Raw genomic sequence first — 44,790 nt, forward strand, 5'->3', positions numbered from 1 at the left:
ATTTAAACATGTTGCCGAATTGCACTCTATATCTAGAGCTGCCGAAAAACTCGGATATGTGCAGCCAAATATAAGCCAGCGCATAAAAAATTTAGAAGAGGAACTAGGCGTTCAATTATTTATACGTAATAACAGAGGAGTAACGTTAACTGATCAAGGACAAATTTTGTTAGATTATACAAACCAAATTATGATGTTAATGAATGAAGCAAAAACAAAAATAAACCCGAAAAAGTGGAGGGAATCTTTAATTATCGGGGCACCACAAACCATTTCCGCCGTGAAAGTTCCCTACTTGTTTTCTTCCTTTTTACAGTCTAATAACAACATTGATGTAAAAATAAAAACGACTAATAAACTAAAATTACAAGAAATGCTTGCTTACGGAGAGGTTGATGGAATTTTCATAAGCGGTTCATATAACGATTCGCAGTTCGAAAGTGTTTACAGTTATTTTGAAGACATCATACTCATTTCTCCAATCGAACAGTACCCTCATCCAACACTACTTATAAATAGCGATCCAAGTTGTATATACAGAAAGAAACTATTAGAGGTCGCAGAGAAACAGAATTGGAATCAACCAGCCATGATGGAATTTGATTCACTTGAATCCATTCTTCAAGCCGCTCATGCAGGACTTGGGATAAGCATTCTACCAGCAGATGTTGCACATGGCCGAAAAGAAATGAAGACTATTCATCACGAGAAACTATTAGACAAAATTAAGATCGATTTTATTATTAAACGAGGAAAACAAGGGTCACAAAGTTTGGAGAAGTTTATTGGATTTTTGAAGGAATTATAATTCTTACAATAATGTAAGATTTTTGTTAGACAATTCGATGTTTCCGCTTCTTAACTTAATGTAAGCTAACAATAAACCTAGAAGATATGATAAAGGAGCGGATTTTTATGAACGAAAATAAAGATTTATTATTCACCCAACTTGTTACTGGTTCTTGCTTAGGCGGCTTTGTATTATTATCTGGTGTTGCTGCTTTTATAAAAGTGGTTCATCAAGTTTTCATGTAATGGCACTTATTTATAACAACCGCTTAAAGGAGTTAGACGCTGCGATGTTTACAAACTTTTATTCTTCGATAGTCAGTCATTTTAACAACATAATAAAAAAGAAAACATCCTAAAAAGGATTACCTCTTATAAACATACAAGGTAATCCTTTTTAGTTTCTATAAATACTGTGCTTTATGCCTTTTTAACAAATTCAGATTTTAATTTCATAGGTCCGAAACCATCAATTTTGCAATCAATGTCATGATCGCCATCAACTAAACGAATATTTTTTACTTTTGTACCGATCTTTACGACTAGTGAAGTTCCTTTTACTTTAAGATCTTTGATTACTGTTACAGAATCACCATCGTTTAACACATTTCCGTTTGCATCTTTAATAACTTTTTCATCTTCATTACTTTCCGTTTCTGCACTCCACTCATGCGCACATTCTGGACAAACAAAAAGGACTCCATCTTCATAAGTATATTCTGAATTACATTTTGGGCAATTTGGTAAATTCGCCATAATTCCATTTCCTCCACTCACTATTGTTTATTCTAATATATAAGAATTGGTTTTAATTTCCTTTTTATAAAAAATATAGGTCGTCCTTATATACTTTTATATACTGCCATAGTCTTGTTATATTGACAACCCTTCTCCTATTTACATAAATGTGTATATTTCTAGTCTTTACACGAAGGTTTATTTTTATAAAATTACTCTGTTCGTCAACAAACAGATGCTTTGATTGAATAAAGTGAAACTTCTATAGCTTAATGTTTAAAATAGCGGGATAAAAACGTTTAAATGCATATGCAAACAAATTCATTGTATCTTATATATATTATGTATACAGACATTATAAGACGTTTCATTTAGAGGTGAAAAAATGACTTCTAATAAAAAAAAGCTATACACTGCTAACAAATATGGCTATACGTATCAGAGTGATGATATTCATTATAATAGTCAATACTTTAGGGCAAACTTTCCGAAATTATGTAATAATCAAAACGATAATACAAGATTACAAAATGCAGTAGTGGTGTCAAAGTCGATCGCAAACGAAAATAATAAAACACTTAACCGTGTATGGGTTGCCCATCCGATTAGAACAATTGAAATCAGTGGCGGTGCACTTCTTATTCATGCAAATGTCGCTGGACCTTCTTCAAGTGCGCACTTGATAGTTTCATTTAAAATAGCAGGTCTTGGCAATAATATGAAGACAACAGCTACTGCAAGTGCTGATGTAACTGCAGTATACGCTTGCATAAACAGGAGCGGAAACTTCCCTAATGATCTGAGGAAAACTGTAGTTAGCGGGCCCGTTGAAACATCTGTGAGATTTACCATAGGAAAAAATGAGCAAGTTACTCGAACCCTTACAATATATTTACCTGCAATCACATTAGAATGCCCTCTAGGACAAGAAATGGTTCTTGTATCGGTTTCCTATACGAATGTTCAAGTCTCAGAACCCCATGCAGGAACAGTATGTATTGAGGGAATATTCGAAAGAACAAATTTCGAGATATAATGGAAATAAAGAAAGATAATCCAATTTTAAAAAAAAACGCTGCATGTACAGCGTTTTTTTAATTGTGAACATACATCATCCATCTCTGTTTCACTCATTATCTTTTTCTCATGTACTTAAAATTTTCCACTCTTATCTCTTTCGTTCTTCCCCGTACAGGCATATATTGAATTACCATGAATAAGGGGATGAGATTTCATGACGAATCAACACTTTGAAACGAATGTACAATTTATTAATACCAGTGCCGCTGGACCTTCTTCAAGCGGGAACTTGTTAGCGTCATTTAACATAGTAGGTCTTGGCGATAATGTAACGACAACGGTTATTGCAGCGGCGGATGCAACTGCAGTATACGCTTGCATGAACAGAGATGGAAGCTTTCCTCTTAATCCAAAGACAGCTGAAGTTAGTGGAACCATTGAAACATCAGGAGAATTTACCTCAGGAGGAAATGGACAAATTACTAGAATGCTTACGCTAAGTCCACCTGCAGCAACATTAGAATGCCCTGGAGGACAGATTATGGTTCTTGTATCAGTTTTCTACACAAATATTGAGATCTTCGAACCTGATGCAGGGCAGCAATCTATCCTGGGAACATTCGAAAGAACATTCTTCGAGATATAATGGAAGCGAAAAAAATATTCATTCGCCTACCGATATCACTGATTATATAGGTAAAAGAGACTCATTTTAGCTGATAAACAATAAAGTGAAACTTCCATCGATGGAGTTTTTTCATCCTTGACGTGGGGGGCTTACTGCCCGCGAATAGCGAGATAAACGTGTACATTTCCAGCCTTTATACGAAATTTCATTTTTAAAGAATTTTATGATGCATGCAAAAAAAGAAGCATAAACCTGCTTTTATACAGAATTATGCTTCTTGGCATATTAACTTAAAAATAATTGAACTAACTTCATCCCGCCCCATACACCAATGATTCCCATGATTGCTGAGAACACTGGAGGTGCAGGAATCGGGAGTTTTAATAGAGTAAATATTACTCCTACGATTAATCCTGCTAAAGTTGACATAAAGATTTCATGCATGTTACCTTCCTCCTGTTTGTTTCATTTGCTGTTTTTCTCTAATTTACGAATCATATATTGAATCAAGATAAGTGCTAACACTCCTTGTATTACTATTCCCCAAAGATTAAATACAAAGTCAATTTCTATTCTCCTCTTAACTATTAACACAAATATAAGCGCTTACATAATTGCTCATATAAAGTATTGCATATAGTACTAAGAACGATTATAAAAACCTTGTAAATATCCTGTTCTTCTTTATTTCCTCCTACTTCCTCACAATACATCCTACTATTTTATAATACAATGAACGATCTGTGAATAATCTCACATGTAAATTTCCCCTCCCGAAACATACGTCACGCCAAATCAAGTACATGCGAACAGTAAGATGCCTACCTCAATTTTCTCTAAATCTCAAGGTGGGCGTCTTACTGCCAGCGAATAGCGGGATAAATTAATCTTTCTTCAAATCCCTTATATTAGAGAGATATAAAGCAACAACTAAAATGAGAATAGAACCTGCATATAATAATGTTTCAAATGGTTCTTCATGAGAAACAATAATCAATCGAATTAGGGCTGTAATTCCTATGTAAATAAAATAACGCAATGGAAAGTGATAATTCGATTTGAAATATTTAATAATTAATGCAATAAACTCAAAATATAAAAAGTAAACAATAATGCTTTCAACTAGTTTATACGGTGTGTATTTTTTTGATGAAAATACGTATTGTATAAATGTGAATGTTTCATTGATTAAAAAGATAGATAGAACAAGGGATAAGATAATAAGAGCTATATTTAATATCCACTGTAAAATATTGGCGATATGATAATCAATTTTAGATCCTTGCATTTCATCCAGCACTCCTCTCTATGTATAAATTACGCTAATACATTATAGCAAAACCGCCTCACTATACAAAAGGTGACAATTTCATAATCACTATACACAATTAACAAAATATAAATTGTACAATTGTTTTTTAGCGGTGCAATTTTAAAAAGCATAAGTTTTACATAAACAAAAACCTATAATTTCCACCATTACATTATAGTGGACAAATTAACAGCTAAACATATAGTACCACGCTTTTTGGAGCGTATATTGATGTACTGACATAGCTAAAATATATATCAAATTCAAAAGGAGTTAATTATTAATAAGCCAGGAAAAAATAACAAAAAAAATAAACCCTCATATCAGAGAGTTTTCCATCGCGTACTTGGTTATTGAAAAAACAGCTTAAGGGGAACTGCTTAATCTATTTTATCATACAGGTAACAGAAGTTATGTTGAGAAAATCTAATTCTAGTTAAGATAACATCGAAATGTTGGCGGGACCCCATATAGTAATCATTCTATATCACTGAACGAGAGGCTGTTCTATTCAAGAATCTTTAACAAATTTTATTAACATGGTTTTAGTTCTTTGGCTAAGTTTTTTTTGTATTTGACGGTTCATATAAGATATCAACTTGCCAATCGGTTTTCTATCCATATTCATGGTTCCTTTTTAGCAGTCCATAAAAAATTTTAACCAGTAATAGTTGCGCAACTATTATTATTAATGAGGTGTTACCCTTGAACTCTCAAACAAAAACTTTCCAAGAAGATCCCTATGTTCAGCAAAAACGCTGGACTATTTTAGTCATTCTCAATTTGTTTGTTTTTATGGCCACGCTTGATTCAAGTATTGTGAATATTGCTCTTCCGGATATTTCTAAATACTTTCAATTGTCGATTGCCAAAACGGAATGGGTGGTTAGCAGCTATTTAATTGCTATTTGTACGCTTATTTTGTTCTTTGGCAAATTAGGAGATATGTTTGGTAAAATTAAAATATTTAAAATTGGAACAGTCATTTTTGTAATCGGTTCTCTTTTATGTGGATTTAGCATTTCCTTGTCATGGCTTGTTCTTTTTCGAATTGTTCAGGCCCTTGGTGCTTCCATGACCATGGCCAACAGCCAAGGAATTGTTACTGATATTTTCCCTGCTAATGAGCGCGGAAAAGCTCTTGGTCTTGTCGGGACATTTGTTTCTCTCGGAGCTATTGCAGGGCCGAGTCTTGGAGGACTACTGGTTTCTACTTTTGGTTGGAACTATATTTTCTGGGTTAATGTTCCCATTGGGCTAATTGCTATTATTTTTGGATGGGTAATTTTTCCTGATGATCTTAACTTTTCACATGTAAAACTCGACATTGCAGGAAGTTTATTGTTCTCAATTTTTATTGTTTCATTTTTTTCAGGACTTTTGTTAGGACAACAAATTGGCTACACTGATATCCGGATTATTGCCACTTTTGCCGTAGGACTCATCAGTTTTATCATATTTTTGCGGGTCGAGTCACAAATATCAGAACCTATGCTACATCTGTCATTATTTAAAAACTCTTTGTTTTCGTTAAGTATCTTGGTTGGTTTTCTCGTGTTCGTAGCAAATTTTTGTTTTAATATTATCGCTCCATTTTATACGCAAAATATTTTAGGTCTATCGCCGCTAAGTGCAGGATTTTTACTCATGCTGTTCCCGATTACCATGTCAGTCGTTGCACCAATAAGCGGAGCATTATCAGATAGAATCGGGCAGGAATTATTAACATTTATTGGTTTATTCGTGATGGTCCTGGCACAATTTGGACTAGCTACGCTTCATGACGGAAGTTCGATTACCCTTGTAGGGGTTCTTGTCGCCATGCTTGGACTTGGAAGCGGGCTTTTCCAATCACCTAATAATTCATTGGTCATGTCAACCGCACCAAGATCTATGCTCGGTGTAGTAGGAAGTGTCAACTCACTTGTTCGAAATATCGGAATGGTAGTGGGGATTTCCGTTGCCACTACCACCTTGTTCAGCGTCATGAGCGCAAAAGCTGGATACCGAGTTACAGGGCTCATCCCTAATCGTCCAGATATTTTTCTTGCAGGGATGCATATTGTTTTTATCGGGTCAGCTTCCATCTGTTTAGTTTGTGCCTTTTTAACAGGATGGAGGTTACTACAATCACGCGCCGCTCGTAATCGCGATATCACAAGACAATAAGAAGTTTTTTCGTCAATGGCACCTCTTTTTTTGAGGTGCTTTTTAAGCTGGATTAAATGTAACAGCGCCATTTCATTTTGTTGGCGCTCCCTACAGCGAAGAATCGTTCGAAATCATTCTACCAATATTACTGCCCGCAAATGCGGGATAAATCGTATTCTGTTCCTCACGTTCCATGAAGAAGGAGAATAGGGGCATTAAAATTTTGCCCCTTTTGTTAATCTAGAACAGGAGTGTGATCGATCCAATGAATAAATTGTTGTAAATAACGCTGAAGATATCGTTTTGTTTTTTCGTCAGTAAGCACTTTTTGATCGGAATCGATTTTTTCATGTACTTGCGAAATCAGCATTTTTTGAAATGGAAGAACATGAACTTGCATGGCTTCTAGTATTTGTCTGATTTGCATTTGAGCAAAGGCGGTACCTAATCCGCCAGGAGTTGCTCCGATTAAGCCAACTGGTTTTCTACTAAGAACAGAGGATTTCGAAGGTCTTGACGCCCAGTCCAATGCATTTTTTAACGCACCCGGAATGCCAGAATTGTATTCTGGACTAACGATAATAATACCGTCAACTTCTTGAATAGATGACTTAAATGATGTTACTACTTCTGGATCTCCTCCTACTTCTAAATCTTCGTTAAATAGAGGAAGCTCTTTTATCTCGATCCAACGAAATTGAACAGAATCACTCATATCTGTCAATGATTGAGCTATAATTCGATTATAAGAATTTTTTCTTAAACTGCCGCACATAAGGCCAATCGTTTTAGTCATTTCAATTACCCTCCTTGTTCAAAGTTACCTATCATGATACTATACTCTATCAAACATGGAAAGGAGTTCTAAAAATGGAAGAAAAAAAGGTTACATGGTTAGAACTTTTTTATGACCTGCTATTTGTAGCAGCGGTTGCAACTACTACCCAAGTTCTAATTCATGTTGAAAAGGGGTATATTCACCCAGAATATTTATTAAAATTTGCTCTCATGTTTATTCCGATATGGTGGTCTTGGACTGGACAAACAATGTTTACGAATCGGTATGGCCAAGATTTTTTACATCAACGTATATTTATGATTCTTCAAATGTTGTTTGTTCTTATTATGACATCCAGCTTATCGGTAGATTTTGATCAATACTACCTCTCCTTTCTTATTGGTTATATTGGATTAAGAGCACTAACAGCTATCCAATATCTTGTTGTTCAAAAGATAGAAGAAGGTAATCGAAAAAAGGTGGCTCGCTTTTTAGGAAGAGGGTTTTGGCTTGGAATCATAATCTCATTTTTTTCTCTCTTTTTTGATTCATGGATTCGATACGCCTTGTTATATGCAGGAATTATTGTGGATATTATTGTACCTATTTTCGGACGCAAGTATTTGGTGAAAGCACCACCCAATACAGCTCATTTATTAGAACGATTTGCTTTATTAACATTAATCCTTTTTGGAGAATCGGTCGTCAGCACCATTTCTGTGCTGCAGCCGCAAAAAGGGGATTGGCATTCAATCTCATTTTCGTTTATTTCATTTATTCTTATTATTTCTATGTGGTGGCAGTATTTTGATAATGTAGAGAAGAAAGTAGATAAATCAATCCAAACAGCCGGCCAAATCATTATTTACGGTCATTTGTTTATTCTAATGTCTTTAAGCATGATTGCTGCATCTATTAAGCTGCTGTTTTTACAAGAGGTTCGTTATTTGTTTATCTTGTATTTTGTATTCGGTTCTGTATTACTCTATTTCATTGCAACTTCTATTGTTTTTCATCAATACAGATATGAAAAACATCGTTTGAAATATTATCATTTAGGGCTATTTTTAGCAATTTTATCCATCTTTTTTATTATTAATTTAATAGTAGTAGTTCCGAACATTGTCATAATGGGAGAATTAACCCTATTTTTTATCATCTACGCTAAGTTAACAACTACTTAATTGAACTACCCACACCTATCTGCTTCGCGCTTAAGGTGGGGGTCTTCTCGCCAGATATGATAAAGACCAAATTCCAATAAAGAACTTAGAGTTTAGCCGAGATACGTGTAAAAGCGGGCCATAGACTGTAATTTATTCCTAATGTATTACCTTTAATTTTCATGAGATATTTATCATTGCGTTATGATAAACGCAAAGCACAGATTGAAGCCATGACAGATAATCCAAGCAGTGATTTCTATGCAGCTATGGATGAAATCATACGTGAAACCTTTCTTGTTGGATTGGAATAAAGCTTGATCAAAGACATGCTACAAAAATTGATTTTTCAACAAAAGAAACCCAAACATTTTAAAAAAAAGTTTGGTCAAAATGCTTAGGTTGTTTGTTGCTAGTGCATAATTTTTTATAAAAAAGTTTGATCATTTTCTACCTGTGTTGTTCAACAAGCGCGCCCGATTGTTGAATAACATGAAGGTGTTATATCGACAATCGTTACCCTGAGAACATGACAAATAATTAAAGCACGGAAAATTTTCCCATGCTTTTCCAAACATATATTTTATTTCAGAAGATTTAGTTGCCACGAGACACCGAACCGATGGTGTACTTATCCTAACTGGCGTTTAAATGCTTTACTGGCGAAGAAGTAAGCGATGACCATGATGCCGACGCACCAAGCAAGCGCGATCCAGATATCGTTGCCAACAGACCCTTTATACAAGAGGGCACGAATCGCATTCACGATTGAAGTCACGGGCTGGTTCTCAGCGAACGCACGGACAATTTTAGGCATAGTTTCGGTGGGGACAAAGGCCGAACTGATAAACGGCAGGAAAATCAGCGGGTACGAGTAGGCTGTCGCCCCTTCCATAGATCTCGCTGTCAATCCCGGAATGACAGCCAGCCATGTCAGCGCCAACGTAAACAGCCCGAGTATCCCAGCTACCGCGAGCCAATCCAGGATATCAGCGCTGGAACGGAAGCCCATCAAGAGCGCGACGAGGATAACCACCACGATTGTAAGCGCATTGGAAACAAGCGAGGTCAATACGTGAGCCCATAATACCGACGAGCGCTTGATGGGCATGGTAATGAACCGTGCCATCAGCCCGCTCTTTACATCCGTAAACAGCCGCACGGAAGTGTAAGCGACGCCGGATGCGATAGCCATCAGCAAGATTCCCGGCAATAAATAATTGACGTAGTTGTCCGTTCCGGCCTTTATGGCGCCGCCAAATACGTAGACAAACAGCAACATCATCAAAATCGGTGTAATCGCCACCGTAATAATCGTATCCGGGCTGCGCATGATGTTGCGCATTAAACGTCCTAGTAATACCCCTGTTTTGCTTTTCATTTACATCTCCTCCTTTTTGCCGATGATCGCGAGGAAAATTTCCTCTAATGTCGGTTGCTTCTCGATGTACTCCACTTTCGCTGGCGGGAACATCTCTTTGAGTTCGGTAAGGGTACCGGTCGTGATGATTTTTCCGTCATGCAGGATGGCGATACGGTCTGCCAGTTGTTCGGCTTCCTCCAGGTACTGGGTTGTCAGCAAGATGGTTGTGCCGCCGCCGGCAAGCTCCTTGACGGTATCCCAGACTTCAATTCGCGCTTCGGGGTCAAGTCCTGTCGTCGGTTCGTCGAGAAAAATGACTGCTGGCGTCCCGATTAAGCTCATGGCGATGTCAAGCCGGCGCTTCATCCCGCCGGAATACTGGTCTGCCCGGCGGTTGGCCGCATCGGTCAGGCTGAATCTTGCAAGCAGATTGTCGGCGACTTGAGCGGAATCGGAAACTCCACGCAACTTGGCGATCATCATCAGGTTTTCCCGCCCGGTCAGCATGCCGTCTAAAGCTGCGAACTGCCCTGTCAGGCTGATGCTCTGGCGAACATGATCCGGTTGCCGCTGGACGTCAAAACCGCAAATACCTACTTCGCCGCCATCGGGCTTCATCAGCGTCGAGAGGATGTTGACCGTCGTCGTCTTGCCCGCTCCATTTGAGCCCAGCAATGCGAAAATTTCGCCACGCCGCACCTCAAAATCCACCCCCTTTAAGACTTCCTTGTCTTTAAAGGATTTTTTTAACCCTTTTACAGAAATCGCTGCATTGCTCATACTTTTTTCCTCCTTATAAAAAATGTTTTGCAAAGCTAGACTGCCTACACCCCTCTATTTAGTCTGACTGATAATCTGTACTACTTAGTACTGGGTTAAAAATATAACTGAATAGCGATGGCAGCAATTAACATTTGTAACCAGCTAATCAGTCGGTACTATTTATTACATTTATTCTTTTCTCAATCGCTTCATGATACTCTCATTCAAATCTTCACGATACTTGGCGACATAGGTTTTAGCGTTTGCCACTAGTTCGTCAGCAAAGGATGCCACGTCCTCCCCAGTGATTTCCAGCACTTGTCTCCCTTCCGCCGCACCGGCTTCGAACAAATCGATTAATTCATACTGTATGTGTAGCATATCCATCCCGTTACCCGCTGAAAAATTCCACATGTAGTTTTGAATTTTCTTAAATACAAACTGGTAGTCCTCTGGAAGGGCTCCAACTCGTGCCATCATCATTTTGTACTCTTTTTTATCACCAATTAATTTTTTGAACATTTCCATCATATTATTTTTCCTCCTTTTTTTATAAAGCAGAACAAAAAACTCCCAAAATATCAGCCGGAATATTTTATCTTATGAGGCTAGTTTGACTTCAAGACGTTAATTTTTGATGATACAAAATCCCATTTTTTCCAAAACAATTCAAGCTCCTGACGGCCAGCTTCATTAAGTGAATAAAACTTGCGGGGCGGCCCCATATCCGATGGTTTCTTTTCAATATTCACAAGTTTTTTCTTCTCTAATCGAACGAGGATGGTATAGACCGTCCCTTCCACGACTTCGGTAAACCCAAGCTCGTTCAGGTGGCGGGTAATCTCGTAGCCATAGGTTTCATGACGGCTGATGATTTCCAGCACACAACCTTCCAGCGAACCCTTCAGCATTTCAGTTAAATTTTCCATGTTTAGATCCTCCTTTACCTCCTCTATTCTGTCTGACTTATATTCAGTATTACAGAGTACTAAGGCAAATTTTTTACTTAATAGCTTTTAGGAAATCAAACTATTAAGTATTACTTATTACATGTATATTGTATCACTGAGTAGAAGGTGTCAACTATTTTTATAATTTTTTTGCAACCTCACTATTCAGTGTGACATATTACAGGTATATCGTATCACGCAGTAGATGAACTGTCAACTGGATTTTCTAACTATTTTTAAAACCAGCTACCCCCATTGGATACAGCCTATTTTCTTTATGGAGCTTTTACTTCCTCCTATGCTTCTTTCACAATGATTACACCCTTATCATTCCCATCCAGCAGCTGTACATGTATATATGACAATTCTATTCCTCCATTATTTTTCGATTATCTTATTATTCACTACTTGCTCATTAACTTTTCAAGTAAAAAGCCGTCTTCTGTTTCAATGAACTCACCGAATGGATCTAGAAATTTGTTGTTCATTAGTATATACCTCTTATGTCTTTACCGGATTTATTATAAATTAAAAGCTTATCTCCGCAATTATTATTCCATTAAAACGCTCATTTGCGGAAGAACGGTATACAAGTAAAGTCCCCTACAATTCAATTACTGCACCTTAAAAATTTATGATACTATCCTGATCATGTCTTTTATATTTAATGTTTTAAGGAAAAAAGCTATACTATAAGCAAAACTAAAAATTGGAAAGGAAATACTAAAACATGGAAAATTATTTATTATTTATCCTTACAGCACTCCTAATCATAATAATGCCTGGTCCCGGTTTTGCTTTAGTTACAAAAAACACTATCTCTCATGGTAGAAATGGTGGGATAAAGACCGTCTTAGGAACGGTATCTGGAATGATGATTCATACAATAATGGCTACACTAGGACTCTCTGCTATCCTAATGAAATTTGCTATGCTATTTACATTAATAAAATATGCTGGGGCTTTTTATTTAATTTATTTAGCTGTAAAGTCACTTAAAAGTTCTTTTTCCAAAAAAGAAGATATGTCAGGTTCAGTGGAAATGAACCCTAAGGATATTGGAACGGTTAAAAGTTTTAGACAAGGATTTACCACAGCAATCTTAAACCCAAAAACTGCTGTATTTTTCCTTAGTTTTCTACCTCAATTTATTGTGAGCAATCAAAGTCATCTCTTCCAATTTCTTTTGCTAGGACTCACATTTACGACTTTGACAGCAATATGGTATTTACTTTATATTTCACTAATACGTCAATTAGGAACTTTTTTAAGAAAAGAAAAAGTGAACCGTACAATAGAGGGTATTACTGGCACAATATTATTAGTATTTGGAGTTAGGTTATTTTTCCAAAAATAAATATGTATATGAAAAGAGAAATAATCAATGGTGGTTATTTCTCTTATTCACTTATTCTAAAATTTTTGGTACTAACGTTGAACAAATCCTTCTTAGATTTAATTCAGAAACATCAAAATTACCAGAAGCATAAGCTTGCCGCAAACAAAAAGAACCATAACCTTACCGAAACGGCAAAGTTATGGTTCATATCATACACAAAATAAAAAAACCACCAAATATGTATTGGTGGAGACGGTGGGAGTCGAACCCACGTCCAAAAGTATCGGCACTTAAGCTTCTACGAGTGTAGTCGATATATTAGCATTTCGCAAATTCTTCGGCCTATCGACGGGCTTCCGAATTGCTAGTCTGGTTGTTCTCTTCCTTTGTCCTCAGACGGTGAACTCCGGCGTAGCCCACTTAGAGTGAGTCCGCTACCCTACCACATGGGCAATGGAGGGGCGAACCGCTAAAAGCTGTTATTAAGCAGCTAAAGCGAAGTTGTTTTGTTGTTTGCCAGTTATAGGCTTTGACGTTTTAACGAGGCCGATCCCCTCGACTCGCAACCTAAGCTCGAACTACCCCTGTCGAATCCGTAACGTCCCCATATAAAAAATGGAGCATACGAAGTATATTCGTGATAGCTGCTATTGAGCTGTTTTTCAATGTTCAACTGGCCTTACATTTGTTATTATAGCATACGTTCGACATTTTGCAATTGTAAATTTCTGTATTACGCTTTTTGACGATCACGGAATGCACGTGCAATTTCGCGCTTTGCTTCTTTCTCTTTTAAATCGTGACGCTTATCATATTGCTTTTTACCTTTACCTAAACCAAGTTCCATTTTCGCAAATCCATTTTTCAAATAAATTTTAAGCGGCACAAGCGTATACCCTGTTTCTTTCGTATACCCAATAAGCTTTAAAATTTCTCTTCTATGAAGAAGTAACTTTCTTGTACGAAGCGGATCATGGTTAAAACGATTTCCTTGTTCATATGGACTAATATGCATATTATGTACCCATACTTCACCATTTTGCACACGTGCAAAGGCATCTTTTAAGTTTACACGGCCTGCACGAATCGCCTTAATTTCCGTTCCTTGAAGGACAAGACCTGCTTCATATGTTTCTTCAATAAAATAATCATGATATGCTTTTTTATTTTGTGCGATGACTTTCCCTTGACCTTTTGGCATCTCGATTGACGCCTCCCTTCATTTTTATCATTGTAGCAAAATATGAAGAAAGAAGCCATATATGGCTTCTTTCTTACTTACGTTTTTTCTTTTTCTTCTTAAAGTTCGGTGCATTTTCAAAGAATGGCTTTTTCTTTTTGGCACCATTTCGTTTTCCATTTGTATTTCGGTTTGACTCGTTGTCTTGTCCACCGCGATTATTTCCACGGTCGCCACGTTTTCTTCTATTTCCTTTTGGCTGCTCAATGACAACAGGACGATCTTTTCGTTGTCGCTTCACATTGCCTTTCATGCCGACAATTTCAAAGTCAATCGCACGCTCATCTTTGTTTACATTCACAACGCGAATCGTAATTTCATCGCCAATACGGAAGACGTTTCCTGTACGTTCGCCAATCATCGCAAAATGATGTTCGTCATAACGATAATAATCATCCGTTAAATAGCTGACATGAACAAGACCTTCAATTGTATTTGGAAGCTCTACGAACAAACCGAAGTTTGTTACAGAACTAATAATTCCATCGTATTCTTCACCAATTTTATCAAGCATGTATTCTGCCTTTTTCAGCTCATCCGTTTCACGCTCTGCCTCAACTGCACGACGCTCCATGTTTGAAGAATGTTCGGCAATATCCGGTAAGTTTTCACGCCACTTCGCTTGTGTTTCACTATCGACTTTTCCGTTAATGAGATACGTGCGAATCAATCTGTGCACAATTAAATCTGGATAACGGCGAATTGGTGATGTGAAATGTGTATAAAACTCTGTGGATAAACCAAAATGTCCGATACTCTCTGCATCATAACGAGCTTGCTTCATGGAACGAAGCATAACTGTCGAAATGACAACCTCTTCCGGCTGACCTTGTACCATTTCAAGAATTTGTTGAAGTGCACGCGGATGTACTTCATTCCCGCGACCTTTTACTGCATAACCAAAGTTTGTAATAAACTCAAAGAAACGCTCTAGTTTATCTTCTTTAGGGTCTTCGTGAACGCGGTACATAAACGGTACGTTCATCCAGTGGAAATGCTCAGCGACTGTTTCGTTTGCTACAAGCATAAATTCCTCGATTAACTTCTCAGCTACAGAACGATCACGTAAAATAACATCAGTCGGTTTTCCTTCTTCATCCACTAGCACTTTTGCTTCTTTGAAGTCAAAATCAATTGCCCCGCGGCGCATACGCTTTTCACGTAAAATAGCAGCCAATTTCCCCATCTCTTGGAACATTGGTACTAACGGTTCATAACGAGCCATTAATTCTTCATCTTCATCGTCTAGAATCTGCTTCACATCTGAGTATGTCATGCGCTCCGTCGTTTTAATAACGCTTTGGAAAATTTCATGACTTACTACTTCTCCTTGATCATTAATTTCCATTTCACAAGATAATGTTAAACGATCTACCTTTGGATTTAATGAACAAATTCCGTTAGACAAACGATGCGGAATCATTGGAATAACACGGTCTACAAGATAAATACTTGTTCCTCGTTCAGTTGCTTCGCGGTCAATTGCAGATCCTTCCGTAACATAATGGCTTACATCCGCAATATGTACACCAAGCTTGTAATTACCATTTTCAAGCTTCGTTACTGTAACCGCATCATCTAAGTCTTTCGCATCCGCACCATCAATTGTAACAATTGTTTGATCTCGCAAATCACGGCGCCCTTGTAAATCGTTCTCATCAATTGTTTCTGGTACACTGTTCGCATGCTCCATTGCATCTGCCGGAAATGCAAGCGGTAAGTTATGCTTATGAATCACTGATAAAATATCAACACCTGGATCATTTTTATGACCAAGAATTTGAATAACTTCTCCTTCTGCACTTAAACGATCTTGTGGGTAGCTTGTAATTTTAACAACGACTTTATGTCCTTCTACTGCACCCATAGAAGCACTTTTTGGAACGAAAATATCGCTCGCCCATCGTTTGTTGTCAGGGAGAACAAATCCAAAATTTTTCGATTCTGTATATGTACCAACTAATTCTTTTGTTCCTCGTTCTATAATCCGGACAATTGTCCCTTCCTTGCGTGAACCGCTTGATTCCGAACTAATACGTGCTAATACTGTATCACCGTGCAGTGCACCCTTTAATTCTGTTGGCGGAATAAAAATATCGTCTAACCCTTTTTCCTCAGGTACGACAAACGCAAATCCGCGGGCATGTCCAATTAATTTACCGCGCACTAAGTTCATCTTTTCTGGAAGACCGTAGCGGTTGCTTCTTGTACGAACAACAAGCCCTTTTTCCTCCATAATAACAAGTGCTTTCACAAACTCTTTAAAGTCAGCCGCATCTTCAATGCCAAACGCTTCTTCTAACTCTTGTACAGTAAGCGGTTTATATGCTTCTTCCTTCATAAACGATAACAATTTATCGATGTTTTCTTGCATGATTTCTTCCAAGTACAAAAACCTCCTTAATAAATCCTCGTATTGTATAGTCTATCCGAAAATATAACCATGTATAAATGATGTTTTTTTATGTAAAAAAGAGGCAACTAGATCTTACCAATCTAGTTGCTCCAAGAAGTTATATACATCTTCGTGCAGCTCATCACGCTGTTTATCCAGCGTAATTACATGCGTGGAATCCTCGTACCATTTCATTTCTTTTAAGTTTGACTCTACACCGTTATAAATAATGTTTGCGCTATCTGTATTAATCATTTCATCATGACGCGCTTGAACAACAAACGTTGGTGCATAAATCATATCAATATTATTGCGTACATCACGAATTAAATCTTGCAGTGCTTTTAATGTATTCATCGGTGTTTGCTTAAACTCAAACATCTCCGCTTCAATTTGCTCTGGAGATTTGCGCTCACGTTTTTTATATTCGCGTGCGTATGCCAGTATACCTTGATACATGATTTCTTCACTCTTAATGTACATCGGTGCACACATTGGTACAACCCCGATAATCGGCATTGTATAAGCAAGTTTTAAAGAAAAAACACCGCCAAGCGATAAACCAACAGCTGCAATCTTTTCATACCCTTTATCTTTTAAATGTTGATACGCCGCCATAACATCTTTCCACCAGTCTTCCGGGCCTGTGTGCACAAGCTGCTCTGGTGGTACACCATGACCTTTATAAATCGGTGCATGACACGTATAACCTTTTGTCTCTAAATAACGTCCGAGCATACGAACGTCTGCAGAGTTCCCTGTAAATCCATGTAATAGTAAAACTGCACGTTCTCCCGCCTCAAATGTAAACGGTTTTGGGGATGCTAGCTTCATTTCACGTTCTCCTTCTCTTCCTATAGTGTACTCTTCTTGTATGATCTATTTATAGTGTAACATAGTTTCTTTTCCATAATCTAATTAGAAACTTCTTCGGTAAAAAATAAAAAAGATTCAACCCAAAAAGGTGAATCTTTTTCATTTATGCTTGTAAATACGTAACAGTAAATGTTAACACGAAGAATAATACAGCAAGAACAACTGTAATACGGTTTAATACAGCTTCAATTCCGCGCGCTTTTTGCTTACCAAATAATTGTTCCGCTCCGCCGGAAATTGCACCGGATAAACCAGCACTCTTACTAGATTGCATTAATACAAGTACAATCAATAACAGTGATACAATAATAAGTAAAACTGATAAAAACGTATGCACTTTACATGCCTCCTAAAGTTTCAATTACCTTAAATGTATCATAAAATAATTGGAAAAGCGAGAGCGTCTCATGGGCTCTCACTCACCGGATACTTCACCAGATTAAATAAAAAAAGCCGCAAATAATGGACCAAGCAAACATGTTAAGATTGCTGTTAATGTCATTGTTACCGATCCAATTACACCTTCATGTTCATTATTTTTCATCGCACGCATGACGCCCATAATATGAGATGCACAACCAAATCCAATTCCTTTTCCAACAGAATTCGTTACCCTGCTCCATTTTAATAAAATAGGACCAGAAATGGTTCCGGATATCCCCGCAACAACTACGAAAGCTGCTGTTAAAGATGGGACACCGCCTACTTGTTCAGATACACTCATGGCTACTGGCATTGTTACTGACTTCGGTAAGGAAGATAAAATCAAGCTTTTATCCGTTCCCATAACTGTTGCAATTACCATATCACTTGCAATTGCAACTATTGTTCCCACCAATACACCGCCAGCAATTGGTACAACATACTTCTTCAAAACGCTGCGTTGTTGATATAAAGGGATTGCAAATGCTACTACACCAGGACCAAGCAATTTCGAAATCCAGCCCCCGCCGCTCTGCATGTATTGTTGATAGGGTATATGGAATACAACTAACAATAAGATCATTAAAGCAGTTGCAACAAGCATTGGAACTGTAAACGGTGTTGGAAGCCATTGATAAATCTTCTTTGACAGTTGATACATGAAAGCTGTTACAATAATCCAACCAATTCCGACTACTATACTCATTGTGTCTCTTTTTCCTTTCTATTCGCAAGATATTGTCCTGTATGTCCTGCTACAACAATTATTAAAAAAGTACTCGCGACAACAGTAATACATAGCGAAATACCTTTATTCATCAAAAAAGAACCATAATTCATTAAACCAATGGTCGGAGGTATTAATAAAAATGGCATAAGAGCCATCAATGTTTCTGCTCCTAATTCAAACCATTTTACTGGAAGGACTTTTAACCCGAGCAATAGGAGCAACAAGAACATCCCTATTAAACTTCCTGGAATCGGGATATGCAACGCTCCTTGCATCCACGTGCCAATCATATTAAACACGTAAAGTGCTGCTATTTGGACAATAATTTTTGTAAATTTCATCTGTCTATCATCCTTCATTATACGATTCTTTATCCCGCTATTCGCGAGCAGTAGTCCCCTCACCTCAACATTCAGAGAAAAACAAAGAAGATAGGTAAGGGATAACTGCCCGTAAAAGCCCGATTGGTGAGAGCTTTCCATCAGTGGGAACAAAGGAACCCTCACTGATGGAAGTTTCACTTTATCCGCTACTTTTCAGCAGTAAGACCCCCACCTCAACATTCAGAGAAAGCGAAGAAGATAGGTGGGGGATGAAAAAAACTCCCACTGATGGAAGTTGCACTTTATATTTTCTATATTTATCATAGTATAAATTATAAAAACCCGCAATTTCCCGAATTGACAAGCAAAAGCGGCTATAGTATGCGCTTACATTGGCATTTTTACTGTATTTGTAAACGGAATTAGGAAGTGAATTAACTTATCGCTGCATAAAGTTTATATTTTCAGACTTTTCGAGTGGATAGTAGAGGTGAAAAAGCAGGAGAAAAATAAAACCGGCCGTGATTTCTCACGGCCGGTCTTTTATATTCTACAATTATTTTTTAAGGTTGTAGAAAGATTTTAAACCATCGTAAACAGCGATTTCGCCTAGTTCGTCTTCGATGCGTAATAATTGGTTGTATTTCGCAATACGGTCAGTACGGCTCATAGAACCAGTTTTGATTTGGCCAGCGTTAGTTGCAACTGCGATGTCAGCGATTGTAGCATCTTCAGTTTCACCAGAACGGTGAGATACAACTGCTGTGTAACCAGCACGTTTAGCCATTTCGATTGCTTCGAAAGTTTCAGTTAAAGTACCGATTTGGTTAACTTTAATTAAGATAGAGTTAGCGATACCTTTTTCGATACCTTCAGCAAGTTTTTGCGTGTTAGTTACGAATAAGTCGTCACCAACTAATTGAACTTTTTTACCAAGACGGTCAGTTAATAACTTGTGGCCATCCCAGTCGTTTTCGTCTAAACCATCTTCAATAGAGATGATTGGGAAGTTGTTGCAAAGATCTTCGTAGAAATCAACCATTTCTGCAGAAGTCATGCTGCGGCCTTCACCTGTAAGATCATATTTACCAGTTTCTTTGTTGTAGAACTCAGAAGAAGCAACGTCCATTCCTAAGAATACGTTTTCGCCAGCTTTGTAACCAGCTTTTTCGATTGCTTCGATGATTACTTCTAATGCTTCACGGTTAGAACCAAGGTTTGGAGCGAATCCACCTTCGTCACCTACTGCTGTGTTAAGACCTTTGTCATGTAATACAGCTTTTAATGCATGGAATACTTCAGCACCCATACGGATTGCTTCTTTGAATGTTGGAGCACCAACTGGTAAGATCATGAACTCTTGGAAGTCTACGTTGTTGTCAGCGTGAGAACCACCGTTGATGATGTTCATCATTGGAGTTGGTAATTGTTTTGCATTGAATCCGCCAAGGTAACGGTATAATGGAAGACCTACATAGTCAGCTGCTGCGTGAGCTACTGCCATAGATACACCAAGGATAGCGTTAGCGCCTAATTTACCTTTGTTTGGAGTGCCGTCTAATTCGATCATAGCACGGTCGATTCCAGCTTGGTCAGTTACGTCGAAACCAACGATTTCTGGAGCGATAACTTCGTTTACATTATTTACTGCGTTAAGAACACCTTTACCAAGGTAACGAGATTTGTCACCGTCACGTAATTCTACTGCTTCGTATTCACCAGTAGATGCACCACTTGGTACTAATGCGCGTCCGAATGCGCCGCTTTCTGTGTATACTTCTACTTCTACAGTTGGGTTACCACGAGAGTCTAAAACTTCACGAGCATAAATATCTAAAATTGCTGGCATATTATTTCTCTCCTTTTATATAAGTAATTATTTAATAATTGTTTTACCTGTCATTTCTTTTGGCTGTTCAACACCAAGAAGTGTAAGCATTGTTGGAGCGATATCTCCCAAAATACCGCCTTCACGAAGCTCAATACCTTCTTTTGTAACGATGAAAGGAACCGGGTTTGTTGTATGAGCTGTCATCGGTGTGCCTTCTGGAGTTAACTCCTCATCAGCATTACCATGGTCAGCAGTAATAAGTGCTACACCATCTTTTGCAAGAATTGCTTCTACAACTTTTCCTAAACATTCGTCAGTTGCTTCTACTGCTTTAATTGTTGGTTCCATCATCCCAGAATGGCCAACCATATCACAGTTTGCAAAGTTTAGAATGATAACGTCATGTTTGTCATTCTCAATTTCATTTACAAGAGCATCTGTTACTTCATAAATGCTCATTTCTGGTTTCAAGTCGTATGTTGCGACTTTTGGTGAGTTAATTAAGATACGCTCTTCTCCTGGGAATTCAGCCTCACGACCACCGCTAAAGAAGAATGTAACGTGCGGATACTTTTCAGTTTCCGCAATGCGAAGTTGTTTTAATCCCGCTTGTGAAACAACTTCACCTAACGTATTATCCAAGTTCATTGGCTTGAATGCTACATAACCTTTTACCGTTTCACTAAAGTGTGTCATACAAACGAATTCTGGAATGTGAGGTACTTTTTCACCACGATCGAACTCACGGAAGTCTTCGTTTGTAAATACACGAGCAATTTGAATTGCACGGTCTGGACGGAAGTTATAGAAGATGATTGCATCATCATCATTGATTGTTGCAATTGGCGTTTCATCTTCATTTACCATTACAGACGGCAATACGAATTCATCGTAGATACCATTTGCGTATGAGTCATCCACACACTCATATGCTGTTTTGTAAGTAGGGCCTTCGCCGTTCACCATGGCACGGTAACATTTTTCAACGCGATCCCAACGCTTGTCACGGTCCATGGAGTAGTAACGACCGGAGATTGTCGCGAACTGTCCTACTCCTGTTTCTTTCATCACTTCATTTGTTGCATCGATATAACCTTTTGCTGTTTGCGGACCAACATCACGGCCATCTAAGAACGCATGGATATATACTTTCTCCACGCCTTCTTTTGCAGCTAAGCGAAGAAGAGCAAACATATGGTCAATGTGACTATGCACACCGCCATCAGAAAGTAAACCGAATAAATGAAGGGCTGTACCCTTTTCTTTTACGTGTTTCATTGCACTTTGGAATGTTTCATTCTGATTGAATTCACCTTCACGAATTGCAACGTTAACACGCGTTAAGCTTTGGTATACAACGCGGCCGGCACCAATATTTAAGTGACCTACCTCAGAGTTACCCATTTGACCTTCTGGAAGACCTACCGCCTCACCGCACGCTGTTAGTGTAGTGTGAGGGAACTTGTTCCAGTAGCCGTCGAAATTAGGTTTCTTAGCTTGTGCTACAGCATTCCCGTAAGTTTCTTCACGTAGTCCAAAACCATCAAGAATGATTAAAGCTGTTGGCTTTCTCATTTTACCGCCTCCAAAAGACCTAAGAAGGACGCAGGCTCTAAGCTTGCACCGCCAACTAAAGCACCATCGATATCAGATTGTGCCATATATTCTTTAATGTTTTCAGGTTTTACGCTGCCGCCGTATTGAATACGAACTGCTTCTGCAGCTGCCGGAGAAACAGCTTCAGCAACAACTTTACGGATGTGCGCACATACTTCGTTTGCATCTTGTGCAGAAGAAGATTTCCCTGTACCGATTGCCCAAATTGGCTCATATGCGATAACAGTTACTTTTACTTGCTCTTCTGTTAAGCCTGTAAGTGCTTTAGTCACTTGACCTGCTACAAGATCAAATGTTTTTCCGCTTTCGCGCTCTTCTAACGTTTCACCACAGCAAACGATTGGTGTTAAACCATGTTCAAATGCTGCAAGAGTCTTTTTGTTTACTGTTTCGTCTGTTTCAGCAAACATTTCACGACGCTCAGAGTGGCCAAGTACTACGTAGCTCACTTTTAAGTCGCTAAGTGCCACTGGGCTAATTTCGCCAGTGAATGCACCATTTTTTTCGAAGTGCATGTTTTGTGCACCTACTTGTAAGTCAGTTCCCTCAGTTGCTGCTACAAGACGCTCTAGGAAAAGAGCTGGCGAGCAAACCACTGCATCAACAGCTGCTCTAGCTGGGATTTGACCTTTTACTTCCTCTACGAAGCTAACTGCTTCAGATAGAGTTTTATTCATTTTCCAGTTACCTGCGATAATTGGTTTACGCATGCTTTGCACCGTCCTTTTTCTTGGCTGCTAATTATTTGTCGTTAAGACAAACTACACCAGGAAGTTCTTTACCTTCCATAAATTCTAATGACGCACCGCCGCCAGTAGAAATGTGGCTCATTTTATCAGCCATACCGAATTTTTCAACAGCTGCTGCAGAGTCACCACCGCCGATAACAGAGTATGTACCTTCTGCATCTGCTAATGCTTGTCCTACTGCTTTTGTACCTTCTGCAAATGGAGCCATTTCGAATACGCCCATTGGTCCGTTCCATACAACAAGCTTAGAGTTTTTAATTACATCTGCATAAATTGCACTTGTTTTTGGTCCAATATCCAAGCCTTCCCAATCAGCAGGAATAGAATCGATATCTACAACTTGTCGGTTTGCAGTTTCAGAGAAGTCATCTGCAATGACGCAATCAACTGGCATGTAGAAGTTTACACCTTTTTCTTTTGCAAGTTGCATAAACTCTTTTGCTAGTTCAATTTTGTCGTCTTCACATAGAGACTTTCCGATTTCATGACCTGCTGCTTTTACAAATGTATAAGCAAGTCCACCGCCAATGATTAAGTTATCAACTTTATCAAGTAGATGACGTATTACACCGATTTTATCTTTTACTTTCGCACCACCGATGATTGCTGTAAATGGACGATCTGGATTAGAAAGTGCTTTACCTAGTACTTCTAATTCTTTTTCCATTAAGAAACCTGATACTGCTGGTAAGTAATCTGCAATACCTGCAGTAGAAGCGTGAGCACGGTGAGCTGCACCGAATGCATCATTTACGAAAATATCAGCAAGAGCTGCAAATTCTTTCGCAAGTTCTGCATCGTTCTTTTCTTCGCCCGCATAGAAACGTACGTTTTCAAGAACTAATACGTCGCCTTCGTTCATTGCTGCAACCATTTCTTGTACAGCAGGTCCGAATGCTTCGTCTGCTTTTTTCACATCTTTACCAAGAAGCTCACCTAAACGTGCTGCTACTGGAGTTAGACGCATTTCTTCTACCACTTGTCCTTTTGGACGACCTAAATGGCTTGCTAAAATCACTTTCGCACCTTGCTCTACTAAATATTGAATTGTAGGAAGAGCTGCACGAATACGAGTCTCGTCTGTAATTTTGCCTTCTTTCATAGGTACGTTGAAGTCAACACGGCAAAATACTCGTTTACCCTTTAAATCTACGTCACGAATTGATTTTTTGTTCATTGGATTTCCCTCCGACTAGTTAGGATTGACAAAACCCATTCAAAAGCTTATCACATTTGCTTATAAAACGAAAGAAGAGAGAGGGAACAAACCCTCTCCCTCGTTTTGTCATTTGTAGATTTATAAGCTTTATGAATTAAAGACCTTTAGCAGCCATATAAGCAGCTAAGTCTACTACGCGGTTAGAGTAACCAGTTTCGTTATCGTACCAAGAAAGTACTTTAACCATGTTACCTTCCATAGTCATTGTAGATAATGCATCGATTGTAGAAGAGTTTGTGCATCCGTTATAGTCGATAGATACTAATGGCTCTTCGCTGTATCCAAGGATATCTTTTAATTCGCCTTCAGCAGCTGCTTTGAATGCTGCGTTTACTTCTTCAACTGTTACTTCTTTCTCAAGTTCAACAACTAAGTCAACAAGAGATACGTTAGCAGTTGGAACGCGAACTGCACCACCGTTTAATTTACCTTTAAGTTCTGGTAATACTAATGCTACTGCTTTAGCTGCACCAGTTGTAGTTGGGATCATGCTCATTGCTGCTGCACGTGCACGACGTAAATCTTTATGTGGTAAATCTAAGATTTGTTGGTCGTTAGTGTAAGAGTGAATTGTTGTCATCATACCGCGTTTTACGCCGAATTTTTCGTTTAATACTTTAGCAAATGGAGCTAAGCAGTTTGTAGTACAAGAAGCGTTAGATACTACGTTGTGGTTAGCTGCATCATAAGCTTCTTCGTTAACACCCATAACGATTGTGATATCTTCGTCAGAAGCTGGAGCAGAGATGATAACTTTTTTAACAGATCCGCCTAAGTGTTTCTCAGCGTCTGCTTTTTTAGTGAAACGGCCAGTAGATTCTACTACGATTTCTACACCGTAGTCGCTCCATGGTAATTGAGCTGGGTCACGCTCAGCGATAACTTTAATTTCTTTACCGTTAACAACGATGCTGTCGCCGTTAGTAGATACTTCTGCATTTACTGCTCCGTGAACAGAATCATATTTTAAAAGATGTGCTAATGTTTGAGCATCTGTTAAGTCGTTGATTGCTACTACTTCTACCTCAGAGTTGTTAAGAGCTGCGCGGAATACCATACGTCCGATACGGCCAAATCCATTAATACCAATTTTAACTGTCATTTGAATTTCCTCCTTGGGGGATGTATATTAAGGGTTATTTACCCTCTACTAACACTTTTGCTGCACCTTCATCTGTGATGAGTAATGAAGTGTGTCCTTGTTTAATTACTGCTTGAATTGCTTTTGCTTTTGATGAACCTCCAGCAACTGCAACGACATGAGATACATGTTGTAAATCTTCGAGTTGCATGCCGACCGTTTGTACTTTATGAACAACTTCACCTTGTTCGTTAAAGTAATACCCAAACGCTTCACCGACTGCCTGCATTTCTTTAATTTTCATCCAATCTGCTTCTAAAGTACTTCGTCTACGCGCCATCGTTAAGGCATCACCAATTCCGTGAATAACAATATTGGAAGATCGAATCAATTCAAGAATTTCTTTCACAGAAGGTTCCGTCACAATGGACGCATATGCTTCGCTGCTTACATGATCGGGAACGTACAATAAGCGATAGTTGCTCATCGTATTTTGTGCCATTTTCGCACAGATTGTGTTTGCTTCTAGCTCAACACTCTCTCCTATTCCACCGCGTGCTGGGACAAATAATGTATGTAGATCCCTGCAATCCAATTGCATCATATCAGCTACGGCAGCTATTGTTGTTCCTCCAGTCACAGCAACGATATTATTCGCTGTCAGACGATCTTTTATACAAGCAACACAAGCGCGGCCCATCTCGAGCTTAACCCAAGGTGATTCATCACTATCACCAGGGACAACGAAAACTTCATCCAAGCCTAATGTTTCCTTAAGCTGTTTTTCCAAAACCTTCAAACCGGAAATTTCTTTCATAAAGTCTTCCAAAGCAAGAACAACAGCTGTTCCTTCTTCTGTTAATGTCATTCCAGAAGAGGCGACGTGAACCAAGTTTTCTTCTTTCAAAACCTGTACTTCACTTCGTAATACTCGTTCTGTCATACCAAGACTTGCAGATAAATTCCTTCTGCCAATAGGTTGTGTTAACCGAATGTACTGAAGAATTTGCATTCTTGTTTGCATAACAGGTAGCAGATCAGGTAATAATTTTTTCGTATACTGAATCCATGAGCGCATCATATTTTATCTCCTCACCACACTGGTTCATTCCCTATATGGTCATTATATGTCCCGTAGTGACAATTTGTGTCCCACATAGAGTAAAAAAATAATCCCTGCTACGGTTATTATTGTAACAGGAGATCCAAAGTTATTCAACTCTTATTGCACGAATTATGCTGTTTATTATGACATCTTTGTGAATGATTCCATATTCTACCTCTTCACCTTCGATTTCAACAACAGGAATCATAAGATGATATTTCTCTAACAGCTGCTCATCCTCATAAATATTTATTTCCTTTAGATCAAATACATATTCAGTTTTCAGCTCTTGCAAAAGTTTTTTCGCCTTCTTGCAAAGACCGCATTCTTCTTTTGTATATAGAATAACCTCCATCTCCATCACCTATACAATCGTTTTTCGGAGCGAAGATGCCGGAATGTTTAACTGCTCTCGATATTTCGCTACCGTTCTGCGCGAAACAACAATTTCATGTTCTTCCTCTAACATTTTTGAAATCTTTTGATCTGAAAGTGGTTTTTTCTTATCTTCTTTTCCTACAAACTCTTGAATAAGTTGCTTCACTCTCTTTGTTGAAATTGCTTCATCTTCCGTTGTTGCTACCGCATTGCTAAAGAATGACTTCATTTCAAACAAGCCATATGGCGTTTGCACATATTTATTGCGCGTTGCACGACTAATTGTTGATTCATGAACACCTAATATCTCAGCTACCTCTTTTAATGCAAGTGGCTTTAAATATTGAGGGCCATTCATAAAAAAGTCACGCTGTTTTTCAATAATCACTTCCATTACTTTCAGAAGCGTTTGTTTTCTTTGTTTTAAACTGCGCATAATCCATTGTACATGTTGATATTTTTCAGAAACATAAGAAGCAACATCTCTTTCGCTATTATGAAGAAGCTCACTATATTCTGAATGAATTTCAATCCTCGGCATATTACGTTCATTCATTTGGATTACCAAACGATTATCTTCTTTTTTTACCGCCATATCAGGAACGATGTACATCGGTTTTTCCGAAGAAAAAGCTAAACCTGGTTTTGGCTGCAGTGATGTAATAACATGAACAGCTTCTTGCAATTCTTCTGTACTACACTTCAACACATTTACTAATTTGCGCCAATCCTTCTTTACAAAATATGCAAAATGTTCATCCACAATCATTTCTGCTAATGCGTCCTTCTTTTGTAAGCGCTTTAATTGAATTGATAAACACTCTTGAATATTTCTTGCCGCTACCCCTGCTGGCTCTAACGATTGAACGAGCTCCATACATCTATTAACTTCTTCTACACATACCGATAATAACGCTGCTAATTCCTCATTTGTTTCTTGTAAATATCCGTTCTCATCCACATTTAAAATAATGAATGAGGCAATTTTTCTTTGTTCTTCATCTATTTTATAATACTGCAATTGATCAACTAAATGCTGTTGAATCGTTGTTGAATCTACACTATAAATTTCCATTTGATTCTCTGTTTGTTTACTTGTTGTTTTACTCTTTTTCTTCTCCCTGTCAAATCCACCTAACTCGATAAGGGGATTCTCCAGCGATTGCTCATACAAAAACTCCGTTAATTCCTGTACATTGTACTGGAGCATTGTAATCGCTTGTCTTAACTCTTGCGTCATTGCTAAACGTAAACTTTGTTCTTGTAAAAGACTTGCTTTCACCCTAATCTCCCCCTCACTTCTATTGTACAATAAGTTTCTCAAAAGGAGAATCCTTACAAAATACCAACATCCATATATTATTACTTCATATGTATTAATTAAGTTTATATATTACAACCAAAAAATAGGTGATACCGAAATAAAATGACGAAATTTTTACAATACTCATAAACTTTATACCACATACTAATAGTAACTCCTATTTCAAGAAATAACAATTAAAAAGAGTAATTTAAGTATAATGAAGTTTCGTTATACTTAAATTACTCTTTTTCTCCTGTATATTCTAAGAACTTTATAAACAAACTAATAGAAAAACCTAACTTCAAAATTGAAGTTAGGTTTTTTTTACGCGCCCAGAGAGATTCGAATCCCTTTTGGGAAAAATTTATCCCGCATTAACAGGCAATAATACTCCCACCTCAAAATTCGGTGAAAGCAAAGAAGTTAGGTGGGAGATAAACTGCCTGTAAAAGCCCGATTGGTTCAACTAATAATCAGTGGGGGATGAAGCCCCCCACTGATTAAAGTTTCACTTTATTTTGTAAGCTTGATGGCACTAGATAGCGCACATGCTTTAACAGTTTAAATTGTTGTTCTTATTATTCTATTCCTCGTGAAGCAGGTTGAGGTTCAGTGGGTATTTCCTGCTGTTGTTTAGCAAACAGATTTGCTAATCCTGCTATTTCATATGGAAACAAGATGGTACTATTTTTTTCCGCTGCAATCTCTGTCATAGTTTGCAGCGTACGTAATTGTAGTGCTGCTGGCTGTTTACTAATTAATTCGGCAGCTTGAGAAAGCTTTTCAGCCGCTTCATACTCTCCTTTTGCAGCAATTACCTTTGCAACCCGCTCACGTTCCGCTTCTGCTTCCTTAGCCATTGCACGACGTAACCCTTCTGGAAGGTCCATTGAGCGTATTTCTACCCCTGTTACCTTTATTCCCCATGGTTCTGTAGCCTTATCTAACTCTTTTCGCAACAGATCATCCAATTTTTTTTGCTCAGTGAGCATTTCCTGCATCGTGTGAGCACCGAGGTTCGAACGAAGAATCGTTTGAGCTACCGTCGAAGTTGCCTTACGGTAATTTTCAACATCAAGAAGTGCCTTTTGAGCATTGACCACTTGATAGTACACAACAGCATTTATGGTAACCGGAACACTGTCTTTCGTAATTATATCTTGATTCTCAACATTTTCGACTCGAATACGCATATCCACTTTTTGTACTGTTTCGATTAATGGTACAACAAACTGAACGCCAGGTTCAATCGAACGAGTGTAACGCCCCAATCGAAGTACAACACCTTGTTCATACTGTTGCACGATTCGAATCGAACTGAAAGTAACAATGGCTAAAAGAACAATTAAAAAAATGAGAGGCACTATCATACGAAGTCAACTCCTTAAATAGGCAACAATTGCCTAAATTTATAAACTATATCCATTTTACCAAATTTTCTTATTTTCAACTAGGGTGCCATGTACATTTTAACGCTTTGGAGATAGTCTCATTTCTTAATTTGATGGGCATAAGCGGAATCACTAATCGTCTGATACTAATCAACAGCTAAATTCCAGATACCATGTAGAATCGCCAAGCCTCGCTAATAAGCGACTCAATAACATTCAGGGCATCGCCAGTTCTCCCAAAGAATCGTCATGTCCGCGCTAGATATAAAGTGACACTTCCATCAGTGGGGTCTTACTGCTCTCGAATAACGTGACAAAATTATTCCTATCTTTACGACGCGTTTTACAATTCGTTTTTTAGTCAACAAAAAAAACCCCAATCTGAAGAATGATTCAGACGAGAGTTTCAGCTTACATATTATTTGATTTTCGGCGTGTGAACTACGGTACATATACGGACGTTCAAAGGGATTAAACTCACATATCACGTTTCTCGTATTGTTTCCGTCCTTTCACGCTTTCTTGACAACGCTGATTGCGTCACAAACGCTGTCATATCATCTAGAACGCGCCCAGAGGGATTCGAACCCCCGGCAGACGTGGTACCGGAAACCACCGCTCTATCCAGCTGAGCTATGGGCGCATGAAATATATAATAGTATCCTTACAACCGCAAGAGACACTTTCCCACTGCCTCGCGTAATGTTTATTATACGATATCTTCGTTTTGGAAGCAATTACTTATTACGTCGCAGTTTACAAAGCCACTCCTACATCCTACCCTTCTCTTCCTTCAACCTTATCCGTTCGTGCATTGAACTACCCTCACCTATCTTCTTTGATCCCCTCTCAATCTTGAGGTGGGGGTTTTACTGTCCGTTAATGCGGGATAAAAGAAACGCCCACGTCGATTGACGACGCAGGCGATATAACTCAGATTATCAGTAGCAAATTCATAAATAACCGAAATGAACTATTTATGCAAATGATATGGAACCGTTGTAATCACGATATCTTTATGACGAATAAACCACATTCGTAAAAGAAGTGCACTCTGGTTATGTAATACATGATGCCACCATTTGTGTGGAATAAACTGCGGGATAATAATATGGATATGTCCCCCATTTTCTTTTTTCGCCTCTATTGTTTTAATAAGACGATTCAGCGGTTCAAGAATAGAGCGATATTTACTACGAAGAACTACCAGCCTACAAGGAGTTCCCCACTCTTTCCACTTCTTCTCCATTTTATCTATAGATTGCTCATCGAAACCAACATATACAGCAATCGGATCAACATCTAAGCTTTTCGCAAAGGAAATCGTATTGTTCACAACACGATGAACACCTGACACTAAAACAAGGGTGACTACCTTGCTTGCTTCTGGACGTATACTTTGCGTATCAATGCGCAGTTCTTTTGCAATATCTTCATAATGCTTGTGAATAGCCATTGAAATAAAAATGATAATAGGCAATACAACTAATACAACCCAAGCGCCGCCTGTAAACTTTGTAACAGCGAAAATAACAGCGACTATTGCTGTAATAACAGCACCAACTGTATTAATCGTAAGCTTAATTTTCCAATTTGGTCCTTTAACTCGTTTCCAGCGGCGCATCAAACCAATTTGCGCTACTGTAAATGAAAGGAAAACACCGATTGCATACAATGGAATTAAAGCATTCGTATGCGCATGAAACGAAATAATCAAAATACATGCCAATGATGCTAATACAATAATTCCGTTTGAATACCCTAAACGGTCTCCGCGATTTGTCAAACTTCGAGGCAAAAATCCATCTGCTGCTACAATCGCAGCAAGCTGAGAAAATCCTGTAAATGTAGAATTTGCCGCTAAAATCAAAACAATAAACGTAAACCATATAATTACTTGATATAAAATCCCGTGTCCAAAATACATGCCAGTCAACTGAGACAACATCGTGTTGTGCGGATCTGGCGTAATTCCCTTCACATACAGATGATACGAAAATCCTAACAGTGTCACAGCTGTGATCGTGCCTAAAGCAATATAAGTTCTAATTGCATTTTTTTGCTGCGGTTCTCTAAAAATAGGAACTGCATTTGAAATTGTCTCAATTCCTGTAAGCGCCGAACAAGCTGAGCTGAATGCTTTCAAAATCAATAAAGTTGTTAATCCCTCTGGAACCGTTCCAAAGGACGGTGTAGTTGATTGTGTAAAGCCGTGACGAAATTCATCAAAAAAGCCGGTAAAAATTAAAATTAACATACAAATCATAAAACCAAATGTTGGCCAAGCAAAAACGCGGGCTGATTCTGCTACTCCTCGCAAGTTCACAAGTACTAAGAGAATAACACACAAAATGGCCAAAATCGTTTCATAAGGAGCAACTACAGGGTAAGCAGATGAAACGGCCTCCATAGCTGCAGATACAGATACAGCCACGGTCAACACGTAATCAACGAGCAACGAACTAGAAGCAACGAGAGAAACCCATCGCGGCTTGAAGTTATCTTTTGCAATGGCATATGCTCCCCCGCCGTTTGGATATGCCAAAATCCCCATAATATACGATACAATCAAAATTGCCAAAAGAACGATCGTAGAAATGGTAATAGGTAAAATTAACCATTTCGCACCAGGACCAAGCCCTGCAAGCTCTGTCATTCCTGATTCAGGTCCATATGCAACGGATGAATACAAATCCGCTGAAAGGATAGGCAGTGCAATCAACCAAAATAACTTGTTATGGTGTGCATGAAGCTCCGATGTTCGCATAGGGCGACCAATTAAAAACCGCTTCACACTACTGAAGTTACTTGCAGAAAACCAAATTGCAACTAATGCTAGTATGATTAATACTGCTTCCAACCATCTAACTAAAGTATGATGATCCATAACTTTTTCTCCTTTTAATTACTATTTTTTTATTCTCCTTATTTTAATTGATACGTAATATTTTGAACAACAAAATCTAAACTATGTAGCTTTCAAAAATATCCACAATAAAAAACCTGCAATCAACATTTAGAAATTTATTATATATAATACGAAAAACCTGCTAGCTTCATGCTAACAGGCTGCATAATGGTGAGTAGAAGAAACAAATCCTTCTACCCCTATATTATGTAATATCTCCTCCATCATTATCCATGTTAATTTTCTTGTATTTTTTAAAATCAAAAATGACACGTTTTCAAGAAAACCTAAAATTGGTAATTATATTTCAGCACCCATTCACAAATTCTAATGATTGAAATCAAATTCAACAAGAGGAGGAATTACGTTATGACTGTAATTACAAAACTTAAACAAACTGTTTCAGGATTAAAAAGTGCACAAGCAAGCTTAGAAGGATTCGCTCTTGATACTGATAACCAACAAGCGAAGCAATTATTTCAAAGCGCAGCACAGCAAACGCAATCAATTATTGAGACTTTATCTCCACGTGTGCAAGAAGTTGAACAAGAAGAACCTCAATATACACAGCAATAACAACATAAGAAAAACTGGTCATTCATAAGCCAGCGCACTGCAAAAAAACAGAATGATACTTAATTAATGTACGCCTACAGATACTCTTTACACATAGGCTAATTCATTATCATATGTATACTTTCTGATTAGCTGAAAAAGGGGTGATGTAATATCATCCTTTTTTCAAATCAAATTACATAAAGCAATAGAAATGGAATGATACCATGCGAAAATTCGGAACAATCTCCTTGTTATTCCTTCTCTTATTCAGTTTCCTATGCGGATGTCACAGTCCATTAGATAAAAAAGATACACAAGAAAAGCAAGAATCAGCACAAGAAATAAATAAAACAGATGCGAAACTAACAAAGATAAACATAGAATCCATTAATCAATCGATAGCGGATGAAGCGAAAAATAAGATTCTTGGCATGGAAGAAATAGTTGATGTAAAAGCTGTTAATTTAAATAACGAGCTTTATGTAGCTGCGAAACCAGAGCACCATGAACGCTTTCAACTAGACAAATTAAAAAAGGAAATGAAACAGACATTAAAAAAGATGTATCCTAATTTTAAAATTTATGTAAGCGTAGATAAAAAGATTTTGATGTTGCTCGATAAGTTAGAAACCAAGATTAAAAATAAAGAAGTAGATAAGGAAGAAGTAAAAAAACAGCTAAAAATAGTGAAAAAAGAAATGCATTCTGATACGTAAGGATACTTTTCAAAACAGAAAAGGAAGGATTCATATGTCAAAGAGAAACAAAGATTTAACACCAGTGCAGCAAGAGTATAAACAATTTGAAAAGCAGCGTGAACCGAAGCGGCCTGTTCTGAAGAATTGTATAAGAGCTTTTTTTATGGGCGGTTTTATTTGCTTAATCGGTCAACTTATCTCCACGTTTTATATTACTTATTTCGATTTCACTGAAAGATCAGCCGGAAATCCGACTGTAGCTACAATGATTTTTATTTCCATGCTCCTAACAGGTTTTGGTGTTTACGATCGATTGGCTCAGTTTGGCGGGGCTGGTACAGCTGTTCCTGTTACCGGTTTTGGAAACTCAGTCATTGCAGCTTGTATTGAGCATCGTACAGAAGGCTTTGTTCTTGGAGTAGGTGGGAATATGTTTAAGTTAGCAGGGTCCGTTATTTTATTTGGTGTATTTTCCGCTTTTGTCATCGCACTTATTAGAACCATTTTATTTCAATGAGGAGGGTTTTAAATGTTACAAGGTCACCGAACATGGGTATTTGAAAATAAGCCTGTGATTATATCGACTGGTGTCATTGGCGGACCATTTGAAGCGAAAGGAAAAATCCCTGAAGATTTCGATACATTGCACGATAATTTATGGTTAGGACAAGACTCCTATGAAAAAGCACATCGAATTTTATTTGAAGAAGCTTGCAGCAGGGCAACCGAAAAAGCAAAACTACGTAAAGAAGACATTCAATTTATCCTAACAGGAGATCTTATCAATCAAATCACTCCCTCAAGTTTTGCCTGTCGAACACTCGGCGCTCCTTATCTCGGATTGTTTGGGGCTTGCTCTACTTCAATGGAAGGCCTTGCTTTAGGTGCAAGTATTGTAAATGGAAAAGGGGCGAAATACTTATTAACAGGGGCTTCTAGCCATAATACCGCTGTTGAAAAGCAATTCCGATATCCAACTGAATATGGAGGACAAAAGCCCCCTACAGCTCAGTGGACAGTAACTGGAGCAGGGGCTGCTTTATTAAGTGATCAAGGGGACGGACCTTGCGTTACATCAGCAACAATTGGAAGGGTCATTGATATGGGTTTATCAGATCCATTTAATATGGGAGGTGCCATGGCTCCCGCTGCTGTCGATACAATAGAAGCGCATTTAAGAGATCGACAAATTGATGCATCCTACTATGACTTAATTGTAACGGGGGATCTCGGTCACGTAGGACGCGAAATTGCCTTTGATTTACTGCGCAAGCAAGGAACATCTATAACAAGCGAACAGTTTCAAGATTGCGGATTACTCATTTATAGGGAAGATCAACCGGTATTAGCAGGAGCAAGCGGTCCCGGCTGTTCAGCAACTGTCGTGTACGGGCATTTATTAAATCGAATGAAAAAAGGGGAATTTAACAAAATACTCGTAGTCGCTACCGGTGCGTTACTTTCTCCAATAACTTTCCAGCAGCAAGAAACCATTCCTTGTATTGCCCATGCAGTATCCATTGAAGTTGGAGGTGTACAGTAAATGATCTTTTTTTGGGCTTTCGTAATTGGTGGTATCATTTGTGTGATTGGTCAAATTATGTTTGATGTCTTTAAACTTACACCCGCTCATACAATGTCAACGCTTGTTGTCATTGGTGCCATATTAGACGGATTCAATTTGTATGAACCGTTAATTGATTTTGCCGGGGCCGGTGCAACAGTCCCTATTACAAGCTTTGGTAACGCCCTTGTTCACGGTGCGCTGGCAGAAGCGGCTGAGCATGGCCTTATCGGAGTTATAACAGGAATGTTCAAAGTAACAAGCGCTGGTGTATCTGCCGCGATTATCTTCGGTTTTATCGGAGCTTTATTATTTAAACCAAAAGGATAAGAGGTGTTCTCATGACTGTTGTCGCTAGTGTAAAAACATGCCTTGCCAGTTTAAAAGGTGCACAAGCAAGTTTAAGTACACTTTCACAAAACGCTGCTGACGAAGAAGCAAAACGCATCTTTCATGAATGCATGATAGACATGGATAACGTTATCGCTGATTTACAAAAACGAATTTCAGTATTAGAACGAGAAGAACCACAATATAAAGGATTTTAGGAAGACTGGAGGGAATTTCTATGCCTCACATTGACATCCCAGAATGGCCGCTTGTCATTATACGTTCTTTCTGTGTTTTAGTTATTTTATTCGCTATTACAAAATGGCTCGGCAAAAGACAAATCGCGCAACTTTCCTTCTTTGAATACATAGCCGGTATGACAATTGGTGATATCGCTGCAGAAGTATCAACAGGATTGGAACAAAATTTCGTCCATGGTATTTCTAGTATGATGGTTTTTGCTATCATCCCTTTTTTCGCAGGACTAATTTCCTTAAAAAATAAGATGGTACGAGATTTTGTTGAAGGTAAATCCACTATTTTTATAAAAGATGGTAAAGTACTCGAAGATAATTTAAAAAAGGAAAAATATACAAGCGACGAAATACTAGAGCTTCTTCGAAAAAAGGATGTATTCAATATAAACGATGTTGAATACGCTGTTCTCGAGCCAAGCGGGGAATTGAACGTTTTATTGAAGAAAGACAGACAACCACTAACCCCTAAAGATATTGGATTAAAAGTACCAAATGAAAAAGAAACACAAACAGTTATTATGGACGGAAACATACTAGACGAACCTCTTTCAGCTAGCGGCCATAATCGTGCTTGGCTCTACGCAGAACTCGAAAAAATTGGAGTTGCTCTAGACAATGTATTCATTGGACAAATCGACTCTTACGGACAATTAACCGTTGATATATATAACGATAAACTCCAAATGCCTTCTCCTCAAGATAAACCATTACTGCTCGCTTCCTTGAAGAAGTGCCATGCTGATCTTGAGTTATTTTCTTTAGAAACGAAATCAAACGCTGCTAGCAACATGTATGAAACGAATGCAAAGAGAATAGAAGAAATTTTAAATAAAGTAACGTATCTACTTAAAGAGTAGTGCAAAAAAGAACGCTCATATATATGTAATGGCGTTCTTTTTTCATGTAGTAGTCTTTCTCCATATTTGATATGTTTAAATTCATACAATTCGGTTATGATGAGGAAGGTAAAGAAGAAGGGAATTCCTTATCAGTAGCGAATTAACATGATACACATACATATTTTTTAAACTGAAGTGGTTTCGTTTGACCTTTATTGACCATAATTGTATTATAAAACTAACAAATGTGTTAAAGGAGGAAGTTACACATGAATTTAATTCCTACAGTTATTGAACAAACAAATCGCGGGGAACGTGCTTACGACATTTACTCTCGCTTATTAAAAGACCGCATCATTATGCTTGGAAGCGCAATCGATGACAACGTAGCAAACTCAATTGTTTCTCAGCTTTTATTCTTAGAATCACAAGACCCAGAAAAAGATATTCATATATATATCAACAGTCCTGGTGGCTCTATTACAGCAGGTATGGCAATTTATGATACAATGCAATTCATTAAACCAAAAGTATCTACAATTTGCATCGGTATGGCTGCATCTATGGGTGCTTTCCTACTTGCTGCTGGTGAAAAAGGGAAGCGTTTCGCTCTTCCAAACAGTGAAGTTATGATTCACCAACCACTTGGCGGTGCACAAGGACAAGCGACAGAAATCGAAATCGCTGCAAAACGCATCCTATTCTTGCGTGATAAATTAAACAAAATTCTTTCTGAACGTACAGGTCAAGATTTAGAAGTAATCGAGCGCGACACAGAGCGTGACAACTTCATGACAGCAGACAAAGCGCTAGAATACGGCTTAATCGACAAGATTTTTACAAATCGCTAATAAAAGCGAAAGCGGCTCGTTCAGAATCGCAGGGCGCCCGCGCCTAAGGCAGAGAAGTGCTTTTTACTTCGTCCGAGGGGGCGAAACGACCGGAGATTCTAGCTGCTGAAGCTGGATCATAAGATCACGCGTATATAAAAAAAGCTATCGCACATTTGCGATAGCTCTTTTTATTGTTCCTTTTGCACATAAGCAACAAGTGCTTCTAATGCTGCTGTTTCATCTGATCCTTCTGTAGTAATTGTAACTTTGCATCCAGCTCCGATTGCTAAGCTCATAATCCCCATAATACTCTTAGCATTGACCGTTTTTCCGTCTTTCTCCATAAAAATATCAGCTTGAAAACGATTTGCTTCTTGTACAAACAACGCTGCCGGACGTGCTTGTAATCCAGCTTTCAACAACACCTCTACCTGTTTTTGAACCACTGTTCCATTCCCCTTTACCTTTTATTTTTTTACAACCGCTTCTCCAGCACGTAATTTATCAGCAATGTCATCGATTTTACGCAAGCGATGGTTAATACCCGATTTACTAATGTTCCCCCCGGATACCATTTCCCCCAATTCTTTCAATGTAACATCTTGATAATTAATACGCAGCTCTGCGATTTCACGTAATTTATCTGGTAAGAAATCCAGACCAACTGTTTCCTCAATATACCGAATATTTTCGATTTGCCTTAATGCTGCACCAATCGTTTTATTTAAGTTTGCTGTTTCACAGTTCACAAGACGATTTACAGAATTACGCATATCGCGCACAATACGAATATCTTCAAACCTTAAAAGGGCATTATGAGCACCAATAATATTTAAGAACTCAGTAATCTTTTCCGCTTCCTTTAAATACGTAATATACCCTTTTCGCCTTTCTAACGTCTTACTATTTAATGCAAACTCGTTCATAAGTTCACATATCGCATCATTATGTTCTTTGTATAACGAAAAAACTTCTAGATGATATGACGATGTTTCCGGATTATTAACGGAACCACCAGCTAAGAACGCACCGCGTAAGTATGAACGTTTACAGCATTTTTTCTCAATTAATTCTTGTGAAATATCACGAATAAACGAAAAATCCTCTCTTACAATGTGTAAATCCGATAGAATTTCACGTGCTTTTTCGACTAAACGAACGATATACACATTATTTTTCTTTAAGCGCATTTTCTTACGCACAAGCAATTCAACTGTAACGTTATATCCTTTTTTCAATAATGTATAAATCCTTCGAGCAATCGCTGCATTTTCCGTTTGAATATCAATAATTACACGGCGATTTGAAAAGGAGAGTGAACCGTTCATACGAAGTAATGCTGATAACTCTGCCCTCTCACAGCACGCCTTCATTTCAAGCTTTGTCAGCTCTTTCTTTGTTTCTGATGCAAATGACAACCATTTCACCTCCTGACAAAATATAAACTCATCATTATTTTTATACCCTAAATGAATTTGTAGCGTTACTCCAAAGAAGTAACGCCTTCTATCCTGCAAGCCTATTTACTATTCTTTCAAGCTTACAATTTATATTAACGAATGTAAAATCGAAGCTAGTTTTACTGTATCATGACGTACAACTTGATCATCATACTTTACTAAACGCTCTTTAATCAACTTAATATTTTTTGCTGTAAAATGCGCTTCATCAATTACAACTGGCTCCGACATTTCTTCTGCATAACGCTCTAATAATTCAGCTGGAATTAGTTCATCGTTCACTATTACTGTATCAATAAACGCTTCTCCAAGATGATCATGCAATGCTTTTACATGATCAAACGCTGTATATTCCATTGTTTCACCCGCTTGGGTCATTACATTACACACATATACTTTCTTCGCTTTTGCACGAAGGACTGCATCGCCGATTTTTTTTACCATTAAATTCGGCAAAATACTTGTATACAGACTACCTGGTCCAAATACAAGTAAATCAGCTTTATGAATTTCTGTTAATGTTTCATGAAGCGGCTCTACTTCCCCTGGTGTTAAAAAGACACGGTTAATTTTTTTACCGTAATACGGAATTTTAGATTCTCCGCTTACAATTTGCCCGCCTTCCAACTCTGCATTCAAAACAACACTTTGATTTGCAGCCGGAAGTACGCGGCCTCTTACATTTAACACTTTACTTGTTTCTGTAATAGCATGAAAGAAATCGCCCGTAATAGCCGTCATTCCCGCTAACAATAAATTACCAAGCGCATGCCCTGTTAATCCTTCTCCTGATGTAAAACGATGTTGAAATAATGCCTCGACAAGAGGCTCCACATCAGACAACGCAACAAGCACGTTGCGAATATCTCCAGGAGGTGGAATTTCTAACTCATCACGAAGTCTCCCAGAACTGCCCCCGTCATCAGCAACCGTTACAATCGCTGTAATATCGACAGGATACTTTTTTAAACCGCGTAATAAAACGGATAGACCAGTTCCGCCTCCCATAATAACGATTTTCGGTTTCCTCTCTTTTCCCATCGCCTAATGTCCCTTTCTCTTCTCCACATCACGATGAGTCACATGAGTTGGACAATCTTGCTTCAAATATTTCGTCAAATATTCTGCAAGCGTAACGGATCGATGTTGTCCCCCTGTACATCCAATCGCAATAACAAGTTGACTTTTTCCTTCTCGTTTATAATGCGGAAGCATAAAGGAAATAAGATCTGTTAATTTCTCTAGAAATTTATGCGTTTCATTAAATTTCAGCACATAGGACGATACTTCCTCATCAAGACCTGTTAACGGCTTCATGTGTGGAATATAATATGGGTTCGGTAAAAAACGAACATCAAATACTAAATCAGCATCAATTGGAATACCATATTTAAATCCAAATGACATCACGTTCACACGAAATGCTTGCTCACTCTCAGTTGAGAATAATTGAACAATCTTTTCTCTTAACTCTTTCGGTTTTAAGTCTGACGTATCAAGTACAATATTCGCGCGCGCCTTCATATCTGTTAATAGCGTACGCTCTGCTTCTATTCCTTTTAACGGAAGACCTGTTGGAGCAAGTGGATGTGAACGCCTTGTTTCTTTATAACGAGTTACAAGCGTACTATCTTTTGCATCTAAAAATAAGATATGCGGAATAATCCATGTGCGCTCTGTTAAATCATCAAGCGCTCCCCATAAATGATCAAAAAACTCTCGGCCACGCAAATCGATACCAAGCGCTACTTTATTCATTTCCCCTTTCGAATCTGCCATTAATTCAACAAACTTCGGTAACAACATGGGCGGTAAATTATCCACACAAAAATATCCTAAATCCTCAAAGCTTTGCAGAGCAACAGTTTTCCCTGCTCCGGACATTCCTGTAATAATGACCATTTTAATATCATTATGTGCGTCCATCATATCCCCCCCCTTCTGGCTTAACTCGGATCTAATCGATACGAAAGTAATTCAAAGTCTGACGTATATACAAATGTACCGTAAATAATACCATTTCCTTTAATTAAATAATCAATAATATGATAATCACCTGGCGCCATTGGCAACTCATCAATCTTATCAAGTGTATGCCAACCTATTATACCCTCTTCGCTTTGCAATTTATTTTCTCCTGCAAAGTCTGTTGCCAAAAAGGAGAACATCATCCATTCAGAAACAACCTTATCCCCTTCTTGAATTACGAAAGTAAAGACACCTTTTAATATTGGATTCTTTAAATAAATACCCGTTTCTTCGCGATATTCGCGAACAACCGATTCTCTTACTGTTTCGCCGCGCTCCATCTTACCGCCTGGAGCAACCCACCAATTTCGACGAGGCTTTTGTAATAGGAGAACTTCATTATCCTTAATTAACACACAGTTTGTCACTCTTTGCAAACTTCTCACCTCAGCTACTTATAACAGGGAATTCCCATTATATACTCACTTCATTATACTATCAAATACAGTTTGTCACAACGAAGGAACTCCCGGCCTGCCACAAATGAAAAAGATGATGAGAGGCTATTCCCATCACCATTTAGTGAAAAATAAAATTAGGATAATTCTTGCTGAGCAAGCAGTAAGCCCCCGCAAAAAATTCTTATACAATTATTGATCATCTACAATAATATATGCTGTTTTTATTGGTCCATGCACGCCTACAACAAGATTCATTTCAATATCAGCACTGTTAGATGGACCAGAAATGAAATTCAAACAGGATGGAATTTCTTCCCCCTTCCTATTTTGATTGTGAATCATCTTCGTAGCCTGTGTTAAACGTGGCACAATCGTACTTTTCGGGACAATTGCAATATATGATTCTGGAAGAAGACTAACAGGCCTTCCTCTCGTACCCTCATTAAATAAAACAACGGTTCCTGATTCAGCGAGAGTAATATCACTGAACGTAATTCCAACGTCAGCTGTTTTTGCAAATTCAATACTCTCTTCTTTATGATTTAAGTCCCATTTATGAAAACGTGTTGCATCGTCATTTGTTAAAAAATCACTAAGATTATATTCATCGAATCGTTCATCATGAGAATAAATAACTGATTTTATATTCCATTCTTTCATAAAGGATTGTAATGTTTCAGCAAGATTCGCCTTTGTTGTTCGCTGAACTTCTGTATGAATATCTTTGCATTGTTCAATTAACTTCAGTATAAGTTCATCTTGTGTTAATCCGTCAAAAATACTCCATTGCGGAGAAAAAGACCAGCTCGGCTTCTTTACTGCTTCTGGACGTTTTCTCCCTAGCTTTTCTGATAACTTGGATAAAAACTCCTCACGATTTTGAATGGCCATTATCGATCCTCCCTTGACCGTTTTTCAAACCAATCTCTAAACAGTTGTTTTTTCGGAGCCGGGAAGTCTCTTGCTTCTGTCCAAGCTTTTAACGGTCCTACTCCGCGTTCAATTTTGTCTCCTTTTATAAAAGGCCTTAATGCGTACGGAGCTGTCCTCGCTGCCAAAGAGAACGACCTTGAGCTATTCGCCATTTTTTCAAAACCTTTCATAGCCATATCCCAAGCTAAAGGAGACTTTTTCGCCTCTTCTACAATCTGTCGGCGATGTTGAATTAACAATTCGTGTAAAGGTATTTTTACAGGACATGCTTCCGTACAAGCACCGCAAAGGCTAGATGCATAAGGCAAATCCTTATACTCATCATATCCGCCTAAAAGTGGTGTCAATACAGCACCGATTGGACCCGGATAAATTGAACCGTATGCATGTCCTCCGATATGACGATATACTGGACATACATTAATACATGCTGCACAACGAATACATTGAAGGACACTCTGGAATTCTGTTCCTAAAATATTGGAACGGCCATTATCAACAATCACTAAATGAAATTCCTCAGGGCCATCTGTCCCCCCAGGTTCCGTTAAACCTGTAATATAACTTGTTAACTTTTGTCCTACAGAGCTTCGGCACAGGAGTGTTACTAAGATATCAAGCTCTTCCCATGTTGGGACAATCCGTTCCATTCCCATAACAGTAATTAACGTTTTGGGAATAGTCGTAACTAATCGTGCATTCCCTTCATTTGCTACAATCGAAACAGACCCAGACTCTGCAACAGCAAAATTACATCCAGTCACTCCTACATCCGCTGTTAAGAAATCGTTACGCAAGTAGTTCCGTACAAACCTCGCCATTTTTTCGGGATCAGCTGTTCCGGTATAACCTATTTTTTCTTTAAACAACTCGCAAATACTTTCTTTATCTTTATGAAGACAAGGAACAACAATATGTGATGGCGGATCATGGTCATTAATTTGTAAAATAAATTCTGCAAGATCCGTTTCTAGCACTTCCCCGCCAACTTCTTCAATTGCTTCATTTAGACTGATTTCTTCCGTTACCATAGATTTTGATTTCACAATTTTTTTCGCGTTTTTCTTTTTTATAATACCTTTTACATATTCCCTTGCCTCTTCAGCAGTCTCTGCGAAATAAACAAAGCCCCCGTTTTTCTCAACATTTTCACTAAGTTGATATAAATAATAATCAAGGTTTTCTAATGTATGCTTTCGAATCTCTTCTCCTAAAGATCGCCATTCTTCCCAATTCCCAAGACTCTCAGTTGCTTTTAGTTTCTTACCTCTAAGGCCATCTTGCGCTTTCGCAACAGCCCTTCTCATGAATTGATCACCAACGGCCGTTTCAGTACGTTTATGAAAGGGTTCGTTTCCAATTTTCATTCCCATTTTTATATCCCCTTTCTATCTTCATTTAATACTTGTGCAATATGCTTTACCTCAATTGGATAACCATTACGTGTTAATCGACCTTTTATATTCATTAAACAGCTGCAATCCATTCCGATTAACACTTCCGCACCTGTTTCCATAATATGTTTCACTTTTTCATCAACCATTTGCTCAGATATTTCTGCCATCTTCACTGAGAATGTGCCGCCAAATCCACAGCAATCATAATTGTGTGATAACGGAACGACTTCTAACCCTTTTACATGTTTTAATAACTTTTGAGGAGGTTCCTTAATACCCATCAACCGGCTCATATGACAAGATGTATGAACGGTTGCTTTTTTATGAAGTTCCGCACCTAAATCTTCTTTACCTAACACTTCTACAAGAAATTGTGTAAATTCATATGTTTTATTCGCCAGTTCAGTAGCTTTTTGCCGCCATTCTGTTTCACCTTCAGAAAATAAGCTTGAAAACTCGTGAACCATCATGACACAAGACCCGGATGGTGCCACAACATATTCTGCACCAGCAAATGCTTCAATCATATGTTTTGCAGCTGTTTTCGTTTCTTTTTGATAACCGCTATTATAAGCAGGTTGACCACAGCAGGTTTGATCTTTTGGAAAGTCGACTTCACAACCTAAATCTTCAAGAATTTCAACAACATCTTTTCCTACTTCTGGATAAAAAACATCTCCAAGACAAGTAATAAATACGGATACTCTCATATTGACACCTCCAAATAAGGTAAAGTAGCGGGATAAAAGTGAAACTTCCATTCGAAGGTGCCTTTCCTTCGAATAGTTAGTTGAACCAATCGGGTTCTTACAAGCAGTTCTCCTCCTCGAATTTCCAGCTTCGCTTACTGCTTGTTAGAGCGGGATACAGTGAAACTTCCATTCGAAGGTGCCTTTCCTTCGAATGGTTAGTTGAACCAATCGGGCT

At 38.2% G+C, this 44,790-nt stretch carries 45 protein-coding genes, 1 tRNA gene, 1 other RNA gene and 1 pseudogene (1 of these 48 cut by a window edge); 14 read left to right on the top strand and 34 right to left on the bottom strand.

Annotated features, from left to right (window positions below):
• Positions 1 to 808: the 3' portion of a LysR family transcriptional regulator gene (locus ACFQZ1_RS00955; RefSeq protein WP_377880229.1), read on the top strand. 23 nt of this gene lie to the left of the window's left edge; the window shows 808 of its 831 coding nt (coding positions 24-831); the start codon falls outside the window, past its left edge; its stop codon occupies positions 806 to 808.
• 401 nt (positions 809 to 1,209) lie between these two features.
• Here the strand turns inward: ACFQZ1_RS00955 and ACFQZ1_RS00960 are convergent, their stop codons facing one another.
• Positions 1,210 to 1,545, bottom strand: coding sequence for a zinc ribbon domain-containing protein YjdM (locus tag ACFQZ1_RS00960; protein WP_377880230.1), 336 nt, complete (start codon positions 1,543 to 1,545; stop codon positions 1,210 to 1,212).
• A gap of 367 nt (positions 1,546 to 1,912) precedes the next feature.
• Here ACFQZ1_RS00960 and ACFQZ1_RS00965 point away from each other — a divergent pair, with 367 nt between their 5' ends.
• On the top strand, positions 1,913 to 2,563 hold the full coding sequence (locus tag ACFQZ1_RS00965) for a hypothetical protein (RefSeq protein WP_377880231.1): 651 nt from the start codon (positions 1,913 to 1,915) through the stop codon (positions 2,561 to 2,563).
• Positions 2,564 to 2,761: 198 nt separating this feature from the next.
• A complete protein-coding gene (locus tag ACFQZ1_RS00970; protein ID WP_377880232.1) occupies positions 2,762 to 3,193 on the top strand; it encodes a hypothetical protein in 432 nt (143 codons plus the stop codon).
• A 267-nt stretch (positions 3,194 to 3,460) separates the two neighbouring features.
• On the opposite strand, the gene ACFQZ1_RS00975 is transcribed toward ACFQZ1_RS00970, so the two are convergent.
• Both ACFQZ1_RS00975 and psiE read right to left on the bottom strand, forming a co-directional pair.
• Complete coding sequence (locus ACFQZ1_RS00975) at positions 3,461 to 3,619, bottom strand: XapX domain-containing protein (protein WP_377880233.1); 159 nt, start codon at positions 3,617 to 3,619, stop codon at positions 3,461 to 3,463.
• A gap of 439 nt (positions 3,620 to 4,058) precedes the next feature.
• On the bottom strand, positions 4,059 to 4,463 hold the full coding sequence (gene psiE / locus ACFQZ1_RS00980) for a phosphate-starvation-inducible protein PsiE (protein WP_377880234.1): 405 nt from the start codon (positions 4,461 to 4,463) through the stop codon (positions 4,059 to 4,061).
• A gap of 720 nt (positions 4,464 to 5,183) precedes the next feature.
• On the opposite strand from psiE, the gene ACFQZ1_RS00985 reads away from it, so the two are divergent.
• Positions 5,184 to 6,656 carry an MFS transporter gene (locus tag ACFQZ1_RS00985; RefSeq protein ID WP_377880235.1) on the top strand — a complete coding sequence of 491 codons (1,473 nt, stop codon included), beginning with the start codon at positions 5,184 to 5,186 and terminating at the stop codon, positions 6,654 to 6,656.
• Between the two features lie 217 nt (positions 6,657 to 6,873).
• Here the strand turns inward: ACFQZ1_RS00985 and ACFQZ1_RS00990 are convergent, their stop codons facing one another.
• Complete coding sequence (locus ACFQZ1_RS00990; RefSeq protein ID WP_377880236.1) at positions 6,874 to 7,434, bottom strand: NADPH-dependent FMN reductase; 561 nt, start codon at positions 7,432 to 7,434, stop codon at positions 6,874 to 6,876.
• 74 nt (positions 7,435 to 7,508) lie between these two features.
• On the opposite strand from ACFQZ1_RS00990, the gene ACFQZ1_RS00995 reads away from it, so the two are divergent.
• The gene (locus ACFQZ1_RS00995; protein WP_377880237.1) at positions 7,509 to 8,600 is read left to right on the top strand and encodes a low temperature requirement protein A; all 1,092 of its coding nucleotides are present in this window, start codon (positions 7,509 to 7,511) and stop codon (positions 8,598 to 8,600) included.
• Positions 8,601 to 9,210: 610 nt separating this feature from the next.
• On the opposite strand, the gene ACFQZ1_RS01000 is transcribed toward ACFQZ1_RS00995, so the two are convergent.
• The 4 genes from ACFQZ1_RS01000 to ACFQZ1_RS01015 all read right to left on the bottom strand — a co-directional run bounded on the left by ACFQZ1_RS01000 (position 9,211) and on the right by ACFQZ1_RS01015 (position 11,633).
• Positions 9,211 to 9,960: an ABC transporter permease gene (locus tag ACFQZ1_RS01000; protein WP_377880238.1), complete on the bottom strand. Its 750-nt coding sequence runs from the start codon at positions 9,958 to 9,960 to the stop codon at positions 9,211 to 9,213.
• Complete coding sequence (locus tag ACFQZ1_RS01005) at positions 9,961 to 10,722, bottom strand: ABC transporter ATP-binding protein (RefSeq protein WP_377880240.1); 762 nt, start codon at positions 10,720 to 10,722, stop codon at positions 9,961 to 9,963. It abuts the gene before it with no gap.
• 171 nt (positions 10,723 to 10,893) lie between these two features.
• Positions 10,894 to 11,235, bottom strand: a complete 342-nt coding sequence (locus tag ACFQZ1_RS01010) for a DUF1048 domain-containing protein (RefSeq protein ID WP_377880241.1) — start codon at positions 11,233 to 11,235, stop codon at positions 10,894 to 10,896.
• 77 nt (positions 11,236 to 11,312) lie between these two features.
• A complete protein-coding gene (locus ACFQZ1_RS01015) occupies positions 11,313 to 11,633 on the bottom strand; it encodes a PadR family transcriptional regulator (protein WP_098489969.1) in 321 nt (106 codons plus the stop codon).
• A gap of 751 nt (positions 11,634 to 12,384) precedes the next feature.
• Here ACFQZ1_RS01015 and ACFQZ1_RS01020 point away from each other — a divergent pair.
• Entirely contained in the window at positions 12,385 to 13,011 is a 627-nt protein-coding gene (locus tag ACFQZ1_RS01020; protein ID WP_377880242.1) for a LysE family translocator, read from the top strand.
• Between the two features lie 226 nt (positions 13,012 to 13,237).
• Here ACFQZ1_RS01020 and ssrA read toward each other — a convergent pair.
• The 18 genes from ssrA to ACFQZ1_RS01110 all read right to left on the bottom strand — a co-directional run bounded on the left by ssrA (position 13,238) and on the right by ACFQZ1_RS01110 (position 32,544).
• Positions 13,238 to 13,599: a transfer-messenger RNA gene (gene ssrA / locus ACFQZ1_RS01025) on the bottom strand.
• A gap of 127 nt (positions 13,600 to 13,726) precedes the next feature.
• Positions 13,727 to 14,194 carry an SsrA-binding protein SmpB gene (gene smpB / locus ACFQZ1_RS01030; RefSeq protein ID WP_377880243.1) on the bottom strand — a complete coding sequence of 156 codons (468 nt, stop codon included), beginning with the start codon at positions 14,192 to 14,194 and terminating at the stop codon, positions 13,727 to 13,729.
• Between the two features lie 73 nt (positions 14,195 to 14,267).
• Positions 14,268 to 16,607 carry a ribonuclease R gene (gene rnr / locus ACFQZ1_RS01035; protein WP_377880276.1) on the bottom strand — a complete coding sequence of 780 codons (2,340 nt, stop codon included), beginning with the start codon at positions 16,605 to 16,607 and terminating at the stop codon, positions 14,268 to 14,270.
• A 114-nt stretch (positions 16,608 to 16,721) separates the two neighbouring features.
• Positions 16,722 to 17,462: an alpha/beta hydrolase gene (locus ACFQZ1_RS01040; RefSeq protein ID WP_377880245.1), complete on the bottom strand. Its 741-nt coding sequence runs from the start codon at positions 17,460 to 17,462 to the stop codon at positions 16,722 to 16,724.
• Between the two features lie 145 nt (positions 17,463 to 17,607).
• A complete protein-coding gene (gene secG, locus ACFQZ1_RS01045; protein ID WP_377880246.1) occupies positions 17,608 to 17,841 on the bottom strand; it encodes a preprotein translocase subunit SecG in 234 nt (77 codons plus the stop codon).
• 102 nt (positions 17,842 to 17,943) lie between these two features.
• Entirely contained in the window at positions 17,944 to 18,633 is a 690-nt protein-coding gene (locus tag ACFQZ1_RS01050; protein ID WP_377880247.1) for an LrgB family protein, read from the bottom strand.
• Positions 18,630 to 18,998 carry a CidA/LrgA family holin-like protein gene (locus tag ACFQZ1_RS01055; RefSeq protein WP_377880248.1) on the bottom strand — a complete coding sequence of 123 codons (369 nt, stop codon included), beginning with the start codon at positions 18,996 to 18,998 and terminating at the stop codon, positions 18,630 to 18,632. Before ACFQZ1_RS01055 ends, ACFQZ1_RS01050 begins: the two co-directional genes overlap by 4 nt.
• A gap of 538 nt (positions 18,999 to 19,536) precedes the next feature.
• The gene (gene eno / locus ACFQZ1_RS01060) at positions 19,537 to 20,829 is read right to left on the bottom strand and encodes a phosphopyruvate hydratase (RefSeq protein ID WP_377880249.1); all 1,293 of its coding nucleotides are present in this window, start codon (positions 20,827 to 20,829) and stop codon (positions 19,537 to 19,539) included.
• A 27-nt stretch (positions 20,830 to 20,856) separates the two neighbouring features.
• Positions 20,857 to 22,386, bottom strand: coding sequence for a 2,3-bisphosphoglycerate-independent phosphoglycerate mutase (gpmI, locus tag ACFQZ1_RS01065; RefSeq protein WP_377880250.1), 1,530 nt, complete (start codon positions 22,384 to 22,386; stop codon positions 20,857 to 20,859).
• Complete coding sequence (gene tpiA / locus ACFQZ1_RS01070; protein WP_377880251.1) at positions 22,383 to 23,138, bottom strand: triose-phosphate isomerase; 756 nt, start codon at positions 23,136 to 23,138, stop codon at positions 22,383 to 22,385. Before tpiA ends, gpmI begins: the two co-directional genes overlap by 4 nt.
• A gap of 31 nt (positions 23,139 to 23,169) precedes the next feature.
• Positions 23,170 to 24,354, bottom strand: coding sequence for a phosphoglycerate kinase (locus tag ACFQZ1_RS01075; protein ID WP_377880252.1), 1,185 nt, complete (start codon positions 24,352 to 24,354; stop codon positions 23,170 to 23,172).
• A 136-nt stretch (positions 24,355 to 24,490) separates the two neighbouring features.
• On the bottom strand, positions 24,491 to 25,498 hold the full coding sequence (gene gap, locus ACFQZ1_RS01080; RefSeq protein WP_377880253.1) for a type I glyceraldehyde-3-phosphate dehydrogenase: 1,008 nt from the start codon (positions 25,496 to 25,498) through the stop codon (positions 24,491 to 24,493).
• A gap of 34 nt (positions 25,499 to 25,532) precedes the next feature.
• Positions 25,533 to 26,555 carry a sugar-binding transcriptional regulator gene (locus ACFQZ1_RS01085; RefSeq protein WP_377880277.1) on the bottom strand — a complete coding sequence of 341 codons (1,023 nt, stop codon included), beginning with the start codon at positions 26,553 to 26,555 and terminating at the stop codon, positions 25,533 to 25,535.
• Between the two features lie 133 nt (positions 26,556 to 26,688).
• A complete protein-coding gene (locus tag ACFQZ1_RS01090; RefSeq protein WP_377880254.1) occupies positions 26,689 to 26,937 on the bottom strand; it encodes a glutaredoxin family protein in 249 nt (82 codons plus the stop codon).
• Between the two features lie 9 nt (positions 26,938 to 26,946).
• Complete coding sequence (gene rpoN, locus ACFQZ1_RS01095) at positions 26,947 to 28,242, bottom strand: RNA polymerase factor sigma-54 (protein WP_377880255.1); 1,296 nt, start codon at positions 28,240 to 28,242, stop codon at positions 26,947 to 26,949.
• 602 nt (positions 28,243 to 28,844) lie between these two features.
• Positions 28,845 to 29,636 carry a slipin family protein gene (locus ACFQZ1_RS01100; RefSeq protein ID WP_377880256.1) on the bottom strand — a complete coding sequence of 264 codons (792 nt, stop codon included), beginning with the start codon at positions 29,634 to 29,636 and terminating at the stop codon, positions 28,845 to 28,847.
• 588 nt (positions 29,637 to 30,224) lie between these two features.
• Positions 30,225 to 30,300 (bottom strand) — tRNA-Arg (locus tag ACFQZ1_RS01105).
• A 330-nt stretch (positions 30,301 to 30,630) separates the two neighbouring features.
• Positions 30,631 to 32,544, bottom strand: coding sequence for an APC family permease (locus ACFQZ1_RS01110; RefSeq protein ID WP_377880257.1), 1,914 nt, complete (start codon positions 32,542 to 32,544; stop codon positions 30,631 to 30,633).
• A 390-nt stretch (positions 32,545 to 32,934) separates the two neighbouring features.
• Here ACFQZ1_RS01110 and ACFQZ1_RS01115 point away from each other — a divergent pair, with 390 nt between their 5' ends.
• The 8 genes from ACFQZ1_RS01115 (at position 32,935) to clpP (ending at position 37,662) form a co-directional block, all read left to right on the top strand.
• Positions 32,935 to 33,141, top strand: coding sequence for a DUF1657 domain-containing protein (locus ACFQZ1_RS01115; protein ID WP_098308440.1), 207 nt, complete (start codon positions 32,935 to 32,937; stop codon positions 33,139 to 33,141).
• A gap of 206 nt (positions 33,142 to 33,347) precedes the next feature.
• The gene (locus tag ACFQZ1_RS01120; protein WP_377880258.1) at positions 33,348 to 33,839 is read left to right on the top strand and encodes a YhcN/YlaJ family sporulation lipoprotein; all 492 of its coding nucleotides are present in this window, start codon (positions 33,348 to 33,350) and stop codon (positions 33,837 to 33,839) included.
• A gap of 34 nt (positions 33,840 to 33,873) precedes the next feature.
• The gene (gene spoVAC / locus ACFQZ1_RS01125) at positions 33,874 to 34,338 is read left to right on the top strand and encodes a stage V sporulation protein AC (protein ID WP_377880259.1); all 465 of its coding nucleotides are present in this window, start codon (positions 33,874 to 33,876) and stop codon (positions 34,336 to 34,338) included.
• A 12-nt stretch (positions 34,339 to 34,350) separates the two neighbouring features.
• A complete protein-coding gene (spoVAD, locus tag ACFQZ1_RS01130) occupies positions 34,351 to 35,364 on the top strand; it encodes a stage V sporulation protein AD (protein ID WP_377880260.1) in 1,014 nt (337 codons plus the stop codon).
• A complete protein-coding gene (spoVAE, locus tag ACFQZ1_RS01135) occupies positions 35,365 to 35,715 on the top strand; it encodes a stage V sporulation protein AE (RefSeq protein WP_377880261.1) in 351 nt (116 codons plus the stop codon). It abuts the gene before it with no gap.
• A gap of 11 nt (positions 35,716 to 35,726) precedes the next feature.
• On the top strand, positions 35,727 to 35,933 hold the full coding sequence (locus ACFQZ1_RS01140; protein WP_377880262.1) for a DUF1657 domain-containing protein: 207 nt from the start codon (positions 35,727 to 35,729) through the stop codon (positions 35,931 to 35,933).
• Between the two features lie 20 nt (positions 35,934 to 35,953).
• Entirely contained in the window at positions 35,954 to 36,829 is an 876-nt protein-coding gene (locus ACFQZ1_RS01145; protein ID WP_377880263.1) for a DUF421 domain-containing protein, read from the top strand.
• A gap of 251 nt (positions 36,830 to 37,080) precedes the next feature.
• Positions 37,081 to 37,662: an ATP-dependent Clp endopeptidase proteolytic subunit ClpP gene (gene clpP / locus ACFQZ1_RS01150; RefSeq protein WP_098308426.1), complete on the top strand. Its 582-nt coding sequence runs from the start codon at positions 37,081 to 37,083 to the stop codon at positions 37,660 to 37,662.
• 170 nt (positions 37,663 to 37,832) lie between these two features.
• Here clpP and ACFQZ1_RS01155 read toward each other — a convergent pair whose 3' ends face one another.
• From ACFQZ1_RS01155 to ACFQZ1_RS01190, 8 genes and pseudogenes are all read right to left on the bottom strand, one after another.
• Positions 37,833 to 38,090, bottom strand: coding sequence for an HPr family phosphocarrier protein (locus ACFQZ1_RS01155; protein WP_377880264.1), 258 nt, complete (start codon positions 38,088 to 38,090; stop codon positions 37,833 to 37,835).
• 21 nt (positions 38,091 to 38,111) lie between these two features.
• Positions 38,112 to 39,062, bottom strand: coding sequence for a DNA-binding protein WhiA (gene whiA, locus ACFQZ1_RS01160; RefSeq protein ID WP_377880265.1), 951 nt, complete (start codon positions 39,060 to 39,062; stop codon positions 38,112 to 38,114).
• 129 nt (positions 39,063 to 39,191) lie between these two features.
• Complete coding sequence (locus ACFQZ1_RS01165; protein ID WP_377880266.1) at positions 39,192 to 40,145, bottom strand: gluconeogenesis factor YvcK family protein; 954 nt, start codon at positions 40,143 to 40,145, stop codon at positions 39,192 to 39,194.
• A 3-nt stretch (positions 40,146 to 40,148) separates the two neighbouring features.
• The gene (rapZ, locus tag ACFQZ1_RS01170) at positions 40,149 to 41,030 is read right to left on the bottom strand and encodes an RNase adapter RapZ (RefSeq protein WP_377880267.1); all 882 of its coding nucleotides are present in this window, start codon (positions 41,028 to 41,030) and stop codon (positions 40,149 to 40,151) included.
• Between the two features lie 20 nt (positions 41,031 to 41,050).
• Complete coding sequence (locus ACFQZ1_RS01175; RefSeq protein ID WP_377880268.1) at positions 41,051 to 41,509, bottom strand: NUDIX hydrolase; 459 nt, start codon at positions 41,507 to 41,509, stop codon at positions 41,051 to 41,053.
• Between the two features lie 213 nt (positions 41,510 to 41,722).
• Complete coding sequence (locus ACFQZ1_RS01180; protein ID WP_377880269.1) at positions 41,723 to 42,424, bottom strand: LutC/YkgG family protein; 702 nt, start codon at positions 42,422 to 42,424, stop codon at positions 41,723 to 41,725.
• A pseudogene (locus ACFQZ1_RS01185) lies at positions 42,405 to 43,839 on the bottom strand (LutB/LldF family L-lactate oxidation iron-sulfur protein). Before ACFQZ1_RS01185 ends, ACFQZ1_RS01180 begins: the two are co-directional and overlap by 20 nt.
• A 2-nt stretch (positions 43,840 to 43,841) precedes the next feature.
• Positions 43,842 to 44,573: a (Fe-S)-binding protein gene (locus tag ACFQZ1_RS01190; RefSeq protein ID WP_377880270.1), complete on the bottom strand. Its 732-nt coding sequence runs from the start codon at positions 44,571 to 44,573 to the stop codon at positions 43,842 to 43,844.
• Between the last annotated feature and the right edge of the window lie 217 nt (positions 44,574 to 44,790).

This window comes from Bacillus sp. CGMCC 1.60114 (genome assembly GCF_042676365.1).
Lineage (GTDB): Bacteria > Bacillota > Bacilli > Bacillales > Bacillaceae_G > Bacillus_A > Bacillus_A rhizoplanae_A.

Coding starts and splice junctions, on each gene's coding strand:
- ACFQZ1_RS01075 (WP_377880252.1), bottom strand. CDS start 24,354: ATGAACAAAAAATCAATTCGTGACGTAGATTTAAAGGGTAAACGAGTA.
- ACFQZ1_RS01050 (WP_377880247.1), bottom strand. CDS start 18,633: ATGAGTATAGTAGTCGGAATTGGTTGGATTATTGTAACAGCTTTCATG.
- ACFQZ1_RS01015 (WP_098489969.1), bottom strand. CDS start 11,633: ATGGAAAATTTAACTGAAATGCTGAAGGGTTCGCTGGAAGGTTGTGTG.
- gap (WP_377880253.1), bottom strand. CDS start 25,498: ATGACAGTTAAAATTGGTATTAATGGATTTGGCCGTATCGGACGTATG.
- ACFQZ1_RS01115 (WP_098308440.1), top strand. CDS start 32,935: ATGACTGTAATTACAAAACTTAAACAAACTGTTTCAGGATTAAAAAGT.
- ACFQZ1_RS01090 (WP_377880254.1), bottom strand. CDS start 26,937: ATGGAGGTTATTCTATATACAAAAGAAGAATGCGGTCTTTGCAAGAAG.
- ACFQZ1_RS01145 (WP_377880263.1), top strand. CDS start 35,954: ATGCCTCACATTGACATCCCAGAATGGCCGCTTGTCATTATACGTTCT.
- eno (WP_377880249.1), bottom strand. CDS start 20,829: ATGCCAGCAATTTTAGATATTTATGCTCGTGAAGTTTTAGACTCTCGT.
- ACFQZ1_RS00970 (WP_377880232.1), top strand. CDS start 2,762: ATGACGAATCAACACTTTGAAACGAATGTACAATTTATTAATACCAGT.
- ACFQZ1_RS01100 (WP_377880256.1), bottom strand. CDS start 29,636: ATGATAGTGCCTCTCATTTTTTTAATTGTTCTTTTAGCCATTGTTACT.
- rapZ (WP_377880267.1), bottom strand. CDS start 41,030: ATGGACGCACATAATGATATTAAAATGGTCATTATTACAGGAATGTCC.
- smpB (WP_377880243.1), bottom strand. CDS start 14,194: ATGCCAAAAGGTCAAGGGAAAGTCATCGCACAAAATAAAAAAGCATAT.
- ACFQZ1_RS00960 (WP_377880230.1), bottom strand. CDS start 1,545: ATGGCGAATTTACCAAATTGCCCAAAATGTAATTCAGAATATACTTAT.
- ACFQZ1_RS01085 (WP_377880277.1), bottom strand. CDS start 26,555: ATGCGCTCATGGATTCAGTATACGAAAAAATTATTACCTGATCTGCTA.
- ACFQZ1_RS01040 (WP_377880245.1), bottom strand. CDS start 17,462: ATGAAGCTAGCATCCCCAAAACCGTTTACATTTGAGGCGGGAGAACGT.
- ACFQZ1_RS01000 (WP_377880238.1), bottom strand. CDS start 9,960: ATGAAAAGCAAAACAGGGGTATTACTAGGACGTTTAATGCGCAACATC.
- gpmI (WP_377880250.1), bottom strand. CDS start 22,386: ATGAGAAAGCCAACAGCTTTAATCATTCTTGATGGTTTTGGACTACGT.
- ACFQZ1_RS00990 (WP_377880236.1), bottom strand. CDS start 7,434: ATGACTAAAACGATTGGCCTTATGTGCGGCAGTTTAAGAAAAAATTCT.
- ACFQZ1_RS01120 (WP_377880258.1), top strand. CDS start 33,348: ATGCGAAAATTCGGAACAATCTCCTTGTTATTCCTTCTCTTATTCAGT.
- ACFQZ1_RS01190 (WP_377880270.1), bottom strand. CDS start 44,573: ATGAGAGTATCCGTATTTATTACTTGTCTTGGAGATGTTTTTTATCCA.
- clpP (WP_098308426.1), top strand. CDS start 37,081: ATGAATTTAATTCCTACAGTTATTGAACAAACAAATCGCGGGGAACGT.
- spoVAC (WP_377880259.1), top strand. CDS start 33,874: ATGTCAAAGAGAAACAAAGATTTAACACCAGTGCAGCAAGAGTATAAA.
- ACFQZ1_RS00965 (WP_377880231.1), top strand. CDS start 1,913: ATGACTTCTAATAAAAAAAAGCTATACACTGCTAACAAATATGGCTAT.
- ACFQZ1_RS00975 (WP_377880233.1), bottom strand. CDS start 3,619: ATGCATGAAATCTTTATGTCAACTTTAGCAGGATTAATCGTAGGAGTA.
- ACFQZ1_RS01055 (WP_377880248.1), bottom strand. CDS start 18,998: ATGAAATTTACAAAAATTATTGTCCAAATAGCAGCACTTTACGTGTTT.
- spoVAD (WP_377880260.1), top strand. CDS start 34,351: ATGTTACAAGGTCACCGAACATGGGTATTTGAAAATAAGCCTGTGATT.
- psiE (WP_377880234.1), bottom strand. CDS start 4,463: ATGCAAGGATCTAAAATTGATTATCATATCGCCAATATTTTACAGTGG.
- tpiA (WP_377880251.1), bottom strand. CDS start 23,138: ATGCGTAAACCAATTATCGCAGGTAACTGGAAAATGAATAAAACTCTA.
- ACFQZ1_RS01005 (WP_377880240.1), bottom strand. CDS start 10,722: ATGAGCAATGCAGCGATTTCTGTAAAAGGGTTAAAAAAATCCTTTAAA.
- ACFQZ1_RS01180 (WP_377880269.1), bottom strand. CDS start 42,424: ATGGCCATTCAAAATCGTGAGGAGTTTTTATCCAAGTTATCAGAAAAG.
- ACFQZ1_RS01010 (WP_377880241.1), bottom strand. CDS start 11,235: ATGATGGAAATGTTCAAAAAATTAATTGGTGATAAAAAAGAGTACAAA.
- spoVAE (WP_377880261.1), top strand. CDS start 35,365: ATGATCTTTTTTTGGGCTTTCGTAATTGGTGGTATCATTTGTGTGATT.
- rnr (WP_377880276.1), bottom strand. CDS start 16,607: ATGCAAGAAAACATCGATAAATTGTTATCGTTTATGAAGGAAGAAGCA.
- ACFQZ1_RS01165 (WP_377880266.1), bottom strand. CDS start 40,145: ATGGGAAAAGAGAGGAAACCGAAAATCGTTATTATGGGAGGCGGAACT.
- ACFQZ1_RS00995 (WP_377880237.1), top strand. CDS start 7,509: ATGGAAGAAAAAAAGGTTACATGGTTAGAACTTTTTTATGACCTGCTA.
- ACFQZ1_RS01110 (WP_377880257.1), bottom strand. CDS start 32,544: ATGGATCATCATACTTTAGTTAGATGGTTGGAAGCAGTATTAATCATA.
- ACFQZ1_RS01020 (WP_377880242.1), top strand. CDS start 12,385: ATGGAAAATTATTTATTATTTATCCTTACAGCACTCCTAATCATAATA.
- ACFQZ1_RS01140 (WP_377880262.1), top strand. CDS start 35,727: ATGACTGTTGTCGCTAGTGTAAAAACATGCCTTGCCAGTTTAAAAGGT.